This window comes from Paenarthrobacter sp. YIM B13468 (genome assembly GCF_042788025.1).
Taxonomy (GTDB): Bacteria; Actinomycetota; Actinomycetes; order Actinomycetales; family Micrococcaceae; genus Arthrobacter; species Arthrobacter aromaticivorans.
The window spans coordinates 287,592-335,272 of the sequence record NZ_JBHZPI010000002.1; the positions used below are offsets into that span (position 1 = coordinate 287,592).

The following is a 47,681-nucleotide window of genomic DNA, read 5'->3' on the forward strand; positions in this document are numbered from 1 at the left end:
ATCTTCTTGACCTGTTCGTTCTGCGCGGCGCTCGCCTCGTTCTGGCGGTTCGCTGTCAGGGTGCCATCAAGGGTCAAGGCGTTCTGCAGGAGGTCCCTGAAGGAGTTCGCCCTGGAGATGACGCGCTGGACGTGGTCCTCTACGTCGCGGAGGGAACGCTGGAGTTCGATGTCCACGCCGTACTTCTCGAAGCCCTTCTCCAGCAGCACCATGATGTCCGGAAGAGGCTGGATGGCCCGTTGGAATTGGATGACTTCACGGGCAAGTTCATAGATCCGGCGGGACACCGCTGTATCGCCGCTGAAGAGCTGGTCCTCAATTTCGTCGATGTCGTTCTCAAGCCCGGCCACGACAGGCGCATAATCGTCCACCACCTGGTCCAGGAGGGCATACAGTACCGCTTCCGGTCCATGCCGTAAAAGGTCCGGGCGCTGCTCCAAACGGTGCCGGACACGCGCAACTCCGCCGGTCTCGGCATGGCGGATGGTCACCACGAAATTGGGACCCGTGAAGATGTGCAGCTCGCCGAACTCCACCGTCTCGGAATCATCCAGATAGCGGGCGGGTCGCAGGACCGTAAAGAGGTTGTTGTCGTAACGTTCCAGTTTTGGCCGCTGGTGCGCTGAAACGGCGTCCTCCACGGCGAGTTCGTGGAGGCCGAATTCGTGGGCGACCGCGGCCATCTCGTCCCGGGTGGGCCGGTATAGCCCGATCCATGCCATGCCTCCTTGCTCCGAGAGTGACTCGAAAGTCTGCTCAAGGTTGCGTGGGGTGGCTGTGCGTACGCCCTCTACATAGACGGCGTTATCAATGATGGTCACGAGTGAACGCTACTGCATGGCACCGATGATGGCGCCGGCAATGGTCATGGCGAGGATGTCGTGCCCCGCATCAATAACAGTCACCTCAGAGGGCCGCCCGGCGAAACCATTGTGAATGACATGTCCTCCGGCACGGAAGACCAAAGCCAGGATCAGGGCGAAGAGGCCGCCGGACAGGAAAGTGTTGAGCGCCAGAGCACTGATCAGGATGGCCAGCAGAATACTGGTGAGCGCCGCAGCAAGCATCATGGGAATCCAGATGCCAGCTCCACCATCGATGTTCTTAAGGTCCTCTTCGGTTTTGCCGATCGCTTGCATCCACCGGCGCCCAAGGACGGCCGGCATGTACCAAACGAACCCGATCACCATGCTTGAAATGAAAGCCAGGAGGACAGCGAGCCAGTTGATCTGCAATATGTGTGAGAGCCAATCCATGGTCAAAAGCCTAATCGGGGGCGACCCCTGGGACCGTGTCCAAGGGCTCATGCTGACCGCGTGTTGGTGGAACCGGCGAGCCTTTCCATCAAAGGCGCCGTGCGGTAGGGGATGTGCGTGTGGAGGGCCAGGACAGTTTCTGTGCGGATGACGCCCTTGGTGCGCAGGACGGACCTCAGCGCGGATTGCAGGTTATGCGTATCCGTTGCAACTACGCGGCACCAGAGATCTCCACGGCCGGAGATTTCGTGGACCTCCAGCACCTGCGGAATCAGCCGCAGGGCGCCGATGACGCCATCGAGTTCGCGGTGTGTCACTTCAATGGTGATGAAAGCTACGACGTCGTACCCCACCTTTTCGAGGTCCACTTCGCGACCTGCTGCCTGAAGGACCCCGGACCGGAGCAGGCGTTTGAGGCGGCTCTGCGCAGTATTGCGGGCGATACCGAGCGAGTCGCTGAGCTCGGCGATCTGGATGCGGGGGTCTTTGATGAGTTCCAGCAGGATCTTCAAGTCCATGGGGTCCAAGGTATTCAAATGGTCACTCCGGCTTACTTAGACGACACTACTTTGAGTATTTTGCTCAATTTTCCCACGTTTGTACTTCGTTGAGCGCAGTACTACGGCAATCTGTTGCTACCGAAACCTGGCTGCGCCTCCATCCCACAAGGAGCCCGCGTGCAGCCCCGAATCAAAGGCACGGAAATGACTGTCTTGAGCGAACTCCGCATGCGCCCGGCCACCGCCGGCGTCCGGAGCTGGGATGCGAGCACCACTGCGAGGTTGGTCCTGGCCGGCATAGTGATCTTCACCCTGTTGGTGGGCGCAAACCTGGCCACACCTCTATATCCTTTGCTGCAGGCCCGGCTGGGCATGTCCCCTTTGGACGTCACGGTGGCCTTTGCCAGCTACGTACTGGCGCTTGTTGTGGTTCTCATGGTGGCGGGGCACTGGTCCGATCACATTGGGAGGCGGGCGGCTCTGGTGCTTGCCGTCGTCATGGGTTTGCTGGGCGGCATCATCTTCGCGAATGCTGACAGTCTTGGCATGCTGTCCCTCGGCAGGGCCTTCCAAGGCGTGGCAGTAGGGCTGGCCACCGGGGCCAGCTCCGCAGCCCTGCGTGAACTGTTGCCTCAGAGGCCTGACTGGGCTTCCCGCTTCACGTTGCTCTCCTCGGCTGGCGGTGTGGCTGCCGGACCCGCGATCGGTGGTCTCCTGTCGCTGCTTCCGGACCCTACGCGTACGCCGTACTACATCCACTCCGGGGTGCTGCTCGCCGCGCTCATTCCGCTGTGGCTACTCAAGGCAAGGCCCGCGATTGCCCCCGCCGCAGGAAAGCCGGCGTTCAAGGTTCTCGCTCCACGAAAACCCGCCATTTCCAGTCACGCGCGCGGTGCCTTTTGGATGGCATCGGCAGTGGGCTTCCTGAGCTTCGCAGTCTTTGGTTTCTGTCTGTCGCTGGCTCCCGGATATTTCGCAACGGCGGTGCATGCTGATTCCAGACCCCTTATCGGGTTGCTGGCTGGGGTGACCTTGGGTGCATCGGCGCTCAGCCAGCTGGTGGGAGTACGCGGACGCTACCTGGTCCCCGTTGCCTTGGCAGTGTTGGGCATCTCGATAGTCCTGGTGGGAGCTGCCGCTGCTTGGTCGAGTCCGTTGTTGCTGGTTGCCGCCAGCGTGACCGCCGGCGCAGGGCAGGGCGTCGCGTTCCGCCAGGTGTTCAACGACGTAGCCGGGAAGGTAGAGGCGGCCCGTCATGCACAGGTCATCAGCACGGTGTACGTCATCACGTATTTGGGAAGTGCGGTTCCGGTGATTGGCTTGGGATTGGCGGTCTCGGCGCTGGGCTTGCAGGCCGCCGTCGTTGGTTTTACCGTGCTGTGCGGGGTCGCGGCACTGGCGCTCGCAGCGGCGTCACTCCGGGGTGCCCTGCGCGCCTGAGCGTGATTATCCGGGAACCAGCCTGGCTTACTCGGGAAGCGGACCGCGGTTGCCGGGGATGTGCTGGAAGACCATCGTGGTCTCCGTGTGTCCGACCACCGGATCAGTAGCGAGGTTATCGAGCAGCCAGTTGCGGAGGTCGTCGGTGTTGGCGACAGCAATGTGCAGAAGATAGTCCACGGAGCCTGTGGTGTGGAAAGTGGAGATCACTGCCGGCAGCTTAGGGACGCGTGCGGTGAAGCGGTCGATCTGGTCCCGGTCGTGGGCACGGAGACGAACAGCGATGAGCGCCTGCACCGAGCGACCGATGGCCGGCAGGCTGAGGATCGCTTCAAAGCCTTCGATGATCCCGCGTTCGGACAGGGCCCTTGTACGCATCAGCGCAGTGGAGGGAGCGATTCCCACGAGTTCGGCCAATTGTTTGTTGGAGATGCGGGCGTCCTCCACCAGGGCGGCGAGAATTCGTTCATCAATAGCGTCCAGCGGCTCGGCGCTGCCCGAAGTTGGCCGAACATTCTTCGCGGGGTTGCTCACGGATCCTCCTGAAATTGCCTTTCATTCATCATAATCATTGAAATCCTGGCTATCCATTCGTTCCTACTCGCGGTTCCCGAATATTTGGCTGGGCTCATCGCGGTACAACGTGGATTATTTTTGCGCTGGGTCCACGTCTTCTCGCTCGCTGTTCTTCAGGCTCCGACGCCGGGCGAGCCGTTGGAGTGGCTCACTGAGCACCATCAGGAGCAACGGCAGGTTCCCCAGGTCCGGAACTATGAGAGCCAGGATCAGTGCGGCGAGGAAGAGGGCCGCCACGATGGTCCCGGCCTGGATCCCGGATCTCGTCGCCGCCTCGTCCAGGTCATGCAAGTGCGGGTGCGAGCGAAGATAGACGCGAGCCAGCAGCAGAAGGAAGCTCGTAGCGAAAAGCGTTCCTATGTAGACAAGCGGCTGCGCCCAATCCTCATGCATCTGTGCTGACAGTGCAGTTGCCACCGGCATCCACACAATGGTGAACATCCATGCGATAGTCAGCCACAAAAGTACTGAATCCACCAGCCGGACGTTGCGGAAGAGCCGGTGATGGTGCACCCAAAAAACAGAGATAAGGAGGAAGCTCAGGACGAATCCAAGGAGGGGATACCGCTCCTCGGCAAACCACTGGGCAGTGGTGCCTTTATGGTCAGCGAGTTCACCAACGCTCTCCATGAGGGGCAGGATCAGCAAGGTCAAGGCGATCGCCACCACGGCATCTGTAAACGCCTGCAGCCGTTCGGGCGAGGACAGCTCCCGGGAACTTGCGACCTCTGTCATGCCTCCGATTGTAGGGGTTTCGGTGCCGAAAGCGGCCTGATTTGCGCGGGCGGTGAGCGATGTACGACGGCGGTGATTACCGCCGTCGTGATGGCAAGGGCCATGACGCTCCAGGCCAGAGCCGGCCAACCGAATGCCTGGAAAGCCAGGCCTCCCGCCCAGCCGATGACACTGGACCCCAAATAGTAGGAGAGGTTATAGAGCGATGCCGCTTGGGCGCGGCCTGTTGTGGCGATGGCACCGGTCCAACCCGAACCCACGCTGTGGGCTGCGAAAAAGCCTCCCGTAAACACCACGAGGCCGATCAGCGTCGCCACAAGGTTCTCTGCCAACGTGAGGGCGAGTCCGGCAATCATCATGGCAATCCCAAAGAGCAGGACATTGCGCCGCCCGAAGCGCGTGGTGAGCCCGGCGGCCCATCGGGAGCTGACGGTACCGGAGAGATAGGCCAGGAAAATGAGGCTCACCAGTGTGGTGGGAAGTCCGAATGGTTCGCCGTGGAGTCGGAATCCGAGGTAGTTGTAGACCGCGACAAATCCGCCCATGAGCAGGAATGCCTGAAGGTAAAGGGAGAGCAGTTTGGGGTTTCTTGAATGGCTCCCCAGCGTGCTCAAGGCTCCTCGGAATCCGCTGGCCGGCGCGGGCATGAAGCGTCGCTGTTTGGGGACCAGCACCACGAACAGGACTGCGGAGACGGTGGCCAGCACGGACACTGCCAGCGCAGCTGTCCGCCACCCCCATAGTTCTCCCACTGGACCCGCGACCAAGCGTCCGGCAAGTCCGCCGAGCGTGGTTCCAGCGACGTAGCTCCCGGCTGCCAGTGCCGTGTGCATCGTTGTGACTTCCTCGTTGAGGTACGCGATGGCTATGGCTGGGATTCCGCCCAGGGCCATGCCTTCAAGTGTTCGCAGTCCCAGGACCAGTGGAACAGTCGGTGCCAGTGGAACAACCAGCCCCAGCACCGTTGCTGCTCCGATGCCGATGGCCATTGCGCGGACCCGGCCGATCCTGTCAGCGACGAAGGACCACGGCAGGACGCTCACGGCAAGTCCCACGGTGGCCAGGGAGATACTTAGTGCGGCTTCTGCTGCGGAGATTCGGAGGTCGGCCGCCATCAGTGGGAGGACCGCCTGGGTTGAGTACAGCTGGGCGAACGTAGCGACACCGGCCAAGGCCAAGGCGGCAAGCACACGTCGGTAGCCACGGGAACCCTTGGTGTGCCCGTCCCATGGTGTAACGCTCACTGCTGTTTTACTCACCGGGCCAGATTAGGCTTCCGGGACTGTGCGTTCCAATGCATGATTCGCTTATGATCCATGCAGTAATGCATGATTCTCTTACTCATGCTGGAGCGGCATATTCATGCTGGAGCGGAACGGAAGGCACATGGAACCGGATCACCAACAGCTTGTGCAGCTCCTGCCGCTGCTACCCGTCCTGGCAGAATTGGGCCGGACGGAGCACATGACGGAGACGGCTGAGCTCCTCGGCGTTCCCCAGTCCACGGTGAGTCGTGCAGTGGCCAGGGCAAGCGCGATTGTGGGAATGGATCTTCTTGTTCGTGATGGCCGTGGCATCCGCCTGACTCCGGCGGCAAGGACATTGCTGCCCTATATCGAAGCGGCGCTGGAAGACTTCCAAGCCGGATTGGACAGGGTCAGGCACGAATCGGACGTGGTGAGGGGACGCATCGGCGTCTCGTTCCAGCACACGTTCGGTGAAGCGACGCTGCCCCTGCTTATCAGTGCGTACGGCGGCCGCCATCCGCAGACGGTCTTCGAGCTGCGGCAGGGTCCGCGCGACGACTGCCTGGAGGAACTAGCCAGGGGCGATTCAGATTTCGCCCTCACTGCACCGATCGCCCCGGAAGGCAGGGGCATCCACTCCCTGCCTCTCTACAGGGAGCCGTTGCGCGTGGTGCTGCATTACCGGCACCCGCTCGCCAGTCGCTCCAGCGTGCACCTGTCCGAGCTGCGGCATGACCCGTATGTAGCGCTTCCCGCCGGTGTTGGCCTCCGGGCCCTGGGCGAAGCACTGTTGCGTGAAGCCGGTTTCCGTCCCCGGACTGCCTTTGAGGTTCAGGAATCCCACACTGTCAGGGGGCTGATCGCTGCCGGTCTGGGCTTCAGCATCCTGCCTCCCGCCGGGCCGGGCTCCGGAACCGGCCAGTTCCTGCCAGGGGCCGAGTTGGGACTTGTGGAAGTTCCCATCGAATCCGAGCTTGCCTTCCGGCAAATCGGCATGGCTTGGCGGGAGCGCACCTTCGAACCCGACGCCGTCAGGCTGTTCCGTGAGCTGGTGGTCGGGGAGGGCGAAGCGTTGCTGGCCGAACTTGTCAGAGCACGCTCAGGAAATCCCTGACAACATCAGCCGCGGATCCTTCCTTTGCTGATCGCCAACCTGTGCCCGCCCACAGGTTGAGGCGGTCAGGATCACCCGCCGCCGATGCTGCTGCCCGGATTGGCGCTGTCAGATGATGGATTGCCGGATAACCCTCGGGCGCGTCCGCGTGATCGCGGACGAACTCGTTGACCAGCGAGCGGGCGAATCGTCCCGTAAAGGCCCGGGTCCTGGCCGTCTCCGTAAAGCGCGGGTCGCCCAGGGCATCTTTATGTGTTTGCCGGGCTCCGCTTTCCTCCGTTCGTACCAGCGCCGTACCAACTTGCGCGGCTGCCGCACCAGCAGCCAGGACTTCGCGAAGCGCTGAACCGTCGCTGATCGCACCGGCCGCAACCAGCGGAAGGTCGACGGCGGCACGGACCTGGGCGATGAGACCCGCCGTCGTGCTGCTTGCGTTTTCTCCTGCACCGGCCGCGAGGAACGCGGCCGTGTGTGCTCCTGCGGAACTGTGCTGCACCGCAAGGGCATCCGGGCCCTCCTCCGCGGCCGCAAGGGCTTCGGGAATACTGGTCACACTGGAGATGACAGTAGTCCCGGCCTTCTGCAGTGCCTTGACCACAGATCGTCCCGGAAGCCCGAAGACGAAGCTGACGAACTCCACGGGATCCGCGATGAGTGCGTCGATTTTGTGCTGCCAGGCGTCGTCGTCGTCAAATCGGAGGGCCGGGACTGCCACGCCGTAGCGGGCCCCCTCTGCTTCAAGTTCCCTCCGGTAGGCCTCCAGGCTCGCACGCGCCGCCGCGGACGGGGAGAGTTGCGCCATGTCCGGTACAAAAACGTTCATGCCGAACCGGATGCCCATGGCACGCGCAGCTGCGATCTCGGCCGTCATGGCCTCGGGGCTTTTGTAGCCGGCGGCGAGAAAACCCAATCCACCGCCGGCCTGGACTGCCTGCACAAGAGCGGGGGTGGACGTTCCCCCAGCCATGGGCGCTGCAATGAAAGGCGTATCAAACAGGGAATGCGACATGGGCGGTTTCTCCTCGGGGCGCTCCAAGCTAGTCTTTCACGGTGAACAATCTTGACTCTGCCATGCATTCCCACGCGTCCCCGGAGGCACTCACCGGCACCGTGATCGGGCTGGATATCGGCGGAACGAAAACGCGGGGCGTGAGGTTCGAAGACGGCGTTCCCGTCCTGGACGAAAGCGCCGGAAGCTCCAATGTGCAGAATGTGAGCCGCGAGCAGGCCATGGCAAATCTCGCCGAACTTTTCGGAAAGATCGGCGGCGGTGAGGTTGACGAGGTTTACGCGGGTGCCGGAGGAATTGACACCGATGAGGACGCGCAAGCGCTCGCCGACTTGATCTCTCCACACGTCCCCGGGGCACGCATCACCGTGGTTCACGATTCCAGGCTGCTTCTGGCGGCCGGCGGAGCAAGCACAGGCGTCGCGGTGATTGCCGGGACCGGTTCTGCCGCGTGGGGACGGAACGCGGCCGGTGAGGAAGCCCGCGCCGGAGGCTGGGGTTATCTTCTGGGCGACGAGGGAAGCGGTTACTGGTTGGGCCGCGAAGCCGTTCGCCACAGCTTGCGGCGGATGAACCAGGGACTCGAGCCGGACACCCTGAGCCGTGCCTTGCTGGACTCCTGTGGAGTGGACGAGCCGGGCAAGCTTATCGCCTTGTTCCACTCCCCGGATACCGGTCGCCGCTACTGGGCTCAACAAGCGCGGCTGGTGGTCGAAGCTGCGGACGCTGGTGATGACACCAGCGCCCGCCTGGTGGATCAGGCCGGCAGGGATCTCGCTGACCTGGCAGAGCAAGCCGTCCGCCAACTGGGCTTGGATGGGCCGGTAATTCTCGGGAGCGGTTTGGGCATGAACGTCCGCCGGCTGCAGGAGTCATTCAGGGCGCGGCTGGCCGAACGGGGCATCGTCGATGTGCGGATTCTCCAACAGGACCCAGTGTTTGGAGTCCCCCGGCTTGTGGCCGAGCAGCGGGCGTAGCGCTTAAGCTCAGCCCCGGGTACGGGGACGCAGCTTGACGCCCGGAAGCGGCGGCGCGGGGATGCGTCCGGCTTCCGGCCCCGCGTCAGGACCATGGCCCTGGACCAATCCAAAGCGTGAAGTGGCGGCAGCGTCGTCGTCGAGAAGGCCTTCGGCCTCCCATTCCAAACGCGCTTTTTCCACTTCCTCATGCGTACGTCCCACGAAGTTCCACCACATCAAGAGGTCTTCCCCGAACGGTTCGCCACCCAAAAGCATGAAACGGGTATCCGTCTGGGCATCTGCGGTCAGGTTCTGCCTGCCGGCACCCAGATAGGCCAGGGGGCCCGGTTGGATGTCTTCGCCGTCGATGACCAGGTGGCCGTCCAGCACCAACACTGCATGTTCAAATTCAGGGCGCAGCGGAAGCTGGAGCGTACCTGTGCCGGTGATGTCAGCACCTACGATCGGGCTGAACATCGTGGCAGGGGAGCGTTCACCCGCAAATTCACCCACCATCACCGTTGCCGTGTAGCCCTCGCCAACAGCGACTGGAAGCTCGCTGTGTTGCTCGAAGGAGGGTTCGCGGTGCCGGTGCTCGTCAGGGAGTGCAACCCACAACTGGAGTCCCCGCGACATGGGAATCTCGTCATCCGCTCCGGCCACCGTAGCTGCAGGCAGGACCGAGAATTCCGAATGGGAGATGCCGTGGCCCGCGGTCATGATGTTCAGTTCACCCGGTTTGACCACCACATCGCTTCCCACGCTGTCGCGGTGCCTAACGGCTCCCTCCAGCGGCCATGTCACGGTTTGGAGGCCGCAGTGAGGGTGGGGGAGGACACTCATTGCCACACGGTCCGGACCAAAACTGTCCAGGAAACACCAGGCGCCAACGGTGGGCAACCCGCGCTGGGGCAAGGTGCGGAACACGTTCATGGCGCGCACTCCACCCAGAGGAACTTCACGCTCTGGCCACAGTTGGACGCATGGTCCTTGTCCTTCATGGGCAGCGGGGCAGACTTGCTCCGCCGGCGAAGTATCAAGATTGGTCATGTGTTCATCACCTGTGCATAAATGTTGGAAATTGAGCTAATCTGTTCCGTGTGAACAACGCCCTTTTGAGCTACCACGACGCCGTCCTCTACCGTTCGGGTGAACCGTATCGCATCCTTGCGGGAGCCATCCACTACTTCCGCGTTCACCCCGATTTGTGGCAGGACAGGCTGCGTCGACTGAAGGCCATGGGCGCCAACACTGTTGACACCTACGTTGCCTGGAACTTCCACCAGCCTAAGCGCGAAGAGGCGCCGGACTTTACAGACTGGCGGGACATTGGCCGTTTCATCGACCTCGCCGCGGAGGAAGGTTTGGACGTCATTGTCCGTCCAGGCCCCTACATTTGCGCGGAGTGGGACAACGGCGGCTTTCCGGCTTGGCTCACAGGAATCCCCGGGATTGGCCTGCGGTGCATGGACCCGCAGTTCACGGCCGCGATCGAGGAGTGGTTCGATCACCTTCTCCCGCATGTCGCCTCACGGCAGGCATCGGTCGGTGGCCCGGTGGTAGCCGTCCAGATTGAGAACGAATATGGCAGCTATGGCGACGACCACGAGTACATCCGCTGGAACCGCCGTGCGTTAGAGGAGCGCGGGATCACTGAGCTGCTCTTCACGGCCGACGGCGGCACTGACTACTTCCTCGACGGCGGCTCCGTGGACGGAATCTGGGCGACCGCCACGTTGGGAAGCCGGGGTGATGAGGCCATCGCAATCTGGCAGAGGCGCCGACCCGACGAGCCCTTCTTCAATGTCGAATTCTGGGGCGGCTGGTTTGACCACTGGGGCGAACACCACCATCGCCGCGACGCCCACGACGCCGCTGCGGAAGCACGAAAGATGCTCGATGCTGGCGGATCGGTATGTGTCTACATGGCACACGGCGGCACTAACTTTGGCTTGGGATCCGGCAGTAACCACGATGGCACCATGCTCCAGCCAACGGTCACCAGCTACGACTCCGACGCCCCCATTGCCGAAAACGGAGCACTAACGCCTAAATTCCACGCCTTCCGCAAGGAGTTCTACCGCGCCCAGGGTATCGAGGACCTTCCTGAACTGCCCGTCGAGTTGCTCGCGGATGCCCCGGTCCTTCCAGCGCGGTCCCTGGCACTGACGGAAGGCCGGGACCTGCTGGAGCTCGTCCGCGATTCGGGCAAGCCAGTTACCAGCGTCAAACCGCTCACTTTTGAACAGTTGGGACTCGACGCCGGCATGGTCCTTTATGCCGCCGAAGCGACTCTCCCGGGACGCCCCGAGGCTCCTGTGGAGAGCCGCCTCAAAATCACAGGGCTGAATGACCGCGCCTACATCTGGGTTGATGGTCAGTTTGCCGGTGTCCTGGACGATGTGAGCGGGGCCAAAGGGCTGGCCGTCACCGGAAGCGGCGCCCCGGCCAAGCTGGAGATCCTGGTGGAGAACCTGGGCCGCATCAACTACGGTCCCCTGACCGGGCATGGCAAGGGAATCCTGGGCGGCGTCCTGATCAATCAGCGCTATACCTTCCATTGGACACAGACGCCCGTGGCTTTGGATGAATGGGCGCCCGAGGACCTTGAAGGACTGGCAGGGACGGAGTTCGAGGCAGGGGAACCGGCGGATACATATATTGCGCTCCCTGATTCCGGAAAGGGCTTCGTCTGGCTCAACGGCTTCCTGTTGGGCCGGTACTGGGACAAAGGGCCGCAGGTCACCCTGTACGCCCCGGCGCCTCTGGTGAAGGGTGGCCTCAACAGCATCAAGGTGCTGGAGCTCGCCAAGCCGGGGACCGTCGTCGAGCTCCGCGAAGGACCGGACCTTGGCCCGGAAGAGGCGGGGCCGGTAATGGCCGCCGAATTGCCTTAGTGCAGACCGACTGGGAAGTAGCTGCCAACTAAGCTGGCACCATGACCCTGGAGTTCGACACCCGCCCAGCCGCTTACGCCGTCATCATTCAGGAGGACCGGATTCTTCTCGCCTACTGGAAGCAGGACGGCAAAGAAGGTTGGACGCTGCCTGGCGGGGGACTGGACCTTGCGGAGCACCCCGTGGACGGATGCCGCCGCGAGGTCTTTGAGGAAACCGGTTACGAGGCCCGGATTGATCGCATGCTGGGCATCGACGTCGGGCACTGGCCCGCGGAAGCCCGGGCAGACGGTTCGGTGCGGGACTTCCAGGCACTACGGCTGGTTTACGAAGCTACGATTATCGGTGGCGAGTTGACGCACGAGGTGGACGGCAGCACCACCCATGCGGCGTGGATTCCCTTGGCGGACATCGGCAAACTCAACAGGGTCTCCCTGGTGGACGTGGCGCTGCGCCTGCACAGTGAGCGGCCTGCTGACGGGAAGCTCAATGAGGCGCGACTTCAAGAAAGCCAGTAAACACAGCTTCAAAAAGACCTAGCCAAAGCCCATTGGCTTGGCTACGCTGTAGAACGTTGCCGGCCACCAGCTGCCGGCCTGTATGCCGAGGAGGTGGAACTGATGATTGCCATAATCCTGCGCGCCCCGCACTCACGCGCGGCGGATCGTCATCACACCACCATTCCTGTCCCGGCATCAGCCTGCCAGAGCTAGGCGGCCGGGCCTCAGCAGAGGTTCCAACGTGAATACTTACGCTTCTTCAAGCGACCCAAAAACCAGTTTCAGCAACGCGGGCGACTGTTTGGAAGGCCCAACACACTACGGTTATACCGAAAGCACCGCTGAACTCTTCCGGAGCAACCCAGCTACGGACGGGGACACCAGCGACAACACTCCGGGAAGGGTAGTCCGCCTCGACAGGAACCGCGTGCTCGTTGCCTCGAACACGGGCCTGCTCCATCTTCCCTATCCCGGGCATGGTCTGGTTCCCGCCACCGGGGACTGGGTGTGGCTGGGGCCCAACCGCGCTGGTGAGCCATCCGTCGTCGAGGTTCTTCCGCGGCACTCGGCACTGAGCCGCAAGCGCGCTTTCGAGGCATCCTCCGAGGAACAAATCCTGGGCAGCAACATCGACATCGTGGCGGTAGTAGTGCCCGTGGACCGGCCACTTACCCATAACCGGTTGGAGCGGACGCTCGTGGCCGCATGGGACTCCGGGGCAACCCCGCTGGTCGTCATTACCAAAGCCGACCTCGCTGACCTGGCAGACGACGTCGTAGGTGAAGTCATCCTCCAAGCTGCCGGCGTGGAGGTGGTCACCACGTCCGCAGAGCAGGGCGACGGCCTCGAGGAGCTCAGGCAGCACATCCCGAACGGAGCCACGCTGGTGCTGCTGGGCCCTTCGGGTGCCGGCAAATCAACGCTCATCAACGCCCTGGCCGGACGCGATCTGCAGGAAACGGGTGAGGTGCGTGCCGGTGACGGCAAGGGGCGGCATACCACCACCTCCAGGGAACTGGTGCCGCTGGGAGGCGGTGCAGTGCTCATGGACACTCCGGGTGTTCGCGGGTTTGGGTTGTTCGACGCCGAGGAGGGAATGGAGGAGATGTTCGGCGACCTTGAGGGGTTGTTCGCCCGATGCCGCTTCGCCGATTGCTCCCACCAGGCCGAGCCGGGTTGTGCCGTGCAGGAGGCGCTCGCCGACGAAAGCCTCGACGCGCGCCGGTGGGGAAGCTACCTCAAACTCCAACGCGAACAGGCGGCCCTGAACCGGAAACACGATGCCGCAGCCAGGCGCGCTTATCAGCGCGAATGGCATCAAAAGGTGATGTCGGCGGACAGGGGGCAGCGCGCCGCGGAAAGACACCGGCACGATCAAGCCGAGGAACGCGCAGCGAAGGGCGGGAAACGACGCAAACGTTGAACATTGCCGATTCATTACGGAATACGTGGCGTCGCTGACATCGTCGGTGGTGCTGGCTACGCTGGGTGAAGATCGTCCGCCGAAGATAGGCCCGGGTATGGCTGAAGCCATGATTGAGTTCCAGAGCGTGACCAAGCAATACCAAGGCGGCCAGCCCGCCGTCGACAACCTGACCATGTCCATCGACAAGGGAGCCATCACGGTCCTCGTGGGTCCTTCGGGCTGTGGCAAGACGACTTCGCTGCGCATGATCAACCGCATGGTGCAGCCGAGCTCGGGCACCATCACGGTGGCAGGCAAGGATGTCTCCACGGTGCCGGCGGCGCAGCTTCGCCGCTCCATGGGCTATGTCATGCAGTCCTCCGGGCTGCTCCCGCACCGGTCAGTTCTGGATAACATCGCTACGGTTCCCCGGCTCAACGGCGTGTCCAAAGCCGATGCGCGCAAACGTGCCGCAGAACTTCTCGACGTCGTTGGGCTGGCTTCGGTGCTTGGCAAGCGGTACCCCTCGCAGCTGTCCGGCGGTCAGCAGCAGCGCGTCGGAGTGGCACGCGCGCTCGCAGCCGACCCGCCAGTGCTTCTGATGGACGAGCCCTTCAGCGCCGTGGACCCGGTGGTTCGCGATGAACTCCAGCAGGAACTCCTGCGCCTGCAGCGCGAGTTGGCTAAAACCATCGTGTTTGTCACGCATGATATTGACGAGGCCACGGTTCTGGGCGACAAGGTGGCAGTCTTTGCTGTTGGCGGCAAGCTTGCCCAATATGCCGCCCCGGAAGAGATCCTCCGGGCACCGGCCAACGATTTCGTAGCCTCCTTCGTGGGCAGGGACCGTGGTTTCCGCCACCTCGCCTTTGACGTCGCGGACTCGCTGAGGCTCCACTCCGTAACCATGGTGGGACAAACCGAGGGTCAAAGCGCCGGACGCCGGGCGGGGGAGTGGGCGCTGGTGGTCGACGACGAATCACGTCCCCTCGGGTGGTCCTCACCCCGGGACGGTGCCGGGCTGGTCCCCGGCGGTTCACTCTTCCATAAGGGAGACACTTTGCGCCGGGCGCTGGATTCGGCGTTGTCCTCGCCGTCGGGGTTGGGCGTTGCCGTGGACGACGACGGCAGGGTGGCAGGTGTGTTGAAGGCGCCGGAAGTCCTTGCCCTGATTGAGGAAGTCCGCCGCCACAGGGAGGACGCCACCTGATGGAGTGGTTCCTGGCGAACATTGGCTTGGTTTTCGGATTGGCCGGCCAGCACCTTGTGCTCGCACTCATTCCGATGCTTCTTGGGCTGCTGATCTCAATTCCCTTGGCGCAGCTTGCCCGGCGCAACAGTACCCTGAGGTCTGTGCTGGCTACGGCTACGTCCTTGCTCTACACCATCCCGTCCCTGGCGCTCTTCATCATCCTGCCCACCATACTGGGCACACGGATCCTCGATCCCCTCAACGTCGTGGTCGCATTGACGATCTATGCGGTGGCCTTGCTGGTTCGTGCTGCCATGGATGCGTTTGACTCGGTTGACGATGATCTCCGAAACGCTGCCGTAGCAATGGGATTCAAGCCCTCGGCCCGGTTCTTCCAAGTGGATCTCCCGCTGTCACTGCCGGTTCTTTTCGCCGGGCTCCGCGTGGTCTCGGTCAGCAACATCTCGCTCGTTAGCGTTGCTGCACTGTTGGGAGTTGGCAATCTTGGAATCCTGTTTACCGATGGTTTGCAGAGGACCTTCGTTACCGAAGTCGTGGTTGGCATCATCGCCATCCTTGTCCTTGCCCTGATCATGGATGCAGTGCTGGTGGTGCTGGAGCGTCTCCTGACTCCGTGGACACGTGCCGCAGCTGGCGGACGGAGCGAACGCAAGAACGGCACCGCGTTGCTCGCTGAGCCGAAGACCGGACCATCCTTGCCCCATGCCCCAGTACGGCCGGATCCGGGTGCATCGGCATGAGCAACGTTTTCACGGACACCATCGCCTGGCTGACGGACCCCATTCACTGGACGGGGAGCGGAGGCATTCCCACCCGGCTGTCCGAGCACCTGCAGTACAGCGGGCTCGTGCTACTCATCGCGGCCGCCATTGCAGTGCCTGTGGGACTTTACATTGGCCACACAGGGCGTGGCAGGGTGGCCGCTGTGGCCGTCGCCGGCGCCCTGCGGGCCCTGCCCACCTTGGGCCTGCTGGTCCTCTTTGCCTTATTGGCGGGCAGCGGTTTGATGCCGCCCGTATGGGCACTGGTCATCCTCACCGTTCCACCGCTGCTTGCCGGGACATACGCGGGTATCTCCAGCGTGGATGCCACAGTGGTGGACGCAGCCCGGGCCATGGGCATGACGGAACTTCAGATCCTGTTCCGGGTCGAGCTCCCCAATGGCCTCCTAGTGATGTTCGGTGGCATCCGGACAGCTGTTCTGCAGGTGATTGCCACAGTTTCGGTCGTCGCCTACTTGCCGCTGGGAGGCCTGGGCCGGTATTTGTTCGATGGGCTTGTCCTGCAGGACTTTCCGCGGATGCTTGGTGGATCGCTCCTGATCGCTGCCCTCGCGATCGCAGTGGACCTCGTTCTGGCGGCCTTGCAGAGGATGGTTCTCTCGCCTGGCCTCACCCTCGACTCAAGCGGACGCCACACGGCGGCCGATGATCTCACAGCCACAGCTCCCGCCGCGGCTGCCATTCAAGGAGGTACACCATGAAAAATTCCGTCCCCATGACCCTGACGCGCCGTGGACTCGGCGGCCTCGCGGCCGGCGTCGGTGTGGCCCTCGCCTTGAGCGCGTGCGGCGGCAGCCCTTTGGCCACTCCATCCACTTCTGCGCCCGGCGGATCCAGCGGGTCAAGTGGGCCGCTTGTTGTTGGTTCGGCCGACTTCCCGGAAAGCCAGGTCATCGGCGAGATTTACGCCGGGGCACTCAACGCTGCCGGGATCACAGCCACCACCAAACCGAACATCGGCTCTCGTGAGATCTACTTCAAAGCCGTGCAGGATGGTTCGGTGGACCTCGTCCCCGACTACTCTGGCAACCTTCTTTCCTTCGTGGATACTGAGGCCCAGGAGGTTTCGGCCGATGACGTTTACAAGGCACTCCCTGGGAAGCTTCCGAACGGCCTGGCGGTGCTGGACGCTTCCAAGGCAGAGGACAAGGACGCAATGGTGGTCACCAAGGCCACAGCCGAGAAGTACCAGTTGAAGTCCATCGAGGACCTGGCCAAGGTGTGCAAGGACTTCACTATGGCTGCCCCGGCCACGTTCGAGACCCGCTCGTACGGTTTTCCGGGATTGAAGAAGAACTACAACTGCGAGCTCAAGGCTTTGCAGCCGTTCAACGACGGCGGTGGCAACCTGACCCTGCAGGCATTGCTGGAGGACAAGGTCCAGGTGGCTGACATCTACACCACCACCCCCTCGATTGCCGACAACGACCTCGTGGTCCTGGAAGATCCCAAAAACAACTTCAAGGCCCAGCAAGTACTGCCGCTCTATAACAAGGCCAAAATGACGGACAAGGCCAAGGACGCTCTCAACAACGTGTCCAAGATCTTGACCACTGAGGACCTCATCAACCTCAACCGCTCCGTGAGTGGCGACCAGAAGCAGAGCCCCAAGGATGCCGCAGCTGCGTGGCTGAAAGACAAGGGCATCGTTAAGTAGCGCCTACGCAAACCGCGTACGACGGCGGTGACGGACCCTCGCGGGCCTGTCGCCGCCGTCGTCGTACATGTGAGTTAAGTCTCAACTGAAGTCCATCCCCGGTGTGGCATATTTGATGAATGGCGAATTTCAAGCAGTCCACCAAGCTTCATAATGTCCTTTACGACATCCGTGGACCGATTCTTCAGGCCGCCCAGCAGATGGAGGCAGAGGGTCACCGGATCCTCAAACTGAACATCGGAAACCCGGCTCCCTTTGGTTTTGAAGCGCCTGACGCCATTTTGGTGGACATGATCCGCCACCTGCCCAATGCCCAGGGCTACAGCGATTCCCGCGGCATTTTCTCGGCCAGGACCGCCGTTTCGCAGTATTACCAGACCCGCGGAATCCAGAACATCCACGTTGATGACATCTACCTCGGCAACGGGGTCAGCGAGCTCATCACCATGTCCCTTATGGCACTTCTTGAAGATGGCGATGAGGTACTGATTCCCGCCCCCGACTACCCGCTCTGGACAGCTTCCGTTGCCCTGGCTGGCGGCCGGCCCGTCCACTACCTCTGTGATGAGGAGTCGGGGTGGCAACCTGATCTTGAGGACATGGAATCCAAGATCACTCCCCGCACCAAGGGCATCGTCGTGATCAACCCGAACAACCCCACGGGTGCCGTCTACCCTGAAGAGACTCTTAAGAAGATCGTGGCACTGGCCGAAAAGCACGGCCTGGTCCTGTTTGCCGATGAAATCTACGAGAAAATCCTTTACGAAGACGCTGTCCACGTAAACCTCGCAGGGCTGACCGGGGACGATGTCCTGTGCCTGACGTTCAGTGGCCTGTCCAAGGCGTACCGCGTTTGCGGCTATCGCGCCGGGTGGATGGCCATTTCGGGTCCCAAGAAGGATGCTGCCGATTACCTTGAAGGCATCAATCTGCTGGCCAATATGCGTTTGTGCGCCAACGTCCCGGCACAGCACGCCATACAAACAGCGCTTGGCGGCCACCAGAGCATCAACGATCTCATCCTTCCCGGTGGCAGGCTCCTTGAGCAGCGCAACAAAGCGTACGACCTCCTGAACGCGATCCCGGGTGTCAGCACGCAGCAGGCCAGGGGTGCCCTCTACCTGTTCCCCAAGCTGGATCCAGAGGTTTACCACATCCGGGATGATGAGAAGTTCGTCCTGGACCTGCTGAAGGAACAGAAGATCCTGGTCTCCCACGGACGTGCCTTCAACTGGGTGCGGCCGGACCACTTCCGGATGGTGACTCTGCCCAACGTCAAGGATATTGAAGAGGCAATTGGCCGCATGGCGGACTTCCTGACGAGGTACCCCGGGAACTAGCCTGAGGTCCATGGCCGCGTCACGAGGTCGCGTTCAGGCAGAAAGGCAAGCCATGCCCGTTGCAGTTGAGTTCGCCGAAAGTCCAGCCAAGTCGTTGAGGGTTGGGCCCGGGTTTTCACTGGCCAGCTTCGATCCCTCGGCCACACCTGGCTACTCCGGCGCAAAGGCCGACGGCAAGTCTTTGTTGGCCGCGCAGGATGCCGGGCTCACTGAACTGCAGGAGAAGCTCTTCGCAGAGGGGAAGTTCGGGAGCAACAAGCGGCTGCTGCTGATTCTTCAGGCCATGGATACTGCCGGCAAGGGCGGCATCGTCGGTCACGTCGTGGGGGCCATGGACCCGCAGGGCGTGCAGTTGAAGGCGTTCAAGGCACCCACAGACGAGGAAAAGTCGCACGACTTTCTCTGGCGGGTCGAGAAAGAGGCTCCAGCAGCCGGAATGGTGGGAGTCTTTGACCGCTCCCACTACGAGGACGTACTGATCCACCGCGTCCATGGATGGGCGGACGCCGGGGAATTGGAACGGCGCTATGCCGCCATCAATGATTTCGAGTCCAGGCTGGTCCAGCAGGGAACCACCATCGTCAAGGTCATGCTCAACATCAGCCAGAATGAGCAAAAGAAGCGTCTTCTCGCGCGGCTTGATGATCCGAGCAAGCACTGGAAGTACAGTCGGGGTGATCTCGCGGAGCGGGCCTTCTGGGATGACTACATGGATGCCTACAACACGGCCTTTGAGAAGACGTCTACGGACATCGCCCCCTGGCACGTTGTTCCGGCAAACAAGAAGTGGTACGCGCGGATCGCAGTCCAGCAGTTGCTTTTGGACGCCTTGGAGGGCTTGTCCCTGGAGTGGCCGAAGGCGGATTTCGACGTCGCGACTGAACGCGCGCTTGTGGAGGAATCCTGAAGGGCGGATCTGTCGTTCTTGTCGTGTGGGCTGGTCTCCAGAAGCGGCTATTCCCGACGCGGCTAGTTTCTGCCGTCTAGTCTGTGCCGGCGGCAGCTCCGCCGTCGTTGGTAGCGTCCCGGGCTGTTGCCAGCCGCTTACGGGCGCCCTCAAGCCAGTCCTCGCAACGTTTTGCCAACGCCTCGCCTCGCTCCCACAGCGCCAGCGATTCCTCAAGGCTGGCTCCGCCTGCTTCCAAGCGACTGACCACCGCCACCAGTTGTTCGCGGGCTTCCTCGTAACTGAGGGAATCCAAGGAATCCGGTGAAGGTGCTGCGGGATTGTTCTCTGTCATGGTGGTCCTTCGCATTCGATGATGAGTGTATGTGCCGTGCAGTTGCCGCGAAATCAGTGCTCGACGAGTTGTGCTTGCCCGGTGGACACAGCCCTGAAGCGGCCTTCGGCGACGCGGATGGCCAGCGGCGTGCCTTCGGGAGTCTGCGCCGGGCTACTGACCACTGTGTGTCCCGCTTGGTCTTCACCAACCATCTGGACAACGGCGTAGCCGCGGTCCAGGGTCTTTTGTGGAGACAACGCGCGCACCTGGGCACGCAGGTGGTGGACCTGGTCAAGCGCCCGGACGACGGCGGTGCTGACCGCAGCGTGCGACCTCCGCTGAAGACGCGTGATGTCTTCTGATCGCGCGGCAACCATGGTGTCCGGCGTTGCCAGGACCGGCCGTGACCTCAAGGCGTGAAGCCGGTCAGTCTCCCTGTCCACCATCCTGCCAATGCTCCGGCGAAGATGGTCCCGGGCCTGGCGGACCATGGCGAGTTCCTCACTGACGTCAGGAACGATGCGTTTCGCGGCGTCTGTGGGTGTCGAGGCCCTCAGGTCAGCCACGTCGTCCAGGATGGGACGGTCTGCTTCGTGGCCAATGGCGCTGACCACTGGCGTTGATGCCGCGGCCACTGCCCTGATCAAGTCCTCATTGCTGAACGGCAGAAGATCTTCCAAAGCGCCGCCACCTCTGGCGAGCACTATGACGTCGACGTGCGGATCGGCATCCAATGAACGGAGCGCGGCAATGATCTGTGCAACGGCCGTATTGCCCTGGACAGCTACCTCGCGTACGTCGAACTCAACGGCCGGCCACCGCAGTGCCGCATTACGGAGGACGTCCTTCTTGGCATCCGAATCCCGCCCTGTAATGAGTCCAATCCGGTGGGGGAGCAGGGGCAGCTTCCGTTTGCGGGAGTCGGCGAACAGGCCTTCTGCGGCAAGGGCCTGACGCAGCCGTTCGATCCTGGCAAGGAGGTCACCCAGGCCCACGGGCCGTATATCCTTCACCGACATATTGAGACGTCCGGTCTTGACCCAGAAGTCGGCCTTGACCAGCGCGACCACCCGGGAACCACGTTCAAGGGGTATCTTCTGGCGGTCGAGGACCGTGGACCATACGGATGCCGGCAGGGAAATCTCAGCATCGACGTCCCGGAGTGTCAGGAAGGCGTTCCCGCCGCGGCGGTTGAGTTCGATGACCTGACCTTCGATCCACGCCGAGGGAGCGCGCTCGATGTGGGCCTTTAGCTTCCTGGACAGCAACTGCAGGGGCCAGGGGTTATCCGGGCTGGTCTCCGCAGCGGTATTTGGAAGCGTCGATTCCGGGGTCGCGTCAGCTGCCATGGGTGATCCGTGGGTCGTCCTGCATTTGCATATCCTCGCTAGCTGTGCGGCCGTGGGGCGCGGTCAATCGGTCCTGCGGTCGAATCGGGCCTGGGCAGGCGTTCCAACTCTATCCATAGCTTTAGCACTGGAGCCCGACATTTTTTCTATCCTGTGGACAGACCTAGGATGGTGGCACTTGCCCCTTACCCCGAGGATGACTTTTGCGCAGTTTCGTTTCCGCGGCGGCAGTGGTCCTCGCCTTGTTGCTCACGGCCGTCGCAGTTCCGGCCGCTTGGGCGGATGTCAACGTGGTCAAGGAGGACGGCTTCGTTCACCTTGCAAGCGCGCTGGGCAAGGATCCCGAGTTCCAAAGCCGACTTGCTACAGCCGCAGTGGGGAATTTCGAGTCCTCCGTAAATCTTGCGGAACCACTCAAATCGGTGGCTGCGGATGCCCTCAGGCAAGCTGCCTCCGGAATGCAGTCATGGCCTGAGTACCCCAAAGCATGGGAAGAAACGGCCAGGAACAGTCATCGGTTGAACTTCGGCGAAGGGAAGCAACCGGAGGAGACGGTGTCACATACAGCGCTGCTCCTGGACATTGGCCCACTGATCGGGCTTATCCGCGACCATTTGTCCTCCGCCAGCGGACTACAGATTGACGTCCCGGCGGAAAGCTTGGTGACCATGGGTGAACCGTCCCAAAAGCAACTGGTTGAGCGTGTGGCAGCCTTCGCCCCGCTCTGGTGGCTTGCGGCCTTGGGCGCGGTCGTTTCGGTCCTGTTGGCTCTCGCTGCTGCACGTCGCCGCTCTTTGGTGATGGTCTCCCTTGGACTTGGCGGCTTGGTGCTTGCTGCGCTGTGGTCAGCGATGGTGGATCTGGCTGGTGGACTGATGGGAAGCCTCTCCAGTGGCAACGGTGTTGCAGAGCTGTTCAAACAGGAGTTCGTTTCGGCCGTCCGGACGGGCTTCGGTGAATGGATTGTCATCGCTGCTGTGGTGTCCGGCGCATTCCTGGCGCTGGGGGTCATCGGTTGGATCCTGTCCGCGAGACGGCGGTCACCTTCTGCCAGCGGCCAGGAGCAGGGCCGGTAGCATGGAGGGATGACCAGCACAGCAGTTTCCATTCCGATGCCCACGGTGCCCCGCAGACGGCGATCACCGGAAGAGGTTCAGGCGGCGGCGCCGGTTACTGGACCCAAGAAGGTTCTGCTGGCGGCTCCCCGGGGCTATTGTGCCGGCGTAGACAGGGCCGTCATTGCTGTTGAGAAAGCCCTCGAACACTACGGGCCACCCGTTTATGTCCGCAAGCAGATCGTCCACAACGTCCACGTCGTAAGCTCCCTTGAAGAGCAAGGCGCCATTTTCGTTGAAGAAACAGATGAGGTTCCTGAAGGCGCCTTGGTGATCTTCTCGGCCCATGGCGTGTCTCCCGCTGTGGTCCAGTCCGCCGAAGACCGCGGTCTTCGCACCATTGACGCTACATGCCCCCTCGTTACCAAGGTCCACCGTGAAGCTGTGCGCTTTGCCAAGGAGGACTACGACATCCTGCTTATCGGCCACGAGGGCCACGAGGAAGTCGAAGGAACAGCTGGCGAGGCCCCGGAGCACATCCAGATCATTAATGGCCCCCACGAGGTAGACAAAGTCACCGTGCGGAACCCGGAGAAGACCATCTGGCTCTCCCAGACCACCCTGAGCGTTGACGAGACCATGGAGACCGTCCGTCTGCTCAAGGACCGGTTCCCCACGCTGCAGGACCCGCCCAGCGACGATATCTGCTATGCCACCACCAACCGCCAGGTGGCCATTAAGAAGATTGCTCCGCAGGCTGACCTTGTCATTGTGGTGGGTTCGGCCAACTCGTCCAACTCTGTTCGCTTGGTCGAGGTAGCCCTTGAATATGGCGCCAAGAGTTCGTACCGCGTGGACTTCGCCAATGAGGTGGATGAAAGCTGGTTCGAGGGCGTGGCCACGGTGGGTGTAACTTCCGGAGCCTCCGTCCCCGAGGTGCTCGTGCAGGACGTTCTCCGGCTCCTGGCGGACTACGGCTATGGGGAAGTGCAGGAAGTGGTAACGGCCGAGGAGGACCTTCTCTTCTCTTTGCCGAAGGAGCTTCGGGCCACCCTCAAGGAGGCTGGCGACGTGAGCCGGGCCCTTGGTGGCCGCGGGAACCGTCCTACCTCTTAGACGTACTTATTCTGGATGTATCTAGCAGGCCCGCTGTGGCAGCCACCTTTTTGGGAAGCTGCCACAGCGGGCCTGTTCATTTAAGCTGCAGACTCCTCCTGGGCTCCTGCTGAATCCTGGGAGTCCAAGGCGAGCAGCTCGGGGGCAGCCAAAGCCCGGGGGACTGCTTCCACGGACATGGGTGTGGCGAGTCCGGCGTCGTCCATGGTGTTGAGTTTGCGTGCTGTGGGGAGTACCCGGGCTTCCAGTGTGCCGACCATCGCGTTATAGCGGTCCACGGATGTCTTCAGCGAACTTCCGAGCTTCCCGACGTTCTCGCCGAGCGTGCCCATGCGTTCGTAGAGCTGCTTGGCCAGTTCGAAGAGTTCGTGGGCGCTGTCGGTCAGGACATCCTGCCGCCACGTGAAGGCCACCGACTTCAGGACCGCCAGCAGCGTTCCGGGCGATGCCAGGACGACGTTCCGCGAAAGGGCGTGTTCCAACAACGCCGGATCAGCTTCCAGGGCTGAAGCCAAAATCGACTCCGCGGGGAGGAAACAGATGACAAGCTCCGGCGAGTTGCCCGGAATGTCCCAGTACTTCTTGGCTGCGAGGGCATCGATGTGGGCTTTGAGTGCCTTGGCGTGCTGTGCCAGGAGCGTCTTGGAATCATGATTGGCCGTTGGCGCGACTGATTCACCCATTGAGCCTTCACCGTGCACTTGCTCCTGCGCCGCCAGATAGGAAGCCAACGGGACCTTGGCATCCACCACAAGTTGTTTCCCGCCCGGCAACTGCACTACAAGGTCCGGACGCAGCGTGTTCTCGCTCCGGCCGGAGTGCACTTGCTCGTGGAAGTCAACGTGGCGGAGCATTCCGGAGGCTTCCACAACCCTACGCAACTGAACCTCGCCCCACTGGCCGCGGGCACTGTTGGATCGTAGTGCCGAAGCAAGGGCGTGCGTGGACCGTAGAAGCTGTTCGTCGGAGAGCCTGGCGTCCTGAAGTTGCTGTGCCAGTTGACCATATTGCTCCACGCGGTCGCGTTCCAGGAGCGCGACCTGCTGCTGTACCGCTGTGAGCTTTTCGGCCACGGGCCCCAAGGCGCGAAGGACGCTGCCGTCTGAGCTCCTTGAATCACTCAATTCCCGGTTCTGTGCGAACAGAAGCCGCCGTTCGGCGTCGGCGGCTGCGAGCTGGGCGGTCACCTCCGAAAGGCGCGAGGAAACGGCGTCGAAGTCCTCCTCCAGACCGGCCGTCCGGCGTCGAAAGACCACATATGCCATGCCGAGTCCCACTGCCGCACCGATCAGCAGCATGAGCAGAGCCAAAACCAATCCAAATCCATCCATGTGGCAACCCTGTCATAGGGGTCCGACAGTTTTAGCAAAGGGCAGTCGACGGCGTTGTCTGCAGGAACGAACAAGCATGGTCATCGCGGCAACGGGTAGAATAAATGCTCGTGGCTCTTACTATTGGCATCGTCGGACTGCCCAACGTCGGCAAATCAACTCTTTTCAACGCACTGACCCGCAACCAGGTGCTTGCTGCGAACTATCCGTTCGCAACGATCGAACCGAACGTCGGTGTCGTTAACCTGCCGGATCCCCGTCTGGCCAAGCTGGCGGAGATCTTTGGTTCCCAGAAGTTGCTTCCCGCTCCTGTGTCATTTGTCGACATCGCCGGCATCGTGAAGGGCGCATCGGAGGGTGAGGGCCTGGGCAATAAGTTCCTCGCCAATATCCGCGAAGCCCAGGCGATCGCCCAGGTTGTGCGCGTCTTCGACGACCCCGATGTCATCCACGTAGATGGCAAGGTGGATCCGCGCTCCGATATGGAGACCATCAACACCGAGCTCATCCTCGCCGATCTTCAGACCATCGAAAACGCCATCCCGCGCATCGAAAAAGAAGTCAAGATCAAGAAACGCGAAGCAGCAGAGCTCGCTGCCATCAAGGCGGCCCAGGCTGTTTTGGAGCGCGGCGACACGATTTTCAGCTCGATCAAGAGCGACAAACTGGAGATGGAGCACCTCAAGGAGCTCGGACTCCTCACCGCGAAGCCCTTTATCTACGTCTTCAACGCCGATGAAGGCATTCTTGGCGATCCGGCAAAGCAGGAAGAATTGCGCGCCTTGGTTGCTCCTGCTGACGCAGTCTTCCTGGACGCAAAGCTCGAATCCGACCTCGTGGAACTGGACGAGGAAGAAGCCCGCGAGATGCTGGAAATGAACGGCCAGAGCGAGTCCGGCCTGGACCAGCTGGCCCGCGTTGGATTCCACACCCTTGGCCTGCAGACCTACCTCACCGCCGGTCCCAAGGAAACCCGGGCCTGGACCATCCGCCAGGGCGACACAGCGCCCCAGGCGGCCGGTGTGATCCACTCTGACTTCCAGCGTGGCTTCATCAAGGCTGAGGTCGTCTCCTTTGATGACCTCATCGAAGCTGGTTCCATGTCCGAGGCAAAGTCCCGTGGCAAGGTCCGCATCGAAGGCAAAGAGTACGTTATGGCCGACGGCGACGTCGTGGAGTTCCGCTTCAACGTGTGATTTGACCCGTTTTCCCGCTTGTTTGCTGGGCTCAGGCTTGATGAGTCCGCAGAGAGTCCGCAGAAATGCCGAGAGCGTCATCCATCATGGCGCCGGCTGCGGACCTGGTGCGGTCCTCGGCAGTCGGCCAAAGGTGCGCGTAGGTGTTCAATGTGGTGGTTGCCTTGGAGTGGCCCAGGGCCCGCTGCACCGTGACGACGTCGCAGCCAGCAGCAATCAAACCTGATGCATAAAAGTGCCGCAGGTCATGGAGCTTCACAGCTTCAAGGCCTGCGGCCTTTACTGTTTTTCGCCACCAATACCCCACTGTGTTCTGATGTGGCGGCAGGCCGCCATCACCCAGAAACAACCATTTCTGAGGGCTGTGCACGCCGATCTGCTCCACATGCCGAGCCAGCACCTGGACCAGTCCATCAGGTATGTGGACCAGACGTTCCGATCCGTATTTCGGCGGGGTGATGAGGACTTCTCCGCCGCCGGCACGCTGAATCTGTCGCTCGACCTTGAGCGTTCGACGCAGGAAGTCGATGTCCGTTAGCTGGACGGCCGCAGCTTCACCTAGCCGGAGGCCGGCGAAGCCACACATGGCCACAAAGGACAGGAACCAAGGGTCTGCTGCCTCCAGTAGCTTTCCGACGTCACTCGGTGACGGGATCGACATTGCGTGCTCGGCCTTGCGTGCCCGGGGGAGCGTGACTCCGTCTGCTGGGTCGGTTGCCAGCATCCTGTCATTGCGAGCGCCACGGAGCACTGATCGAACATTGTTGTATCGGGTCTTCACGGTGCCGGGAGCCAAGCCGTCTTGGCTCATCTTTTTCACCCAAGCTTCGACGTGTGATCGCTTTATGTTGCGGAACTCGATGTCCGAGAACGTGCAGGAGCGCACGGCTAAGCTCATGGCCTTACTTGTGCCCGCCGCCCAGAGCTGTCTTTTGGACCAGTCCTCGAAGAATGAAGCCAGCGTGACTCGGCCGGATTTCGGATCCACGTAGGAGCCAGTAACGACAGACGTCGTTATTTCGTCCAACCAGCGCTGAGCATCTAGCTTCCGAGGGAAGTGCCGTGCGTGCTCTTTGCCCTCTTCGTCGCGGTACCGCGCACGCCAAGTGCCGTTGTCACGCTTCTGAATGCTTGGCATTGCCGTCTTCCCCACGCATGTAACGCCTGAGCAGCATAGCTACCTGAGCATCGAGTTCCGCTCCCCGGACGGGGCCGCCGCCGATGGGGGACTTTGACTCGTGATCTCCCAGGCGCGTATCCAACAGGGCTGCCCTCATGCCGCGCTCGGCCAGCTCTCCCCTGATGGCGCCCATCGTGTCTTGGAGGTATTCGGACAGGATGTGAAGCTCTCCGATCCGGGCCCAGTGTTCACTTCTCTCTGCCTCGGCCGCCTTGATCTGCTCCGCATCCAGTTCTCGCGGGAAGACCGCGTCCGATAGCTCGGCCACGCTCAAGTTGAACAGGCGAGCCAATGCAGAGAACTCGGTTACAGAAGTCGGCCTGAGGCCATTTTCTAGTTTTGCCACGGTGTTCTGTTTGGTGGGCAGTCCTTCGGCCGTTAGCTGCTGTGCCAGTTGCTCCTGAGTTAGGCCGGCCGCCTGCCTAAGTTTCCTGACAACGCTTCCCAGTTGTTTTTCTGTACTCTTCACAGGAACAGAGTACTTACTCCTGTGAAGCTTGACAATCACCACCAACGCAAACAACACTTGTTCCTGTCAGGGATACGCATAGTACTTCTTAGGAGAGTAAATGGAAGGTGTAAAGCTGCTCACGATTTTTGAGGTGGCAGAGCTAGTCAGGAAAACGCCCGGGCAACTGCGCTGGCTTCGGCATCAAGGCAAGGGCCCCACAAGCGCCAAGCTCGGGGGCCGCATCGTCTACCGAGAGCAAGACGTTTTGGACTGGGTGAATACAGCATTCAGCGAGCAGGTACCTGCATGAGCGGCTGCCGTTGTGAGTGGCTGGGCGACTGCTCTTGCGAAGGCCCGCCAATGCCGGCAATGAGTCCAGCCAAGGCTTGCAAGATCAGCCTCAAGACAGAGAAAAGCCGTGACGCCTCGCCAAAGTCCGCCACGGCCAACAAACCAACCCACGACTAAAAGGAAGATTCTCTTGCCACACACTATCAAGCGTCCCGCCACAGTGCGAGAGCTCGGCAAAATGGCTGAAGAAATGAACATGACGGCGGCTCAGCTTCTTGAGTTCCTTGGCCCTTGGTCGGAGCCGCCGGAGGGGTACACCCTGGATCCCCATTCGGACGTTCGCTGGCTGGGTCCTGAGACGTATCACCAGAAGTGGATCATCACGCCCGTCTGGAACTCCACGACAGACACCCATTCCTTCGATATCTGGCTTGCAGAACACCAACCACCAAACTATGCCCAGCTATCGGCAGAAGACGCGCTGGAGCTCGCCGCCGCCCTTGCAGCCGCATCCAAGCCGCGGAGATAGGACAGAGCCCCTTGAACGACAACCCGGACTTCACCCGAGAGCCGATAGGACGGTTTGAATGGGAACGCTTGATTCGGCGGGCGATCCTCAAGCCGTCAAGTGTGAAGCTGCTGGGGCTTGTCATGGCTACGTATGCCAGCGCCGATGGGACGCGAGTCCGCCCAGGCCAACGGCGTCTGGCGAACGTCATGGGAACCAGCGTGAGCACCGTGGAGCGCGGCCAGCGGGCGCTGGAGTCCTACGGCTTCGTGGAGATGACGTATAAGGGCCACTCTGCTGGCCGCGGGCGCTCAGGAGGCTACGCAAGCGAGTACCGGCTGACTGTCCCCTCGGATCTGCTGGAACGAATCCCAATGTTGGATCCCGAAGAGAATCACCCAGCACCCATGACGGGTGACTCTCAGATACAGCCAGCACCAGTGACGGGTAAATACCCTCCGGAGGGTTCGCGAGACTCTCGCGAACCCCAATGTTCGGAGGATGTTCGGGCGAACGCCCGCCTGGATATACCCGTCATTCCAGAAGAAACACCCGTCACTGGTGCGGAAACACCCGTCATTTTGACGGAATCACCCAGCACCCATGACGTACCACCAGATCACTACCACCACATCAAAGACCAACCAAAGAACATCAATCAGGCGGTTTCGTCACCTTCCGTAACGCACGCGAGCGGAAGCCCGATTGAAGACGAACGCAACCGACAACTCAACGCCCTGGCCGAATTGATTGAAAGGGAGAAACAAGCCTCATGACTGGCAACAGGCGACCCTACGTCAAAGTCCGGAAGTACTGCTGGAAGGACCGATCCGGGGAGATCATCCCCGGCGTCTCCCTCTGGGGCCGGAACCTCGTAGCCCACCTCACCTACGACGAAGCCCGCCACCTCGCGGACAGGCTCCACGACCTCGTAGACACCGCCAACGCACCATCACAGAAAGAAGACTGATAATGCCTCAGAAGCACGATAAGGGCCAGCAGAAGCGCCAGCGACGTGAGCGCCGCGCTCAAGAGCTCGAGAACCAGCAGGAAAGCCCGCTTTCACTGGCCATCCAGCTCGTTGAAAGAGGCCTCTGCAACGACCACATCCTAGGCAACCTGAAACGCCGCCCCTACTTCGAAAGCGAACGCCGATGAATCACGACGACGAGTTCTACAAGCAGATCCTGCAAGACGCTGACAACGACGCTGAACCTACCGTCGACGACATTGTCAGCGAAGCACTAAACAAACCCACAGACACCACACCAAAAATAAAGAAGCACGCACGCCTCAAAGTCCAGGAGGGCTAATGACCATCAACGCACGGCACTACAAGATTGACACCAAGGCAACCTTCCGAGAGCTCCGCACATCCGAGCTCACGACGTGGCTCCAAGCCCTCGAAGACATGGCAGTGAACACCGACCACCTTGGGCCCGTCTACTCGAGTCTGGCCAACGTCGGAATCATCAACCGCTACGCCAAGGACTTCAAAGAAGCCAATGGCATTGACTCCCGCGCAGCCGCAAGAAGACTCGCCGCTGAACCGGGAAGCTATGACACCGCAACAGCTCTGGTAACAACCGTCTCAGTGGTAAACACCGACGACTACCTAGACGAAGCAATCGAAACCTTCGAACTCGCCGTCACTTTCGCCGAAGCAGACGCATGGCAGCATTTCCGGAGGGCATCAAGCCGAACAGTCGAGTTGCTGAAGCCCCTCCTGGCCGACGCGGCAGCCGGGATTCAGAAGACCCGAGACGCCATCCCCGACAGCACCAAGGACTTGGAAGACGCCGCCCGCCGAGGAAAGGGAGAGGCGTGGCTCCAACTTGAGAAACACCTTCTCACGCTGGACACCATCGGCGCGCTGCTCGCTGACTGGCACTCAAACAAGATCATCAACAACGACAGCAAGCGGGACATCAACAACTACAGCATCAACCAACTGCTGTACGAAGACGCTGACCAGATCAGCCAATACGCCGAGCCAGCCAAAGCAGCCGGCATGAATAGGATGATGGCTCGTGCTCGAGCCATCACACTCGCCCGGCCGCGGATCCACACCCCAGCAGAAGCAGACGCGAAACGCTCCAAGCGGGGCGAAGTCAGTGCCGCCAGCATCGCGGAGCATGAGGCAAAGCAGGATGTCGTCTACGGCCAAGTACGAAGTCGACTACAGGCCTCGAAGTAGATCAATGACTCAGGGGAGGGGCGGGGGGACCCCTCCCCCCGGGTCCGCTCTTCTGCCGTAGAGGCGCTGTAACTTTCTCCTTGTACGGTTCCCCACGTTTCAGGGGTACGGCCGGATCCGCCAGATTTCCGCCTCCAGAAGCCCGGAAAAGCCCTGGACTAGCGAGACATCCAGGACATGGGGAAACTGCCACAGAGGGGCGCCTTCAGGGATATCCGTTACAACCAACCACTAGCCAGACCTTCGCATTGCGGCTACGTGCCGCGTGTTCCTGCTACTCGAAGCAGAGTGATTGCGATTCCTTACCAACATGCAAAGGGAACGAAGCCATGGGACAGATTGACGACCTTACACAGAGCCGACTCCGGGAGATCTTCGACCGACTTAGCGCCTTGGAACATGCTTCTCCACAGCACAGCATGTCCATCACCCGCGGCAACCTCAGAGTGGCGGGCGGCGGATCCATCATCGTGGAGAATGGCGGCCTTGACGTAACCGGGACGGCCACCATCTCGGGCACACTTGTTGCTTCCGGTGACATCGACATGTCTGGTTCTTTCACGGCCTCCGGAGATGTAAACCTCAACGGCCCTACCGAGATCACCGGCGTAACGTCCATAGCCGGCGACACCACCGTGACAGGTGACTTCACGGTGACAGGGCCAACCCACCTCAACGGAACGACGGACATTGCAGGGGACACAACCGTGACGGGCGACTTCGATGTCAACGGACCCATGAAAACCACGGGGACACTCGACGTGCAAGGCGCCACAACTCTCAGAAGCGACCTGACGGTTACCACTGGTGGACGGATCAGGGCAGGCGACACCGAGATTCATCCAGGAGGAAACATCCAGTTCGGCCCTGACCTGCAAATCACCCCGGATAACGGCACGGGTAGCGCGGCAATACAGAATGGCGCCTCCGAGATAATCCTTACTCCCGAAAACCCCGATTACTGGGCCCAGTTCACCGGCGGCGCCTACTTCCAAGGAAAGGTCAGGGCGGCCGCGCTGCGGCTCTCATCGCTGCCGACGACAAGCGCTCCCGCAAACCTCTTCATAGACACGGACGGGACGATAAAACGATCCCTGGCGTAACCAGCTTGAATGAAACCACCCGCAGCAACACCCACGAAAGGACACACGCAGAATGGTCAAGATCATGTACAACGGAGCAACGATCGATTGCCCGGACTTCACCGACTACGCCGAAACGAAGGAAACCATCGCCAAGCTGGCCGCGGAAGGCAAGTACGACTGGTTTGAGTACACAGCGTCCAACGCAAACGTGAGTCTCCTGATCGGCCCTGGGATCCCGTTTGCCATCGTGGACGACTCCGCGGGGCGCATCTCTCCTACGCTCACTGACAAGAACTTGAGCGCGTTTATCCGCGGGGAAGACGTCTAGGGGCAACCGGGGGCGGCGTCCTGCGACGGCACCGCCCCCTCCGCGGTTTTTTGATTTTCTAGCTGGGCCAGAGGGTTGACTGGAGCGAGGCACCCGCAATGACGAAGCCCCCCACAACGATGCAAGCCCAAGATCCTGGCCCTGTCCAGCTCCTAGCTACCTTGAGATAATGCAGGGTCGCCAGCAGGCCTCCGAGTGCCACAATGAGGGCGCCGAAAAAGTTCCCCCACGAAGCTGACCAGTATCCATTGGGTAGAAATGCCATGAAGCCAGTGACGAGTCCGGCCAGGGCGATGGCAGCGGTGTGCTGAAGGGCTTTGGCGACGGACGGTGGTTCTTGCTGTTCTGGGCATGGTTTGTTCACCCGGTTACTTTACCGGCACTTAGACGGTGCCTTAGCGAACAGTCCAGCTCACACAGGCCTTGGCGCACCGCCACTCTTTCCCCCGGCTTCCCAGAACAGGCTCAATCTGCGGGCGCATGCGGACCTCGCCGCCGCATTTGGGGCACTGGTCCGGGATCTCTTCTTGTGTACTCATGCGACGAGCATATCCGGGCAAATAAGGACACGGCACTGTGGATAAAGTGGTGACAACCTGTGGATAAACCCGGTTGAAATGTGGGTAAAGGGCGTGCAATGATTAGTGCACAGAGACCCGCCGACTGAATAGTCTCCGTATGGTGCGCGTGCTTCTTCCTGAAGATAGGTCGGTGGGTCGCCCTTTTCTCGGGTCCCTGTCAGCGAAAATTCCAGTAGGACCCATTTGGCTGGTATGACCGCGGCCTGATCAGTCGAAGATGCTTCGGATCAGCTTTTTTGTGGGTACGCTCCCCACGCTGAATTGCACCAGCAACCATGTCAGCTAGCTGGATGCCAACGTTCTGTTTTGAGTCGGCCCACTCGACTTTTGCGATGGTGCCGGGGCTGGCACGGTTGGCCATCGCCATCAGATATGCATGATCAGTGATCCCAAAGGCCTTGGTGTCCTGGCCGTCGATGACTACCTTGGCGCCGTGAATGGTCCCAAAGCCATGGCTGAGCAACTGGCGGATTGCAAAGCTCTTCAGGGCAGCGGGGTTGTTCCGGAGATGACCGCTGTAGATCTGGGACTTGTCCATGACGATAGCCCGGATGTTGTATCGGATGTCGGCCGTGCAATTGAAGAAGCAATCCTTCACGCGCTCCTTGGTCTTGGCATATTTGAACTCGGTCTTCAGGCCGTTGTGCTGTGCGCAGGATTCCATGCACTGCTTGAGGCGAAGGATCTCCGATGGGTCCTTGAAGACGCAGGCTGCCATGACAAGGTGGCTGCTGGAACCTGACTCAAACTTGAACCCGCCATCGCCTGAGTCATCGATGAAAATATGCACCTCCCCATTTTGCCGCAAGCCACCGACATTACCGGCCGCCCGATGAGGCCATCCGAAGTGAACCCATGCCGGCACGCCCTCTGTGCCCACCTCTGGCTACACGTATGATCCCCAAGTGAACATTATTTGTGGGGATGCATTGGGCGTCACGTGCGGTACGTGGGTGGCCTTCTGGAACGGCGCAATGGGAGCCTTTATTGGAGCCCTTGTGGCCCTGGTTGTTGTTCTCTTAACCGGCGCCATGCAGCGTCGGCAAACCCGAGAGTCTCGCGAAATCGAAGCAATCGCTGGCTTCATATCCGCCATGGGCAGAGCTTATGAAGAGGTACGGGCGAATGATCATTCAAAGCCCCGGGAGCTAATGATTACGCTACTCGCCGCGACTGTGAGGCTGAGACTCGCAAGCCCTGAAGCCTCTAAGATTGCGCACGCCGTGGAAGCATGGCCAAGCGCGATCGAGCTTCTGGCGGCTGATGAGCTAACGGCCCAACGGCGGGAGATTTATCTTGGCGTTAACGTACGGATGCTGATCTCGGATGCCTACGCCAAGGCGCTGGACGTGGTGCCAGCCTGGCAGTCAGGAAACGCCGCCAAGAAGCGGAAATGCCTGGACGAATTGAAAGACATGACCCAAGTCCTTGTAGAGAGTGCGGAAACAGCAGAGCAGGCCATTAGGGATAGCGCCCGCTCCAGCAGGGAACCTTCCACGGCAGAGGCGTAGGATGCCCATCCCAAAACTGGCCTTGACGTTCGAGGAAGCTGCTGAGGCTTGCGGGTACAGCGTCCGCACACTGAAGTATCAGGTCGCCCAGGGCAACCTCCTGGCCCGCTACGCGAACTCCAAGGGAGTGATCCGCGTAGAGGATCTGGCGAAGTGGTTGGATGACTTGCCGGGCGAGCCACCAGGTCCGCGCTCATGAGCTCTGGAGCCGTGTTCAGGACACCGGAAGACGTTGCCCCGGAGTTGTGGATGACGCCCACCGAATTGCGGCGTTACTCCATAGAGTCAGGCCATCACACAAGGCTCAGCCGTAACCGCATCATGCTCCACGCCGACGACGTCGCGAACATCATCGCCTGGGTACGGCAACGGAAGAAGAAGCCGACCGATTGGGCAGAGGAATCAGGTGTGGGGCGCGATCCATTCGCCTAGCTTCAGCTCAGCTCGGAGGGCAGCGACTCAAGCCAGGCGGCCAACTCAGCGGCCGGGATCACCGGCTTGCTTCCGATATACTTCACAGCCATCTCCCCGCGCTCCACGATCCTCTGTAGTGAGCGGACGGAAACGCCAACCGAGTCGGCCGCCTCCTGATACGTGAACGCGAGCTTAGTAGCGTGGCAAGAGCAGCAGTCAGACATGGCGCCAGTCTGGCAGCCCAGTCCGCAAAAAGTCCGCAAGAGGGACTAGAACTGCCTAAAGCCTACAACTACAGACAACACACAAAACCGCGTCATCTAGCGGAATCCCGTCACTCACAAATCTAGGCAACCATCTAAGGTGAGTTCCGCTTCAACGTTTAAAGCAAGGACGCTGCCCTGAGCAGCGATGTTGTAAAGGGTCTCGGTTCAGAGTATGAACCGAGGCCCTTTTTTGTGCCTAAAAACCGCTTGTCCTGCTGTCAGACAGCGAATATTACCACCGAGTAGCTTTTGACTTGAAATTCCCGCCAGTTTAGGCATCTGGAGGTTGCGGAACGGTTACAGTTTGGCCAGCGAGTCCCACCATCTGGACACAATGTGGGTAGGCTTACACACACATGTAGGCAACGTCACAGTAGGAAAACTGTGTCTGCGCCTGGGGGTCATCACAAATTTCCCCTGATCAACTCCACGACTCATAGGAGGCGGAATGCGTTTCTCGCGCACTTCCAAAGCTCTAGGCGTAGCGGCGATAATCGCCCTCGCAGTGACCGGTTGCGGCGGCGGCTCCGGCAGCAACACGAATAGTTCTGCCGCAGCCGACCCCAACAAGGTCATCACCGCATACAGCAACGAACCGCAGCACCCGCTGCTTCCCGCAAACACCAACGAGGTGTACGGCGGCCGCGTTGTCGAGCTGCTGTTCGAAGGCCTCCGCGCCTACGATGCCAGCGGCAAGCCGGTCAACGCGCTGGCCGAGTCCATTGACACCACGGACTCGCAGAACTGGACCATCAAGGTCAAGTCCGGTGCCAAGTTCACGAATGGCGAGGAAATCACCGCGAAGACGTTCGTTGACTCCTGGAACTTTGCAGCGCTGAGCACCAACCTCCAGAACAACGGCTTCTTCTTCGAGTCCATCGAAGGCTACGCCGATGTCAGTGCCGTGAATGAAACCACCGGGGCCGACGGCAAGAAGACCTCCACTCCGGCACCGAAGGCTCAGACGATGTCCGGCCTGGCAGCCAAGGACGATCAGACCATTACGGTCAAGCTGTCCCAGCCCGAGGCCGACTGGTCACTGCGCCTGGGCTACTCCGCTTTCTACCCGCTGCCCTCCGCTGCCCTGAAGGACCCGAAGACTTTCGGTGAAAACCCGGTTGGCAACGGCCCCTACAAGTTCGCCAAGGAAGGTTCCTGGGTACACGACCAGTCCATCTCGCTGGTCAAGAACCCCGACTACAACGGTCCGCGTGCTGCGAAGAATGGTGGCGTGACCTTCAAGTTCTATACGGATCCGGGTCCCGCTTACACGGATCTCCAGGCTGACAACCTTGACGTCACCGACGTCCTGCCGTCGAACGCACTGAAGACGTACACCACGGACTTCCAGGACCGTAACTCCACCAAGCCGGTTGCCAACAACTCCACCCTGAACATCCCGGGTTACAACCCGAACTTCCAGGGCGAAGCAGGCAAGCTGCGCCGCCAGGCGCTGTCCCACGCCATCAACCGTGAAGAGATCACCAAGGTCATCTTCAACGGCACCCGCACCCCTGCCACCGAATTCACGGCCCCCGTGCTTGATGGCTACAACGACAAGATCCCGGGCAACGATGTCCTGAAGTTCGATGTCCAGAAGGCTAAAGACCTTTGGGCACAGGCTGAAAAGATCAAGCCGTACGACGCTTCCAAGCCGCTCCAGATTGCTTCGAACACCGATGGTGGCAACAAGGAATGGATCGACGCCGTGGCCAACGGCTTCAAGAACAACCTCGGCATCCAGGCCGAAATCCAGCCGTTTGCGAAGTTCGCTGAGGTCCTGGACCTGCGCAAGTCCCAGTCCCTCCCGGGCCTGACTCGCTCCGGCTGGCAGGGTGATTACCCATCGCTCTACAACTTCCTTGGACCGGTGTGGGCAACCAACGCATCGTCGAACTACGAGAAGTACTCGAACCCGGAGTTCGACAAGTTGCTCAAGGAAGGCCTTGCAGCCAAGACGCCTGAAGACGCCAATACCAAGTTCAACAAGGCACAGGAAATCCTCTTCCAGGATCTCCCCGGCCTGCCCCTGTGGTACCTGAACCGTCCGATCGTGTGGAGCAACAACGTTGTGAAGGCCGAGACCGGCTGGAACGGCGGAATCCTCTACTACAACATCGAGGCCAAGTAGTCCTCAGGATCTGAACTTGCCGTGAGGCATGGGGGCCCGGCCATGGTGCCGGGCCCCCAATTGCTTGCTTCGGCAGGAAGGCAAACATGACATACCTACAACCGTCCAGAGAGAGCGGGGTGAACCGTGGTCCGCTACATTCTGCGTAGGCTCCTCCAGGTGATTCCCGTCTTCCTGGGAACCACACTCCTTGTCTACTACATGGTGTTCGCCCTTCCCGGCGACCCCATCGCAGCGCTCTTCGGCGACCGCCAACCTCCTCAGAGCGTCATCGACGCACTGAGGAACCAGTACAACCTCGACCAGCCGTTCTGGGTGCAATACGGGATCTTCCTGAAGAACCTGTTCACCTTCAATCTCGGCGTTGACTTTACGCAGCAACCCATTGCAGCTTCGCTTGCAAGGGCTTTCCCGGTGACGGCGATGCTCGCTGTCGAAGCACTTATTATCCAGGCCGTCTTCGGCATCGCGTTCGGTGTTTTCGCCGGCCTGCGCAAGGGTAAGCTCTTTGACTCCACCGTCCTGGTCGCGTCACTGGTGGTCATTGCTGTTCCCACGTTCGTCCTCGGCTTTGTCTTCCAGCTTGTGTTCGGTGTCCAGCTTGGCTGGGCAAAACCGACCGTTGGAGCGAACGCCGATTGGGGCAACCTGATCCTGCCCGCGGTAGTCCTGGGCCTGGTTTCGTTCGCGTACGTCCTGCGCCTGACCCGTGCATCGGTCAGCGAAAACATGAACGCCGACTATGTACGGACTGCAACGGCCAAGGGCCTTTCCCGCCCGCGCGTCGTGATGGCGCATATTCTGAGGAACTCGCTGATTCCCGTGGTGACCTATCTCGGTGCGAACCTTGGCGGCCTCATGGGCGGCGCAATTGTCACCGAGGGCATCTTCAACGTCCCGGGAGTCGGCAACAAGCTTTTCCAAGCCATTCAGCGCAGCGAAGGCCCCACCATCGTTGTGATCGTCAGTGTCCTTGTTCTTGTCTTTGTTGTCACCAATCTCCTGGTTGACCTCCTGTACGCCTGGCTTGACCCGAGGATCCGCTATGACCAGTAACACTGAACACTTCGTCGCCCCAATCGACGAGACTCCGCTGCAGGCCACGGACACCGTCAAGCTTGAACAGGCGCCCCTCAGCCTTTGGGCCGATGCCTGGCGCAAGCTGCGCCGGCGCCCGCTGTTCATCATCTCTGCGCTGTTGATCCTTCTGTTGACGACGGTCGCCCTTTTCCCCGGCCTCTTTACGAGCGTTGCGCCCGACAGCGACTGCCAGTTGGCCAACTCGGAGGCAGGACCCACGTCCGGACACCCGCTCGGTTTCACGCTGCAAGGCTGTGACGTCTATTCGCGTGTCATCCATGGCACGCAAGCTTCTTTGTCCGTGGGCGTCCTGTCTGTGCTCTGCGTGATCGTCATCGGTGTGACCCTGGGTGCACTGGCCGGATACTACGGCGGCTGGCTCGATGCTGTGCTTGCCCGTTTGGGTGACATCTTCTTCGCCCTCCCCATCATCCTGGGCGCTCTCGTTATCACGCAGCTGCCGTTCTTCCGGGAAAACAGGGGCGTCTGGACCGTGGTCATCACCATATCCATGCTGGCGTGGCCGCAGATGGCCCGTATTACGCGCGGTGCCGTTCTTGAGGTCCGCAACGCTGATTTCGTGACCGCGGCGCGTTCGCTGGGTGTTTCCAACTTCGGGGCATTGCTGAAGCACGCGCTGCCGAACGCACTGGCTCCCGTGATTGTCCTTGCAACCCTGGAACTCGGTGTCTTCATCGTTCTCGAAGCCACACTGTCCTTCCTGGGTGTCGGCCTGCCGCTGAGCGTGATGTCGTGGGGCAACGACATCTCGGCGGCCAACGCGTCCATCCGCACCAACCCTGGAATTCTGCTCTACCCGGCAGCGGCCCTGTCCATCACCGTCCTGAGCTTCATTATGCTTGGCGACGCCGTCCGCGATGCTCTTGATCCCAAGAGCCGTCAGCGCTAAGGAGGCGACCATGGCTTCTGCCAATATTAGAATCGATGAAGTCGCGGCACAGGTAAGGCCAATCCTGGAAATCAAGGACCTGGCCATCACCTTCAAGACCGGCTCTGGTGAGGTCAAAGCGGTCAAAAACGCCCACTTGACCATCATGCCGGGCGAGACTGTCGCCATCGTGGGGGAGTCCGGTTCGGGAAAGTCGACGACGGCCCTTGCCGCCATTGGCTTGTTGCCGAACAACGGACGTGTCTCGGGTGGGCAGATCCTGCTGGACGGCGAGGACATCTCCCATGCGCCGGAAAAGCGCATGATTGAACTCCGCGGCAGCCACATCGGCATGGTCCCCCAGGACCCGATGTCCAACCTCAACCCGGTCTGGAAGATCGGCTACCAGGTCCGCGAAACCCTCAAAGCCAACGGTCGTCCGGACGGACCTGAAGACGTTGCGCGCGCTTTGGCTGAGGCGGGTCTTCCTGATGCTGCACGGCGTGCCAAGCAGTATCCGCATGAGTTCTCCGGCGGTATGCGCCAGCGCGCCCTCATTGCGATCGGGCTCAGTTGCCAACCCAAGCTCCTGATCGCGGACGAGCCCACGTCTGCATTGGACGTCACTGTCCAGCGCAAAATCCTGGACCACCTGGACACCATGACCACGGAGCTCGGTACGTCCGTGCTGCTCATTACGCACGACCTCGGCCTTGCTGCGGAGCGCGCGGACAAAGTAGTGGTCATGTACCAAGGGAACGTTGTTGAAGCAGGACCGTCCTTGGAGCTGCTGCGAAACCCGCAGCATCCATACACCCGGCGCTTGGTGGAATCGGCTCCCTCGCTCGCATCCCGCCGAATCCAGGTTGCCAAGGAGCAGGGTGTGGAAGCCAGCGACCTCCTTGCTCCGGTCTCGGTGGCTAAAGCCCGTGCAACGGACGAGGTCCTGCAGATCAAGAACCTGCGCAAGGTTTACAAACTGCGGCAGGGACTGGGCCAAACGGCCGATTTTGCCGCGGTGGATGGCGTCAGCTTCCACGTCAAGCGCGGAACCACCACGGCGATTGTGGGGGAATCCGGTTCGGGTAAATCCACGGTGGCCAAGATGGTCCTGCAACTGGAGAAACCGACCGAGGGCCAGATTGTTTTCGACGGCGTGGACACCGCCGGGCTCAAAGGCAAGGATCTGTTCAAGTTCCGGCGCCGCGTACAGCCGATTTTCCAGGACCCTTATGGCTCCCTGGACCCGATGTACAACATCTTCCGGACCATCGAAGAGCCTCTCCGGGTCCACAAGATCGGAAATGCGGCCAGTCGGCAAAAGAAGGTCCGCGAACTGCTGGACCAGGTGGCTTTGCCACAGTCCATGATGCAGAGGTATCCGAACGAGCTTTCGGGCGGTCAGCGGCAACGCATTGCTATTGCCCGGGCATTGGCCTTGGACCCCGAAGTGATCATCTGCGATGAGGCCGTGTCCGCATTGGACGTCCTGGTCCAGGCCCAGGTGCTGAACCTCCTGGCAGACCTCCAGGACAACCTCGGCTTGACCTACTTGTTCATCACCCACGACCTCGCGGTGGTGCGCCAGATCGCGGACCACGTCTGCGTCATGGAAAAGGGCAAGCTCGTAGAGACAGGCAGCACGGACAGTGTCTTCGACAACCCGCGTGAGGCTTACACGCAGGCCCTCTTGGAAGCCATTCCTGGCGGTTCGCTGCTGCTGCCGCCCGCGGTGGCCTGACCGGCGTCGTACTCTCTGCCGCGAGGCAACAGTAGCCGACGAGACAACAGCAAGAGCCGGTGGTTCCCAGATGTGGGAACCACCGGCTCTTGCCGTTAAAGCACTCGTTGTGGGGCCTGCTCTGCGTGCCAAAACACCCAGGAAGGGCGCCAAGCGGGCCCCACAACAGCCTTTATTCGGATGAAACGGACGTGTCCGTGTCCGGGCGGGCTGCTAAACCAAGAGCGCCCAGCTCGCGCGCCAGAACGGTGCCCAGCTTCGCGTGGCCGGATGGTTTCATATGGACGCCGTCCTGCAGGTCGGCAACGGCATCGTAGCGGGTCAACCAGTCGCCCGCGCTGACAAACGGGATCGCTTGCTTGGCGGCGATCCGGCCGAGGAGAGCATCCACCTCGGAACGGCGGCCGCCCCCGTTGTCGGCTCCGCGGGCCAGGGTCCCGATCATTGCCAGCCGGGCGCCGGGATAGCGCTTCTTGAGTGCAGCAAGGAGCCTGTCGGCGTTGCTGCTGATCTGGGCATCAGTTGCCTTCTGCGTGGCGTCGTTGCCGCCGCCTTGCACCACGATCAGGGGCGGATCCCCGTATGGCAGCAACCAATCCCCACGCTGGAGCGCGTCGATGTAGTTGCCCGTCTTGCCGTTGGAGGCCACGAATCCCGTTCCGCCCATTCCCACGACGTGCAATTTGTATCCAAGTGCGGAGATTCCCCTTTGCGGCCACGAGTCCTTGGGCATGGCCTGGGAATCGCCAATCAATACGGCCGTGTGGCGCACGTCGGCCAGGACCACTTCGTCGCGGTTGTTCGCCGGATTCCTGTAGAGCGAGCCCACCGGCAGGTCCAGGGGACTAGGGCTGGGCGCTATCGTTCGGGGTTTGTCCGCGGCGGACGTCTCGGCAGGAACGGGCGCAGCTGAGCGCGGGGTGGTGGGTGGTGGGGTGGCTTGGTTTGGTCCGCAGCCGACCACAAGAACGCCAACGGCGATCAAGGGTGCGAGCAGGCGGAACGCGGCCGAGGCTTTGCGCATCGTTGGTCTCCGTATGGCACTGGTTCTGCAGCAATCATGGGGCAAAGGAAACAGAAAATCCAGCATCTTGACTGCCGGTTACTAAAGCGTGATGTGCTGTGATGGGCGCCACAAATGGAGGTTAAATGGCTTGCTTTTTAGGCTGATAAATGCAACTGCGTTTAGACTTGCTTTAGGTGCCCTGTGTCCCGGGGTCTTTTCGTTGTGTGTTCCGATCAGGTGATCAGGTATGCGCGCGGATACAAACAACTGACTTCACCACTGAAACGAGTCATCAACGCATGTCTGAAACCATCACCAACACTGCGTCGCGGAGCGATCTGCGCAACGTCGCGATCGTCGCACACGTTGACCACGGCAAGACCACCCTGGTCGACGCCATGCTCAAGCAGACCAACTCCTTCGCTTCCCACGGTGAGGTTGAGGACCGCGTCATGGACTCCGGTGACCTGGAGCGCGAAAAGGGGATCACGATCCTCGCCAAGAACACCACGGTTGCCTACAACGGCCCGTCGTCCAATGGCGAAACCATCACCATCAACGTCATCGACACCCCCGGCCACGCCGACTTCGGTGGCGAGGTTGAGCGCGGTCTTTCCATGGTCGACGGCGTCGTCCTGTTGGTCGACTCTTCCGAGGGTCCGCTGCCCCAGACCCGCTTCGTGCTCCGCAAGGCCCTTGCTGCGCACCTTCCGGTGATCCTCCTGGTCAACAAGACGGACCGTCCCGATGCCCGCATCGATGAGGTTGTCCACGAGTCCATGGACCTGCTGCTGGGCCTGGCTTCGGACCTTGCCGATGAAGTTCCGGACCTGGACCTGGACAAGGTCCTGGAAGTTCCGGTCGTCTATGCTGCTGCCAAGGTTGGCCGCGCCTCTCTGGACCAGCCGGACAACGGCTCCGCCCCGGAGAACGAGGACCTTGAGCCCCTGTTCAAGACCATCATCGAGCACATCCCGGCCCCCACCTACAACCCGGATGGCGTTCTCCAGGCACACGTGACCAACCTGGACGCTTCGCCGTTCCTTGGCCGCCTCGCCTTGCTCCGCATTTACAACGGCACCCTCCGCAAGGGCCAGACCGTAGCCTGGGCCCGTGCCAACGGCGAACTCAAGAACGTCAAGATCACCGAACTGCTGGCCACCAAGGCACTGACCCGCGTTCCTGCCGAAGAAGCCGGTCCCGGTGAAATCGTGGCAGTCGCCGGTATCGAGGACATCACCATTGGTGAAACCCTCACGGACGCCGAGAACCCGCAGCCGCTGCCGTTGATCACCGTTGATGACCCGGCGATCTCCATGACCATCGGTATCAACACCTCTCCGCTGGCCGGCAAGGTCAAGGGCGCCAAGGTCACCGCCCGCCAGGTGAAGGACCGCCTGGACAAGGAACTGATCGGTAACGTCTCCATCAAGGTTCTGCCCACCGAGCGTCCCGACGCTTGGGAAGTACAGGGCCGTGGTGAGCTCGCGCTTGCAATCCTCGTTGAGCAGATGCGTCGCGAAGGTTTCGAGCTCACCGTTGGCAAGCCGCAGGTAGTCACCAAGACCATCGACGGCAAGCTGCACGAGCCGATGGAACACATGACCATCGACGTGCCGGAAGAGTACCTGGGTGCCGTAACGCAGCTCATGGCTGCCCGCAAGGGCCGCATGACCAACATGGCCAACCACGGCACCGGCTGGTGCCGCATGGAATTCATCGTTCCCGCCCGTGGCCTCATCGGCTTCCGTACCCGGTTCCTCACGGACACCCGTGGTGCCGGCATCGCGGCTTCCATTTCCGAAGGCTACGAGCCGTGGGCCGGCCCGATCGAATACCGTACCAACGGTTCGATGATCGCGGACCGCGCCGGTGTTGTGACGCCGTTCGCCATGATTAACCTTCAGGAGCGCGGTTCCTTCTTCGTGAAGCCCACCTCCGAGGTGTACGAAGGCATGATCGTTGGCGAGAACTCCCGCGCCGATGACATGGACGTGAACATCACCAAGGAAAAGAAGCTCACCAACATGCGTGCGGCTTCCTCGGATTCCTTCGAGAACCTGACCCCGCCGCGTGAGCTCACCCTTGAAGAGTCGCTCGAATTCGCACGTGAAGACGAGTGCGTTGAGGTGACGCCGGAGGACATCCGTATCCGCAAGGTCATCCTCGATTCCAACGAGCGTGCCAAGGCCAACCGCGCCCGCGCAAAGGCCTAGTCCGGCCCGGTTGAACCCGGCTGGAACAGCAGAATGAACAAGGAAGTCGCCAGTACGGCCCGTGGCATAGCCGCGGCCGTGCTGGCGGCTCTTTTTGTTGCTGTAGCAGGAACGGCATTGCACCGGCAGACCATGGTGATATCCGGCGTCGACCTCGCCTGGGGTGTCTGCGCCGCGCTGCTGATGCTTGCCTCGGTCCAGTTGTGGCTGGCGGCCTGGTCAGGTTCAGTGATCCCGACGGCGGCAGCTGGGGTGGTTGCTTACGCCACAGTTGGTGCATTGTCCTCCGGAGGACCCGACAAACAGCTGTTGCTGGGCGACGCCGTGGGCAACGTCTGGGTGTTTGGCATAGCTGTGGTCACGTTGATCATGCTTCTGGTTGCCAGTCGCCTGCGGAAGCGATGGCGGACAGCTGCTGGGTAGGTAGCGTCCGGTACGCAGCCGCTAAGGCCGCCCGCGCCGGGGCGGCGGTGGGGGAACTTCTTTCGCGGCGATGACCAACGCCAAGGGAATTTCGACGTCGGAGGTCAGAGTCCGTACGGTGCAGCTGCTCTCGGTGGTGGTCACCAGGTACCCCAGCGCATCCGTCAGGCCGTCCTGAATCCTGTAGCGGACCACCACCCGAATGCCCGGCTGCGCTGTGAGCAGAAATTGTCGAGGTGGCAAATGCGAGGGAGTCACCGTTTCATACTAAGACGCGGGCTAGGTTGGCGTCATAGCACTGGTGGATAATAGGCTCAGAAGTTGAATGTCCGGCATGCTGCCGGCCGTATTACCCCGGCAATGGCCGGGACAAACCGTGGAGAGGTCTGGGACGTGACGTACGTAATCGCGCAGCCGTGTGTAGATGTCAAGGACAAGGCATGTATCGAAGAATGCCCTGTTGACTGCATTTACGAAGGTGAGCGTTCCCTCTACATCCACCCTGATGAATGCGTCGACTGTGGTGCCTGCGAACCCGTATGCCCTGTTGAGGCCATCTACTACGAGGATGACACCCCGGAAGAGTGGGCTGACTACTACAAGGCCAACGTCGAATTCTTTGACGACCTCGGTTCCCCGGGTGGCGCTGCGAAGATCGGGAACACCGGCAAGGACCACCCGTTCATTGCAGCCCTGCCCCCGCAAAACCAAGACCACTAAGGGCGGTTGCTTCCTTGATTTCCGCGGCACCGGCCTTTGGCCTTAACCTGCCCGACTACCCGTGGGAGGCCATGGCGCCGTATGTTGCAGCCGCCTCCAAGCACCCCGGGGGCGTGGTCAACCTGTCCATCGGAACGCCTGTGGACCCCACACCACAGCTGGTCCGCGACGCCCTTGCTGCGGCGTCGGATGCCCATGGCTACCCGACTGTGCACGGCACCGAGGCGTTGAGGCACGCGGTCGTGGAATGGTTCGCCACCCGCCGCGGGGTCCCCAATCTGGATCCAAGGGACGTTATGCCTACCGTGGGCTCCAAGGAGCTCGTCGCCTGGTTGCCCTTCTTGCTTGGCCTTGGCACGGGGGACGTCGTGGTCAGGCCTACGGTGGCTTACCCCACGTACGATATCGGCGCGATGCTGGCAGGAGCTACGGCCGTAGCGGCGGACAGCCTGGACGAACTGGATGCCGCAACGCGTGCAAGGGTTCGCTTGGTTTGGATCAATTCACCGGGCAATCCCACGGGCAGTGTCCGGAGCGTTGAATCCCTCCGCGGGATCGTTGACCAAGCGCGCGAAATCGGCGCCGTAGTGGCTTCCGACGAATGCTACGCCGAGCTCGGCTGGGGGGAATGGGATGCCCAGCGTGGGGGAGAAGCTGTCCCGAGCGTCCTGGACCCAAGGGTTTCCGGTGGTTCCACGGATGGCCTGCTGTGCGTATATTCGCTGAGCAAACAGTCCAACCTGGCCGGCTATCGGGCTGCTTTCGTGGCCGGAGACTCCGCGATTATGGCCAACCTTGTTAACAGCCGCAAGCATGCAGGAATGATCGTGCCCTACCCGGTGCAGGAGGCGATGCGCGTCGCTTTGGGCGATTCTGGCCACGTACTTGCCCAGAAGGATCTGTACCGCGGCCGCCGCGAGAGGATCGTTCCGGCTCTTGAGAAGTTCGGGTTGCAGATCCACGACTCCAATGCCGGCCTCTATCTATGGTCCACGGCCGGTGAAGCTACGTGGGAGACTGTGGCCCGTTTTGCTGAGCGGGGGATCGTCGTAGGTCCCGGTGTCTTTTACGGTGATGCCGGCAACGGCTTCATCCGGGTGGCACTAACCGGCAGTGATGAACGCATTGACGCAGCCGTGGAGAGGTTAAGCGCAAGCTCATAACAATGCTGTGACTTGTGCCACAAGTCGCGTCATTCCGCCAGTAACCGGACGGAACGGATTAGTTCCGGAGGGTTACTGGCGGTAGCTTTTTAACTGACTATCAATGGTGGCCTTCAATAAGAAAGCACTGCGGTCGTTGGAGCCCTGCAACAGTGGGGCCGAAGACGACGTCACCAGAAGTTGGTTGGACAAGCGTTCTATAGAGGCCCAGAGGCCTCATGAAGGGGACTCCATGACTGAGACCACCAGCGCGACACTGCGCCATGCCGGCGGCGAACTTGAACTGCCGCGCATCCAGGTTGTAGAAGGAAACGAAGGTTATGACGTTTCCAAGCTGCTGAAGCAGACGGGCGCCGTCGCCTATGACCCCGGCTTCATGAACACAGCGGCCACCACCTCGGCCATCACTTACATCGACGGCGACGCAGGCATCCTGCGGTACCGCGGTTACCCCATCGAGCAGCTCGCGCAGCACTCGAGCTTCCTCGAAGTTTCCTACCTGCTGATCTACGGCAACCTTCCCACTCCCACGGAGCTGGAAGAGTTCGATCAGAAGATCCGCCGCCACACGCTTCTGCATGAGGAGCTCAAGGGCTTCTTCGGTGGGTTCCCGCGCGACGCGCACCCCATGCCGGTGCTGTCCTCGGCCGTTTCGGCGTTGTCCACGTTCTACCAGGACTCGCTGGATCCCTTCAACGCCGAGCACGTTGAAGTTTCCACCATCCGCCTCATGGCCAAGCTGCCGGTGATTGCGGCCTACGCACACAAGAAGTCCATTGGCCAGCCCATGCTGTACCCGGACAACTCCATGAACCTGGTGGAGAACTTCCTGCGCCTGAGCTTCGGCCTCCCGGCCGAGCAGTACGAGCTGGACCCCGTTGTCGTTAAAGCCCTGGATCTGCTGCTCATCCTGCATGCCGACCACGAGCAGAACTGTTCCACCTCTACCGTCCGTTTGGTGGGTTCCTCCAACGCGAACCTCTTCGCTTCGGTATCCGCCGGCATCAACGCGCTCTTCGGACCCGCCCACGGCGGCGCCAATGAGGCCGTGCTGAAGATGCTGCGCCAGATCCAGGCCGAGGGAATCAAGCCCGAGGACTACATGGAGAAGGTCAAGAACAAGGAAGACGGCGTCCGCCTCATGGGCTTCGGTCACCGTGTTTACAAGAACTACGATCCCCGTGCCAAGATCATCAAGGCAACGGCCCACGAGGTCCTGGGCAAGCTCGGCGGCAACGACGAACTGCTGGACATCGCCATGCGCCTTGAAGAGAAGGCCCTGGCTGATGACTACTTCATCCAGCGCAAGCTGTACCCGAACGTAGACTTCTACACCGGCCTGATCTACAAGGCGATGGGTTTCCCGGAGAAGATGTTCACCGTCCTCTTCGCCATCGGCCGCCTCCCGGGCTGGATTGCCCAGTGGCGCGAAATGATCAACGATCCCCAGACCAAGATCGGCCGCCCGCGGCAGCTCTACACGGGGGAGCCGGAGCGCAACTACCCGGCCAACTGATACGGCCGCCAAGGCGCTCCAGAGATCCGGGTGCTCAACCGCTTCTACGGAGTGGTCGCGGAAGCCTTGGTCACCGGCGTAGCT

54 protein-coding genes (1 of these 54 only partly in view) are annotated in these 47,681 nt (G+C 61.1%); 36 read left to right on the top strand and 18 right to left on the bottom strand.

Annotation, left to right across the window (positions count from 1 at the left end):
- The 3 genes in view from corA to ACFX4T_RS03395 are tightly spaced (at most 47 nt apart) and all read right to left on the bottom strand, a layout consistent with a single transcriptional unit that may run on beyond the window.
- Positions 1-821, bottom strand: the 5' portion of a protein-coding gene (gene corA, locus ACFX4T_RS03385) for a magnesium/cobalt transporter CorA (RefSeq protein WP_377650777.1). 175 nt of this gene lie to the left of the window's left edge; only the first 821 of its 996 coding nucleotides appear in the window; it begins with the start codon at positions 819-821; its stop codon lies off the left edge, out of view.
- Positions 822-830: 9 nt separating this feature from the next.
- Positions 831-1,256, bottom strand: coding sequence for a DUF1761 domain-containing protein (locus tag ACFX4T_RS03390; RefSeq protein WP_216925164.1), 426 nt, complete (start codon positions 1,254-1,256; stop codon positions 831-833).
- A 47-nt stretch (positions 1,257-1,303) separates the two neighbouring features.
- Positions 1,304-1,792 carry an Lrp/AsnC family transcriptional regulator gene (locus ACFX4T_RS03395; RefSeq protein WP_377650778.1) on the bottom strand — a complete coding sequence of 163 codons (489 nt, stop codon included), beginning with the start codon at positions 1,790-1,792 and terminating at the stop codon, positions 1,304-1,306.
- A gap of 168 nt (positions 1,793-1,960) precedes the next feature.
- On the opposite strand from ACFX4T_RS03395, the gene ACFX4T_RS03400 reads away from it, so the two are divergent.
- On the top strand, positions 1,961-3,196 hold the full coding sequence (locus ACFX4T_RS03400; protein ID WP_377650779.1) for an MFS transporter: 1,236 nt from the start codon (positions 1,961-1,963) through the stop codon (positions 3,194-3,196).
- A 27-nt stretch (positions 3,197-3,223) separates the two neighbouring features.
- Here ACFX4T_RS03400 and ACFX4T_RS03405 read toward each other — a convergent pair whose 3' ends face one another.
- The 3 genes from ACFX4T_RS03405 to ACFX4T_RS03415 form a co-directional block, all read right to left on the bottom strand.
- Positions 3,224-3,730 (bottom strand): Lrp/AsnC family transcriptional regulator, encoded by a 507-nt coding sequence (locus ACFX4T_RS03405; protein WP_216925167.1) that lies wholly within the window; start codon positions 3,728-3,730, stop codon positions 3,224-3,226.
- A gap of 114 nt (positions 3,731-3,844) precedes the next feature.
- Positions 3,845-4,507, bottom strand: coding sequence for a TMEM175 family protein (locus tag ACFX4T_RS03410; protein WP_377650780.1), 663 nt, complete (start codon positions 4,505-4,507; stop codon positions 3,845-3,847).
- Complete coding sequence (locus ACFX4T_RS03415; RefSeq protein ID WP_377650781.1) at positions 4,504-5,766, bottom strand: MFS transporter; 1,263 nt, start codon at positions 5,764-5,766, stop codon at positions 4,504-4,506. The genes ACFX4T_RS03410 and ACFX4T_RS03415 overlap by 4 nt, the downstream gene beginning before the upstream one ends.
- Positions 5,767-5,893: 127 nt before the next feature.
- Between ACFX4T_RS03415 and ACFX4T_RS03420 the strand changes: the two genes are divergently transcribed.
- Positions 5,894-6,868: a LysR family transcriptional regulator gene (locus tag ACFX4T_RS03420; RefSeq protein ID WP_377650782.1), complete on the top strand. Its 975-nt coding sequence runs from the start codon at positions 5,894-5,896 to the stop codon at positions 6,866-6,868.
- Here ACFX4T_RS03420 and ACFX4T_RS03425 read toward each other — a convergent pair.
- Positions 6,843-7,877: a nitronate monooxygenase gene (locus tag ACFX4T_RS03425; RefSeq protein ID WP_377650783.1), complete on the bottom strand. Its 1,035-nt coding sequence runs from the start codon at positions 7,875-7,877 to the stop codon at positions 6,843-6,845. The genes ACFX4T_RS03420 and ACFX4T_RS03425 overlap by 26 nt on opposite strands.
- A 41-nt stretch (positions 7,878-7,918) precedes the next feature.
- Here ACFX4T_RS03425 and ACFX4T_RS03430 point away from each other — a divergent pair, with 41 nt between their 5' ends.
- The gene (locus tag ACFX4T_RS03430) at positions 7,919-8,854 is read left to right on the top strand and encodes an N-acetylglucosamine kinase (protein ID WP_377650784.1); all 936 of its coding nucleotides are present in this window, start codon (positions 7,919-7,921) and stop codon (positions 8,852-8,854) included.
- Positions 8,855-8,863: 9 nt separating this feature from the next.
- Here the strand turns inward: ACFX4T_RS03430 and ACFX4T_RS03435 are convergent, their stop codons facing one another.
- Positions 8,864-9,886 (bottom strand): pirin family protein, encoded by a 1,023-nt coding sequence (locus ACFX4T_RS03435; RefSeq protein WP_377650785.1) that lies wholly within the window; start codon positions 9,884-9,886, stop codon positions 8,864-8,866.
- A 50-nt stretch (positions 9,887-9,936) separates the two neighbouring features.
- On the opposite strand from ACFX4T_RS03435, the gene ACFX4T_RS03440 reads away from it, so the two are divergent.
- From ACFX4T_RS03440 to ACFX4T_RS03480, 9 genes are all read left to right on the top strand, one after another.
- Positions 9,937-11,733: a beta-galactosidase family protein gene (locus ACFX4T_RS03440; protein ID WP_377650786.1), complete on the top strand. Its 1,797-nt coding sequence runs from the start codon at positions 9,937-9,939 to the stop codon at positions 11,731-11,733.
- Between the two features lie 41 nt (positions 11,734-11,774).
- Positions 11,775-12,251: an NUDIX hydrolase gene (locus ACFX4T_RS03445; protein ID WP_223946498.1), complete on the top strand. Its 477-nt coding sequence runs from the start codon at positions 11,775-11,777 to the stop codon at positions 12,249-12,251.
- 283 nt (positions 12,252-12,534) lie between these two features.
- A complete protein-coding gene (gene rsgA / locus ACFX4T_RS03450; protein WP_377650787.1) occupies positions 12,535-13,656 on the top strand; it encodes a ribosome small subunit-dependent GTPase A in 1,122 nt (373 codons plus the stop codon).
- A gap of 97 nt (positions 13,657-13,753) precedes the next feature.
- Complete coding sequence (locus ACFX4T_RS03455; protein ID WP_377650818.1) at positions 13,754-14,848, top strand: ABC transporter ATP-binding protein; 1,095 nt, start codon at positions 13,754-13,756, stop codon at positions 14,846-14,848.
- The gene (locus ACFX4T_RS03460) at positions 14,848-15,591 is read left to right on the top strand and encodes an ABC transporter permease (RefSeq protein WP_223946497.1); all 744 of its coding nucleotides are present in this window, start codon (positions 14,848-14,850) and stop codon (positions 15,589-15,591) included. The genes ACFX4T_RS03455 and ACFX4T_RS03460 overlap by 1 nt, the downstream gene beginning before the upstream one ends.
- Positions 15,588-16,334, top strand: coding sequence for an ABC transporter permease (locus tag ACFX4T_RS03465; RefSeq protein WP_377650788.1), 747 nt, complete (start codon positions 15,588-15,590; stop codon positions 16,332-16,334). Before ACFX4T_RS03460 ends, ACFX4T_RS03465 begins: the two co-directional genes overlap by 4 nt.
- Positions 16,331-17,290, top strand: a complete 960-nt coding sequence (locus ACFX4T_RS03470) for an ABC transporter substrate-binding protein (RefSeq protein ID WP_377650789.1) — start codon at positions 16,331-16,333, stop codon at positions 17,288-17,290. The genes ACFX4T_RS03465 and ACFX4T_RS03470 overlap by 4 nt, the downstream gene beginning before the upstream one ends.
- 119 nt (positions 17,291-17,409) lie before the next feature.
- Positions 17,410-18,630 carry a pyridoxal phosphate-dependent aminotransferase gene (locus ACFX4T_RS03475; protein ID WP_216925178.1) on the top strand — a complete coding sequence of 407 codons (1,221 nt, stop codon included), beginning with the start codon at positions 17,410-17,412 and terminating at the stop codon, positions 18,628-18,630.
- Between the two features lie 52 nt (positions 18,631-18,682).
- On the top strand, positions 18,683-19,537 hold the full coding sequence (locus tag ACFX4T_RS03480) for a polyphosphate kinase 2 family protein (RefSeq protein WP_223949325.1): 855 nt from the start codon (positions 18,683-18,685) through the stop codon (positions 19,535-19,537).
- Positions 19,538-19,613: 76 nt separating this feature from the next.
- Here ACFX4T_RS03480 and ACFX4T_RS03485 read toward each other — a convergent pair whose 3' ends face one another.
- Together ACFX4T_RS03485 and xseA are read right to left on the bottom strand one after the other, a co-directional pair.
- The gene (locus tag ACFX4T_RS03485; protein ID WP_216925179.1) at positions 19,614-19,871 is read right to left on the bottom strand and encodes an exodeoxyribonuclease VII small subunit; all 258 of its coding nucleotides are present in this window, start codon (positions 19,869-19,871) and stop codon (positions 19,614-19,616) included.
- 53 nt (positions 19,872-19,924) lie between these two features.
- Positions 19,925-21,202: an exodeoxyribonuclease VII large subunit gene (xseA, locus tag ACFX4T_RS03490; RefSeq protein ID WP_377650790.1), complete on the bottom strand. Its 1,278-nt coding sequence runs from the start codon at positions 21,200-21,202 to the stop codon at positions 19,925-19,927.
- A gap of 203 nt (positions 21,203-21,405) precedes the next feature.
- Between xseA and ACFX4T_RS03495 the strand changes: the two genes are divergently transcribed.
- Both ACFX4T_RS03495 and ACFX4T_RS03500 read left to right on the top strand, forming a co-directional pair.
- The gene (locus ACFX4T_RS03495; RefSeq protein ID WP_377650791.1) at positions 21,406-22,278 is read left to right on the top strand and encodes a hypothetical protein; all 873 of its coding nucleotides are present in this window, start codon (positions 21,406-21,408) and stop codon (positions 22,276-22,278) included.
- Between the two features lie 9 nt (positions 22,279-22,287).
- Entirely contained in the window at positions 22,288-23,373 is a 1,086-nt protein-coding gene (locus ACFX4T_RS03500) for a 4-hydroxy-3-methylbut-2-enyl diphosphate reductase (protein WP_223946493.1), read from the top strand.
- Between the two features lie 80 nt (positions 23,374-23,453).
- On the opposite strand, the gene ACFX4T_RS03505 is transcribed toward ACFX4T_RS03500, so the two are convergent.
- Complete coding sequence (locus ACFX4T_RS03505) at positions 23,454-24,704, bottom strand: DNA recombination protein RmuC (protein ID WP_377650792.1); 1,251 nt, start codon at positions 24,702-24,704, stop codon at positions 23,454-23,456.
- A 110-nt stretch (positions 24,705-24,814) separates the two neighbouring features.
- On the opposite strand from ACFX4T_RS03505, the gene ychF reads away from it, so the two are divergent.
- Complete coding sequence (gene ychF / locus ACFX4T_RS03510) at positions 24,815-25,900, top strand: redox-regulated ATPase YchF (RefSeq protein ID WP_216925183.1); 1,086 nt, start codon at positions 24,815-24,817, stop codon at positions 25,898-25,900.
- Between the two features lie 31 nt (positions 25,901-25,931).
- On the opposite strand, the gene ACFX4T_RS03515 is transcribed toward ychF, so the two are convergent.
- Both ACFX4T_RS03515 and ACFX4T_RS03520 read right to left on the bottom strand, forming a co-directional pair.
- Positions 25,932-26,798 carry a tyrosine-type recombinase/integrase gene (locus ACFX4T_RS03515; protein ID WP_377650793.1) on the bottom strand — a complete coding sequence of 289 codons (867 nt, stop codon included), beginning with the start codon at positions 26,796-26,798 and terminating at the stop codon, positions 25,932-25,934.
- Positions 26,799-27,015: 217 nt separating this feature from the next.
- Positions 27,016-27,603: a helix-turn-helix domain-containing protein gene (locus tag ACFX4T_RS03520; protein ID WP_377650794.1), complete on the bottom strand. Its 588-nt coding sequence runs from the start codon at positions 27,601-27,603 to the stop codon at positions 27,016-27,018.
- Positions 27,604-27,649: 46 nt separating this feature from the next.
- Between ACFX4T_RS03520 and ACFX4T_RS03525 the strand changes: the two genes are divergently transcribed.
- From ACFX4T_RS03525 to ACFX4T_RS03565, 9 genes are all read left to right on the top strand, one after another.
- Positions 27,650-27,841, top strand: coding sequence for a helix-turn-helix transcriptional regulator (locus ACFX4T_RS03525; RefSeq protein WP_377650795.1), 192 nt, complete (start codon positions 27,650-27,652; stop codon positions 27,839-27,841).
- Positions 27,842-28,012: 171 nt separating this feature from the next.
- On the top strand, positions 28,013-28,351 hold the full coding sequence (locus ACFX4T_RS03530; protein ID WP_377650796.1) for a hypothetical protein: 339 nt from the start codon (positions 28,013-28,015) through the stop codon (positions 28,349-28,351).
- Between the two features lie 11 nt (positions 28,352-28,362).
- Complete coding sequence (locus tag ACFX4T_RS03535) at positions 28,363-29,106, top strand: hypothetical protein (protein WP_377650797.1); 744 nt, start codon at positions 28,363-28,365, stop codon at positions 29,104-29,106.
- Entirely contained in the window at positions 29,103-29,300 is a 198-nt protein-coding gene (locus tag ACFX4T_RS03540; RefSeq protein WP_377650798.1) for a hypothetical protein, read from the top strand. Before ACFX4T_RS03535 ends, ACFX4T_RS03540 begins: the two co-directional genes overlap by 4 nt.
- Positions 29,301-29,302: 2 nt before the next feature.
- Entirely contained in the window at positions 29,303-29,488 is a 186-nt protein-coding gene (locus ACFX4T_RS03545; RefSeq protein ID WP_377650799.1) for a hypothetical protein, read from the top strand.
- Positions 29,485-29,643 carry a hypothetical protein gene (locus ACFX4T_RS03550; RefSeq protein WP_377650800.1) on the top strand — a complete coding sequence of 53 codons (159 nt, stop codon included), beginning with the start codon at positions 29,485-29,487 and terminating at the stop codon, positions 29,641-29,643. The genes ACFX4T_RS03545 and ACFX4T_RS03550 overlap by 4 nt, the downstream gene beginning before the upstream one ends.
- Positions 29,643-30,527 (top strand): hypothetical protein, encoded by an 885-nt coding sequence (locus tag ACFX4T_RS03555; protein ID WP_377650801.1) that lies wholly within the window; start codon positions 29,643-29,645, stop codon positions 30,525-30,527. Before ACFX4T_RS03550 ends, ACFX4T_RS03555 begins: the two co-directional genes overlap by 1 nt.
- A gap of 329 nt (positions 30,528-30,856) precedes the next feature.
- The gene (locus ACFX4T_RS03560; RefSeq protein ID WP_377650802.1) at positions 30,857-31,630 is read left to right on the top strand and encodes a hypothetical protein; all 774 of its coding nucleotides are present in this window, start codon (positions 30,857-30,859) and stop codon (positions 31,628-31,630) included.
- A 52-nt stretch (positions 31,631-31,682) separates the two neighbouring features.
- On the top strand, positions 31,683-31,940 hold the full coding sequence (locus tag ACFX4T_RS03565; protein ID WP_377650803.1) for a hypothetical protein: 258 nt from the start codon (positions 31,683-31,685) through the stop codon (positions 31,938-31,940).
- A gap of 395 nt (positions 31,941-32,335) precedes the next feature.
- Here ACFX4T_RS03565 and ACFX4T_RS03570 read toward each other — a convergent pair whose 3' ends face one another.
- Together ACFX4T_RS03570 and ACFX4T_RS03575 are read right to left on the bottom strand one after the other, a co-directional pair.
- Positions 32,336-32,479, bottom strand: a complete 144-nt coding sequence (locus ACFX4T_RS03570) for a hypothetical protein (protein WP_377650804.1) — start codon at positions 32,477-32,479, stop codon at positions 32,336-32,338.
- A 199-nt stretch (positions 32,480-32,678) separates the two neighbouring features.
- On the bottom strand, positions 32,679-33,311 hold the full coding sequence (locus ACFX4T_RS03575) for a DUF3800 domain-containing protein (RefSeq protein ID WP_377650805.1): 633 nt from the start codon (positions 33,309-33,311) through the stop codon (positions 32,679-32,681).
- A gap of 115 nt (positions 33,312-33,426) precedes the next feature.
- Between ACFX4T_RS03575 and ACFX4T_RS03580 the strand changes: the two genes are divergently transcribed.
- Genes ACFX4T_RS03580 through ACFX4T_RS03590 form a run of 3 tightly spaced genes read left to right on the top strand, consistent with a single transcriptional unit; the run spans position 33,427 to position 34,464 of the window.
- The gene (locus tag ACFX4T_RS03580) at positions 33,427-34,032 is read left to right on the top strand and encodes a hypothetical protein (RefSeq protein WP_377650806.1); all 606 of its coding nucleotides are present in this window, start codon (positions 33,427-33,429) and stop codon (positions 34,030-34,032) included.
- Between the two features lies 1 nt (position 34,033).
- Positions 34,034-34,231, top strand: a complete 198-nt coding sequence (locus ACFX4T_RS03585; RefSeq protein ID WP_377650807.1) for a helix-turn-helix domain-containing protein — start codon at positions 34,034-34,036, stop codon at positions 34,229-34,231.
- Entirely contained in the window at positions 34,228-34,464 is a 237-nt protein-coding gene (locus ACFX4T_RS03590; protein WP_377650808.1) for a hypothetical protein, read from the top strand. Before ACFX4T_RS03585 ends, ACFX4T_RS03590 begins: the two co-directional genes overlap by 4 nt.
- 2 nt (positions 34,465-34,466) lie before the next feature.
- On the opposite strand, the gene ACFX4T_RS03595 is transcribed toward ACFX4T_RS03590, so the two are convergent.
- Positions 34,467-34,670 carry a helix-turn-helix domain-containing protein gene (locus ACFX4T_RS03595; protein WP_377650809.1) on the bottom strand — a complete coding sequence of 68 codons (204 nt, stop codon included), beginning with the start codon at positions 34,668-34,670 and terminating at the stop codon, positions 34,467-34,469.
- 490 nt (positions 34,671-35,160) lie between these two features.
- On the opposite strand from ACFX4T_RS03595, the gene ACFX4T_RS03600 reads away from it, so the two are divergent.
- From ACFX4T_RS03600 to ACFX4T_RS03615, 4 genes are all read left to right on the top strand, one after another.
- Positions 35,161-36,843 carry an ABC transporter substrate-binding protein gene (locus ACFX4T_RS03600; RefSeq protein ID WP_216925184.1) on the top strand — a complete coding sequence of 561 codons (1,683 nt, stop codon included), beginning with the start codon at positions 35,161-35,163 and terminating at the stop codon, positions 36,841-36,843.
- A 126-nt stretch (positions 36,844-36,969) separates the two neighbouring features.
- Positions 36,970-37,899, top strand: a complete 930-nt coding sequence (locus tag ACFX4T_RS03605) for an ABC transporter permease (protein WP_216925185.1) — start codon at positions 36,970-36,972, stop codon at positions 37,897-37,899.
- Positions 37,889-38,833, top strand: coding sequence for an ABC transporter permease (locus ACFX4T_RS03610; RefSeq protein ID WP_223946485.1), 945 nt, complete (start codon positions 37,889-37,891; stop codon positions 38,831-38,833). The genes ACFX4T_RS03605 and ACFX4T_RS03610 overlap by 11 nt, the downstream gene beginning before the upstream one ends.
- Positions 38,834-38,843: 10 nt before the next feature.
- Entirely contained in the window at positions 38,844-40,553 is a 1,710-nt protein-coding gene (locus tag ACFX4T_RS03615) for an ABC transporter ATP-binding protein (protein ID WP_223946484.1), read from the top strand.
- A gap of 172 nt (positions 40,554-40,725) precedes the next feature.
- Here ACFX4T_RS03615 and ACFX4T_RS03620 read toward each other — a convergent pair whose 3' ends face one another.
- On the bottom strand, positions 40,726-41,577 hold the full coding sequence (locus tag ACFX4T_RS03620; protein WP_223946483.1) for an SGNH/GDSL hydrolase family protein: 852 nt from the start codon (positions 41,575-41,577) through the stop codon (positions 40,726-40,728).
- 281 nt (positions 41,578-41,858) lie between these two features.
- On the opposite strand from ACFX4T_RS03620, the gene typA reads away from it, so the two are divergent.
- On the top strand, positions 41,859-43,775 hold the full coding sequence (gene typA, locus ACFX4T_RS03625) for a translational GTPase TypA (RefSeq protein WP_216925189.1): 1,917 nt from the start codon (positions 41,859-41,861) through the stop codon (positions 43,773-43,775).
- Between the two features lie 33 nt (positions 43,776-43,808).
- Positions 43,809-44,198 (top strand): hypothetical protein, encoded by a 390-nt coding sequence (locus tag ACFX4T_RS03630; protein ID WP_377650810.1) that lies wholly within the window; start codon positions 43,809-43,811, stop codon positions 44,196-44,198.
- Positions 44,199-44,219: 21 nt separating this feature from the next.
- On the opposite strand, the gene ACFX4T_RS03635 is transcribed toward ACFX4T_RS03630, so the two are convergent.
- Positions 44,220-44,456, bottom strand: a complete 237-nt coding sequence (locus tag ACFX4T_RS03635; protein WP_377650811.1) for a hypothetical protein — start codon at positions 44,454-44,456, stop codon at positions 44,220-44,222.
- Positions 44,457-44,591: 135 nt separating this feature from the next.
- On the opposite strand from ACFX4T_RS03635, the gene fdxA reads away from it, so the two are divergent.
- From fdxA to ACFX4T_RS03650, 3 genes are all read left to right on the top strand, one after another.
- On the top strand, positions 44,592-44,918 hold the full coding sequence (gene fdxA, locus ACFX4T_RS03640; protein WP_018776555.1) for a ferredoxin: 327 nt from the start codon (positions 44,592-44,594) through the stop codon (positions 44,916-44,918).
- A 14-nt stretch (positions 44,919-44,932) separates the two neighbouring features.
- Positions 44,933-46,081, top strand: a complete 1,149-nt coding sequence (dapC, locus tag ACFX4T_RS03645) for a succinyldiaminopimelate transaminase (protein WP_377650812.1) — start codon at positions 44,933-44,935, stop codon at positions 46,079-46,081.
- Between the two features lie 232 nt (positions 46,082-46,313).
- Positions 46,314-47,597, top strand: a complete 1,284-nt coding sequence (locus tag ACFX4T_RS03650) for a citrate synthase (protein ID WP_377650813.1) — start codon at positions 46,314-46,316, stop codon at positions 47,595-47,597.
- Positions 47,598-47,681: the final 84 nt, after the last annotated feature.

What these genes read in the sequence shown, in the direction of transcription:
- ACFX4T_RS03390 (WP_216925164.1), bottom strand. Translation starts at nt 1,256, where the DNA reads ATGGATTGGCTCTCACACATATTGCAGATCAACTGGCTCGCTGTCCTC.
- ACFX4T_RS03400 (WP_377650779.1), top strand. Translation starts at nt 1,961, where the DNA reads ATGACTGTCTTGAGCGAACTCCGCATGCGCCCGGCCACCGCCGGCGTC.
- ACFX4T_RS03410 (WP_377650780.1), bottom strand. Translation starts at nt 4,507, where the DNA reads ATGACAGAGGTCGCAAGTTCCCGGGAGCTGTCCTCGCCCGAACGGCTG.
- ACFX4T_RS03420 (WP_377650782.1), top strand. Translation starts at nt 5,894, where the DNA reads ATGGAACCGGATCACCAACAGCTTGTGCAGCTCCTGCCGCTGCTACCC.
- ACFX4T_RS03425 (WP_377650783.1), bottom strand. Translation starts at nt 7,877, where the DNA reads ATGTCGCATTCCCTGTTTGATACGCCTTTCATTGCAGCGCCCATGGCT.
- ACFX4T_RS03435 (WP_377650785.1), bottom strand. Translation starts at nt 9,886, where the DNA reads ATGACCAATCTTGATACTTCGCCGGCGGAGCAAGTCTGCCCCGCTGCC.
- ACFX4T_RS03445 (WP_223946498.1), top strand. Translation starts at nt 11,775, where the DNA reads ATGACCCTGGAGTTCGACACCCGCCCAGCCGCTTACGCCGTCATCATT.
- ACFX4T_RS03455 (WP_377650818.1), top strand. Translation starts at nt 13,754, where the DNA reads ATGGCTGAAGCCATGATTGAGTTCCAGAGCGTGACCAAGCAATACCAA.
- ACFX4T_RS03460 (WP_223946497.1), top strand. Translation starts at nt 14,848, where the DNA reads ATGGAGTGGTTCCTGGCGAACATTGGCTTGGTTTTCGGATTGGCCGGC.
- ACFX4T_RS03465 (WP_377650788.1), top strand. Translation starts at nt 15,588, where the DNA reads ATGAGCAACGTTTTCACGGACACCATCGCCTGGCTGACGGACCCCATT.
- ACFX4T_RS03470 (WP_377650789.1), top strand. Translation starts at nt 16,331, where the DNA reads ATGAAAAATTCCGTCCCCATGACCCTGACGCGCCGTGGACTCGGCGGC.
- ACFX4T_RS03475 (WP_216925178.1), top strand. Translation starts at nt 17,410, where the DNA reads ATGGCGAATTTCAAGCAGTCCACCAAGCTTCATAATGTCCTTTACGAC.
- ACFX4T_RS03480 (WP_223949325.1), top strand. Translation starts at nt 18,683, where the DNA reads ATGCCCGTTGCAGTTGAGTTCGCCGAAAGTCCAGCCAAGTCGTTGAGG.
- ACFX4T_RS03485 (WP_216925179.1), bottom strand. Translation starts at nt 19,871, where the DNA reads ATGACAGAGAACAATCCCGCAGCACCTTCACCGGATTCCTTGGATTCC.
- xseA (WP_377650790.1), bottom strand. Translation starts at nt 21,202, where the DNA reads ATGGCAGCTGACGCGACCCCGGAATCGACGCTTCCAAATACCGCTGCG.
- ACFX4T_RS03500 (WP_223946493.1), top strand. Translation starts at nt 22,288, where the DNA reads ATGACCAGCACAGCAGTTTCCATTCCGATGCCCACGGTGCCCCGCAGA.
- ACFX4T_RS03505 (WP_377650792.1), bottom strand. Translation starts at nt 24,704, where the DNA reads ATGGATGGATTTGGATTGGTTTTGGCTCTGCTCATGCTGCTGATCGGT.
- ACFX4T_RS03515 (WP_377650793.1), bottom strand. Translation starts at nt 26,798, where the DNA reads ATGAGCTTAGCCGTGCGCTCCTGCACGTTCTCGGACATCGAGTTCCGC.
- ACFX4T_RS03525 (WP_377650795.1), top strand. Translation starts at nt 27,650, where the DNA reads ATGGAAGGTGTAAAGCTGCTCACGATTTTTGAGGTGGCAGAGCTAGTC.
- ACFX4T_RS03540 (WP_377650798.1), top strand. Translation starts at nt 29,103, where the DNA reads ATGACTGGCAACAGGCGACCCTACGTCAAAGTCCGGAAGTACTGCTGG.
- ACFX4T_RS03545 (WP_377650799.1), top strand. Translation starts at nt 29,303, where the DNA reads ATGCCTCAGAAGCACGATAAGGGCCAGCAGAAGCGCCAGCGACGTGAG.
- ACFX4T_RS03550 (WP_377650800.1), top strand. Translation starts at nt 29,485, where the DNA reads ATGAATCACGACGACGAGTTCTACAAGCAGATCCTGCAAGACGCTGAC.
- ACFX4T_RS03555 (WP_377650801.1), top strand. Translation starts at nt 29,643, where the DNA reads ATGACCATCAACGCACGGCACTACAAGATTGACACCAAGGCAACCTTC.
- ACFX4T_RS03560 (WP_377650802.1), top strand. Translation starts at nt 30,857, where the DNA reads ATGGGACAGATTGACGACCTTACACAGAGCCGACTCCGGGAGATCTTC.
- ACFX4T_RS03565 (WP_377650803.1), top strand. Translation starts at nt 31,683, where the DNA reads ATGGTCAAGATCATGTACAACGGAGCAACGATCGATTGCCCGGACTTC.
- ACFX4T_RS03570 (WP_377650804.1), bottom strand. Translation starts at nt 32,479, where the DNA reads ATGAGTACACAAGAAGAGATCCCGGACCAGTGCCCCAAATGCGGCGGC.
- ACFX4T_RS03585 (WP_377650807.1), top strand. Translation starts at nt 34,034, where the DNA reads ATGCCCATCCCAAAACTGGCCTTGACGTTCGAGGAAGCTGCTGAGGCT.
- ACFX4T_RS03590 (WP_377650808.1), top strand. Translation starts at nt 34,228, where the DNA reads ATGAGCTCTGGAGCCGTGTTCAGGACACCGGAAGACGTTGCCCCGGAG.
- ACFX4T_RS03595 (WP_377650809.1), bottom strand. Translation starts at nt 34,670, where the DNA reads ATGTCTGACTGCTGCTCTTGCCACGCTACTAAGCTCGCGTTCACGTAT.
- ACFX4T_RS03600 (WP_216925184.1), top strand. Translation starts at nt 35,161, where the DNA reads ATGCGTTTCTCGCGCACTTCCAAAGCTCTAGGCGTAGCGGCGATAATC.
- ACFX4T_RS03610 (WP_223946485.1), top strand. Translation starts at nt 37,889, where the DNA reads ATGACCAGTAACACTGAACACTTCGTCGCCCCAATCGACGAGACTCCG.
- ACFX4T_RS03615 (WP_223946484.1), top strand. Translation starts at nt 38,844, where the DNA reads ATGGCTTCTGCCAATATTAGAATCGATGAAGTCGCGGCACAGGTAAGG.
- ACFX4T_RS03620 (WP_223946483.1), bottom strand. Translation starts at nt 41,577, where the DNA reads ATGCGCAAAGCCTCGGCCGCGTTCCGCCTGCTCGCACCCTTGATCGCC.
- typA (WP_216925189.1), top strand. Translation starts at nt 41,859, where the DNA reads ATGTCTGAAACCATCACCAACACTGCGTCGCGGAGCGATCTGCGCAAC.
- ACFX4T_RS03630 (WP_377650810.1), top strand. Translation starts at nt 43,809, where the DNA reads ATGAACAAGGAAGTCGCCAGTACGGCCCGTGGCATAGCCGCGGCCGTG.
- ACFX4T_RS03650 (WP_377650813.1), top strand. Translation starts at nt 46,314, where the DNA reads ATGACTGAGACCACCAGCGCGACACTGCGCCATGCCGGCGGCGAACTT.